Origin of the sequence: Kribbella pratensis, assembly GCF_004365355.1 — a bacterium.
Taxonomy (GTDB): Bacteria; Actinomycetota; Actinomycetes; order Propionibacteriales; family Kribbellaceae; genus Kribbella.
In genome coordinates this window covers 2,341,984-2,399,654 of the sequence record NZ_SODP01000001.1, presented here as the reverse complement: position 1 = coordinate 2,399,654, position 57,671 = coordinate 2,341,984, and the positions used below count along the sequence as shown (strand labels likewise).

At 68.7% G+C, this 57,671-nt stretch carries 45 protein-coding genes (2 of these 45 only partly in view); 15 read left to right on the top strand and 30 right to left on the bottom strand.

The window, feature by feature from the left end; genetic code table 11:
• The 10 genes in view from EV653_RS11360 to EV653_RS11320 are tightly spaced (at most 16 nt apart) and all read right to left on the bottom strand, a layout consistent with a single transcriptional unit that may run on beyond the window.
• Positions 1-345: the 5' end (the start) of a hypothetical protein gene (locus EV653_RS11360; protein WP_134101266.1), read on the bottom strand. The gene continues 1,209 nt to the left of window position 1, outside the view; 345 of the gene's 1,554 nt are visible here — the first part of the coding sequence; its start codon is at positions 343-345; its stop codon lies off the left edge, out of view.
• Positions 346-353: 8 nt separating this feature from the next.
• A complete protein-coding gene (locus EV653_RS11355; RefSeq protein WP_134101263.1) occupies positions 354-2,558 on the bottom strand; it encodes a phage tail protein in 2,205 nt (734 codons plus the stop codon).
• Positions 2,555-4,747 (bottom strand): putative baseplate assembly protein, encoded by a 2,193-nt coding sequence (locus EV653_RS11350; RefSeq protein WP_134101260.1) that lies wholly within the window; start codon positions 4,745-4,747, stop codon positions 2,555-2,557. The genes EV653_RS11355 and EV653_RS11350 overlap by 4 nt, the downstream gene beginning before the upstream one ends.
• A 4-nt stretch (positions 4,748-4,751) precedes the next feature.
• A complete protein-coding gene (locus tag EV653_RS11345) occupies positions 4,752-5,147 on the bottom strand; it encodes a GPW/gp25 family protein (protein ID WP_134101257.1) in 396 nt (131 codons plus the stop codon).
• The gene (locus tag EV653_RS11340) at positions 5,144-6,832 is read right to left on the bottom strand and encodes a hypothetical protein (RefSeq protein WP_134101254.1); all 1,689 of its coding nucleotides are present in this window, start codon (positions 6,830-6,832) and stop codon (positions 5,144-5,146) included. Before EV653_RS11340 ends, EV653_RS11345 begins: the two co-directional genes overlap by 4 nt.
• Entirely contained in the window at positions 6,829-7,533 is a 705-nt protein-coding gene (locus EV653_RS11335; RefSeq protein ID WP_134101251.1) for a phage baseplate assembly protein V, read from the bottom strand. Before EV653_RS11335 ends, EV653_RS11340 begins: the two co-directional genes overlap by 4 nt.
• 16 nt (positions 7,534-7,549) lie before the next feature.
• Positions 7,550-8,641, bottom strand: coding sequence for a phage late control D family protein (locus tag EV653_RS11330; RefSeq protein ID WP_134101248.1), 1,092 nt, complete (start codon positions 8,639-8,641; stop codon positions 7,550-7,552).
• On the bottom strand, positions 8,634-8,798 hold the full coding sequence (locus EV653_RS41085) for a hypothetical protein (RefSeq protein WP_166679355.1): 165 nt from the start codon (positions 8,796-8,798) through the stop codon (positions 8,634-8,636). Before EV653_RS41085 ends, EV653_RS11330 begins: the two co-directional genes overlap by 8 nt.
• Positions 8,795-10,162 carry a CIS tube protein gene (locus EV653_RS11325; RefSeq protein WP_134101245.1) on the bottom strand — a complete coding sequence of 456 codons (1,368 nt, stop codon included), beginning with the start codon at positions 10,160-10,162 and terminating at the stop codon, positions 8,795-8,797. The genes EV653_RS41085 and EV653_RS11325 overlap by 4 nt, the downstream gene beginning before the upstream one ends.
• Positions 10,159-10,638 (bottom strand): phage tail protein, encoded by a 480-nt coding sequence (locus tag EV653_RS11320; RefSeq protein WP_134101242.1) that lies wholly within the window; start codon positions 10,636-10,638, stop codon positions 10,159-10,161. Before EV653_RS11320 ends, EV653_RS11325 begins: the two co-directional genes overlap by 4 nt.
• Positions 10,639-11,866: 1,228 nt before the next feature.
• Here EV653_RS11320 and EV653_RS42700 point away from each other — a divergent pair.
• Both EV653_RS42700 and EV653_RS11305 read left to right on the top strand, forming a co-directional pair.
• On the top strand, positions 11,867-14,887 hold the full coding sequence (locus EV653_RS42700; RefSeq protein ID WP_166679354.1) for a hypothetical protein: 3,021 nt from the start codon (positions 11,867-11,869) through the stop codon (positions 14,885-14,887).
• 16 nt (positions 14,888-14,903) lie between these two features.
• Entirely contained in the window at positions 14,904-15,209 is a 306-nt protein-coding gene (locus EV653_RS11305) for a hypothetical protein (RefSeq protein ID WP_134101235.1), read from the top strand.
• Here EV653_RS11305 and EV653_RS11300 read toward each other — a convergent pair.
• From EV653_RS11300 to EV653_RS11270, 7 genes are read right to left on the bottom strand one after another with little or no spacing between them, the layout of a single operon-like run.
• The gene (locus EV653_RS11300; protein ID WP_134101232.1) at positions 15,198-15,752 is read right to left on the bottom strand and encodes a HEAT repeat domain-containing protein; all 555 of its coding nucleotides are present in this window, start codon (positions 15,750-15,752) and stop codon (positions 15,198-15,200) included. The two genes, EV653_RS11305 and EV653_RS11300, sit on opposite strands and share 12 nt — an antisense overlap.
• A complete protein-coding gene (locus EV653_RS11295) occupies positions 15,749-17,227 on the bottom strand; it encodes an eCIS core domain-containing protein (protein ID WP_134101229.1) in 1,479 nt (492 codons plus the stop codon). The genes EV653_RS11300 and EV653_RS11295 overlap by 4 nt, the downstream gene beginning before the upstream one ends.
• Positions 17,227-19,245 carry a phage tail sheath family protein gene (locus EV653_RS11290; protein WP_166679353.1) on the bottom strand — a complete coding sequence of 673 codons (2,019 nt, stop codon included), beginning with the start codon at positions 19,243-19,245 and terminating at the stop codon, positions 17,227-17,229. Before EV653_RS11290 ends, EV653_RS11295 begins: the two co-directional genes overlap by 1 nt.
• Positions 19,218-19,679, bottom strand: coding sequence for a phage tail protein (locus tag EV653_RS11285; RefSeq protein WP_134101223.1), 462 nt, complete (start codon positions 19,677-19,679; stop codon positions 19,218-19,220). Before EV653_RS11285 ends, EV653_RS11290 begins: the two co-directional genes overlap by 28 nt.
• Positions 19,680-19,703: 24 nt before the next feature.
• Entirely contained in the window at positions 19,704-21,599 is a 1,896-nt protein-coding gene (locus EV653_RS11280; protein ID WP_134101220.1) for a phage tail sheath family protein, read from the bottom strand.
• 18 nt (positions 21,600-21,617) lie between these two features.
• A complete protein-coding gene (locus tag EV653_RS11275; protein ID WP_134101217.1) occupies positions 21,618-22,505 on the bottom strand; it encodes a hypothetical protein in 888 nt (295 codons plus the stop codon).
• Positions 22,502-23,116, bottom strand: coding sequence for a DUF4255 domain-containing protein (locus EV653_RS11270; RefSeq protein WP_134101214.1), 615 nt, complete (start codon positions 23,114-23,116; stop codon positions 22,502-22,504). Before EV653_RS11270 ends, EV653_RS11275 begins: the two co-directional genes overlap by 4 nt.
• A gap of 87 nt (positions 23,117-23,203) precedes the next feature.
• Between EV653_RS11270 and EV653_RS11265 the strand changes: the two genes are divergently transcribed.
• Genes EV653_RS11265 through EV653_RS11255 form a run of 3 tightly spaced genes read left to right on the top strand, consistent with a single transcriptional unit; the run spans position 23,204 to position 29,434 of the window.
• Complete coding sequence (locus EV653_RS11265; protein ID WP_134101211.1) at positions 23,204-24,454, top strand: prolipoprotein diacylglyceryl transferase family protein; 1,251 nt, start codon at positions 23,204-23,206, stop codon at positions 24,452-24,454.
• A 13-nt stretch (positions 24,455-24,467) separates the two neighbouring features.
• The gene (locus EV653_RS11260) at positions 24,468-25,259 is read left to right on the top strand and encodes an AfsR/SARP family transcriptional regulator (protein ID WP_166679352.1); all 792 of its coding nucleotides are present in this window, start codon (positions 24,468-24,470) and stop codon (positions 25,257-25,259) included.
• Positions 25,256-29,434 carry an eCIS core domain-containing protein gene (locus EV653_RS11255; RefSeq protein WP_134101206.1) on the top strand — a complete coding sequence of 1,393 codons (4,179 nt, stop codon included), beginning with the start codon at positions 25,256-25,258 and terminating at the stop codon, positions 29,432-29,434. Before EV653_RS11260 ends, EV653_RS11255 begins: the two co-directional genes overlap by 4 nt.
• A gap of 930 nt (positions 29,435-30,364) precedes the next feature.
• Here the strand turns inward: EV653_RS11255 and EV653_RS11250 are convergent.
• From EV653_RS11250 to EV653_RS11220, 7 genes are all read right to left on the bottom strand, one after another.
• Positions 30,365-31,282, bottom strand: coding sequence for a hypothetical protein (locus tag EV653_RS11250; RefSeq protein ID WP_166679351.1), 918 nt, complete (start codon positions 31,280-31,282; stop codon positions 30,365-30,367).
• Positions 31,283-31,792: 510 nt separating this feature from the next.
• On the bottom strand, positions 31,793-33,127 hold the full coding sequence (locus EV653_RS11245; protein ID WP_134101200.1) for a hypothetical protein: 1,335 nt from the start codon (positions 33,125-33,127) through the stop codon (positions 31,793-31,795).
• On the bottom strand, positions 33,124-35,010 hold the full coding sequence (locus EV653_RS11240) for a hypothetical protein (RefSeq protein WP_134101197.1): 1,887 nt from the start codon (positions 35,008-35,010) through the stop codon (positions 33,124-33,126). The genes EV653_RS11245 and EV653_RS11240 overlap by 4 nt, the downstream gene beginning before the upstream one ends.
• Position 35,011: 1 nt before the next feature.
• Entirely contained in the window at positions 35,012-36,154 is a 1,143-nt protein-coding gene (locus EV653_RS11235; protein ID WP_134104127.1) for a patatin-like phospholipase family protein, read from the bottom strand.
• A gap of 204 nt (positions 36,155-36,358) precedes the next feature.
• On the bottom strand, positions 36,359-37,144 hold the full coding sequence (locus EV653_RS11230; protein WP_255510701.1) for an alpha/beta fold hydrolase: 786 nt from the start codon (positions 37,142-37,144) through the stop codon (positions 36,359-36,361).
• 101 nt (positions 37,145-37,245) lie between these two features.
• Complete coding sequence (locus EV653_RS11225; protein WP_134101191.1) at positions 37,246-39,561, bottom strand: FdhF/YdeP family oxidoreductase; 2,316 nt, start codon at positions 39,559-39,561, stop codon at positions 37,246-37,248.
• 253 nt (positions 39,562-39,814) lie between these two features.
• The gene (locus tag EV653_RS11220; RefSeq protein WP_134101188.1) at positions 39,815-40,732 is read right to left on the bottom strand and encodes an NADP-dependent oxidoreductase; all 918 of its coding nucleotides are present in this window, start codon (positions 40,730-40,732) and stop codon (positions 39,815-39,817) included.
• Between the two features lie 308 nt (positions 40,733-41,040).
• Between EV653_RS11220 and msrA the strand changes: the two genes are divergently transcribed.
• Positions 41,041-41,589 carry a peptide-methionine (S)-S-oxide reductase MsrA gene (gene msrA / locus EV653_RS11210; protein ID WP_134101186.1) on the top strand — a complete coding sequence of 183 codons (549 nt, stop codon included), beginning with the start codon at positions 41,041-41,043 and terminating at the stop codon, positions 41,587-41,589.
• Positions 41,590-41,856: 267 nt separating this feature from the next.
• Here the strand turns inward: msrA and EV653_RS41080 are convergent, their stop codons facing one another.
• Positions 41,857-42,012 carry a hypothetical protein gene (locus EV653_RS41080; protein WP_166679350.1) on the bottom strand — a complete coding sequence of 52 codons (156 nt, stop codon included), beginning with the start codon at positions 42,010-42,012 and terminating at the stop codon, positions 41,857-41,859.
• A 243-nt stretch (positions 42,013-42,255) separates the two neighbouring features.
• Between EV653_RS41080 and EV653_RS11205 the strand changes: the two genes are divergently transcribed.
• The 3 genes from EV653_RS11205 to EV653_RS11195 all read left to right on the top strand — a co-directional run bounded on the left by EV653_RS11205 (position 42,256) and on the right by EV653_RS11195 (position 46,455).
• On the top strand, positions 42,256-44,028 hold the full coding sequence (locus tag EV653_RS11205) for a sigma-54-dependent Fis family transcriptional regulator (RefSeq protein WP_134101183.1): 1,773 nt from the start codon (positions 42,256-42,258) through the stop codon (positions 44,026-44,028).
• A 657-nt stretch (positions 44,029-44,685) separates the two neighbouring features.
• Positions 44,686-45,225 carry a sigma-70 family RNA polymerase sigma factor gene (locus EV653_RS11200; RefSeq protein ID WP_202871541.1) on the top strand — a complete coding sequence of 180 codons (540 nt, stop codon included), beginning with the start codon at positions 44,686-44,688 and terminating at the stop codon, positions 45,223-45,225.
• Between the two features lie 192 nt (positions 45,226-45,417).
• Entirely contained in the window at positions 45,418-46,455 is a 1,038-nt protein-coding gene (locus tag EV653_RS11195) for a hypothetical protein (protein WP_134101180.1), read from the top strand.
• A 79-nt stretch (positions 46,456-46,534) separates the two neighbouring features.
• Here EV653_RS11195 and EV653_RS11190 read toward each other — a convergent pair whose 3' ends face one another.
• A complete protein-coding gene (locus EV653_RS11190; RefSeq protein ID WP_134101177.1) occupies positions 46,535-50,296 on the bottom strand; it encodes a S8 family serine peptidase in 3,762 nt (1,253 codons plus the stop codon).
• A gap of 205 nt (positions 50,297-50,501) precedes the next feature.
• On the opposite strand from EV653_RS11190, the gene EV653_RS11185 reads away from it, so the two are divergent.
• Entirely contained in the window at positions 50,502-51,359 is an 858-nt protein-coding gene (locus EV653_RS11185; protein WP_134101174.1) for an enoyl-CoA hydratase/isomerase family protein, read from the top strand.
• Positions 51,360-51,397: 38 nt separating this feature from the next.
• On the opposite strand, the gene EV653_RS11180 is transcribed toward EV653_RS11185, so the two are convergent.
• Positions 51,398-52,444, bottom strand: coding sequence for a hypothetical protein (locus EV653_RS11180; RefSeq protein WP_134101172.1), 1,047 nt, complete (start codon positions 52,442-52,444; stop codon positions 51,398-51,400).
• Between the two features lie 116 nt (positions 52,445-52,560).
• Positions 52,561-53,061, bottom strand: a complete 501-nt coding sequence (locus EV653_RS42695; protein WP_134101170.1) for a cbb3-type cytochrome c oxidase subunit I — start codon at positions 53,059-53,061, stop codon at positions 52,561-52,563.
• Between EV653_RS42695 and EV653_RS11170 the strand changes: the two genes are divergently transcribed.
• Entirely contained in the window at positions 52,993-53,619 is a 627-nt protein-coding gene (locus tag EV653_RS11170) for a lysoplasmalogenase (RefSeq protein WP_238159677.1), read from the top strand. The genes EV653_RS42695 and EV653_RS11170 overlap by 69 nt on opposite strands.
• Positions 53,620-53,895: 276 nt before the next feature.
• Positions 53,896-54,363, top strand: coding sequence for a hypothetical protein (locus EV653_RS11165; protein WP_134101161.1), 468 nt, complete (start codon positions 53,896-53,898; stop codon positions 54,361-54,363).
• Positions 54,364-54,735: 372 nt separating this feature from the next.
• Here EV653_RS11165 and EV653_RS11160 read toward each other — a convergent pair whose 3' ends face one another.
• Entirely contained in the window at positions 54,736-55,365 is a 630-nt protein-coding gene (locus tag EV653_RS11160) for a hypothetical protein (RefSeq protein ID WP_134101158.1), read from the bottom strand.
• Positions 55,366-55,485: 120 nt separating this feature from the next.
• Here EV653_RS11160 and EV653_RS41075 point away from each other — a divergent pair, with 120 nt between their 5' ends.
• The 3 genes from EV653_RS41075 (at position 55,486) to EV653_RS11150 (ending at position 56,754) form a co-directional block, all read left to right on the top strand.
• A complete protein-coding gene (locus EV653_RS41075) occupies positions 55,486-55,644 on the top strand; it encodes a hypothetical protein (protein ID WP_166679348.1) in 159 nt (52 codons plus the stop codon).
• 52 nt (positions 55,645-55,696) lie between these two features.
• Positions 55,697-56,074 (top strand): carboxymuconolactone decarboxylase, encoded by a 378-nt coding sequence (locus EV653_RS11155; protein ID WP_134101154.1) that lies wholly within the window; start codon positions 55,697-55,699, stop codon positions 56,072-56,074.
• A 77-nt stretch (positions 56,075-56,151) separates the two neighbouring features.
• On the top strand, positions 56,152-56,754 hold the full coding sequence (locus EV653_RS11150) for an HdeD family acid-resistance protein (protein ID WP_134101151.1): 603 nt from the start codon (positions 56,152-56,154) through the stop codon (positions 56,752-56,754).
• A 19-nt stretch (positions 56,755-56,773) separates the two neighbouring features.
• Here the strand turns inward: EV653_RS11150 and EV653_RS11145 are convergent, their stop codons facing one another.
• Positions 56,774-57,671, bottom strand: partial view of a hypothetical protein gene (locus tag EV653_RS11145; protein WP_134101148.1) — the 3' portion only. Its footprint extends 29 nt past the window's final position; 898 of the gene's 927 nt are visible here — the last part of the coding sequence; its start codon lies off the right edge, out of view; its stop codon occupies positions 56,774-56,776.

Here is a 57,671-nt window from a genome sequence, read left to right as displayed (position 1 = left end):
GTGGCGGTAGATGACCAGTTGGCCGTCGGTGCTGACGACAACACCTCGTCGTTCCTCCGGTACCGGGACGTCGCGGACAGCTGCCCGGATTGCGGCTGCGCAGGCGTCGCGGATCGTGGCTGCGGCGGTTGCCTGGGTGAGGGAGTAGCGCAGGCGGATGGTGAGGCGGCGCAGGCAGATGTGTTCGGCCGGCCCGTACAGGCGCATGAGCTGGTCGATTTCGGCGTACAGGAGGCCTTGCGGAGTGGTGAGTTCCATGCGCAGTATGCCGTCGAGACGGCGGGCCGTGCTGGGTGTGTCCACCTGGTAGTGCAGGCGGACCGCGTCGATGTCGGCGGTTTGCATCGTGGCCCCTAACCGACCCGCGCGCCGCGGTCGAGCCGGGATCCCTCGACCGCCAGTCCGGTCGTCGGTCCGCCGAGGATCAGGTCACGGTCGGTCGCGCCCGCGCCGACGTAGGCCGGACGCAGCCCACCCGTCGGCCCGATCACACTGGTCAGCGCGAGGTGCAGGCCGCGCCCGAGCCGCATGCCCGCGTCGACCGTGCACAGGTCGTACGCCGTGTGCGCGGGCCGCTCCGTGTCGAGCACCTGCCGGACGGCGGCCTGTTGCTCGGCGTCGAGCGGCCGCGGGATCACCACCGTGAAGCGATGCGCACTGGAATCCGGCGCACTGGTCCGCGCCGCGTCCGACGGAGTGCCGACCCGCAGTCCGGCGCCGAGGACGGACCGGCCGCTGCCGACCGGGTCGGCGCCGAGATCCGGGCCGAGTCCACGCAGCCGGTAGTGCTCGATCAGGACCGGCGACAGGCCGGGGCGGCTCCGGTCGGCGGCCAGATCACCGGCGAGATAGATCTCCAGGTAGCGCTGCAACGACCCGAGCGTCCCGCGCCGCCGGTACAAAGTGACCACTTCGGCGATCAACTGCCGTCGCGCCGCCTCGGCCCAGCGATCGTCGAGCAGCAAGCCGACGAACGACGCCAGCCACGGCAACGCCTCCACCGGTGTGGACGCAGGGTCGACCAAGAGGTCCCGCCGGTCCGAGCGTGCCTGCAGGTCGTACAGGAACCCGTCGAACAAGCCGAGGAACCGTTCCAGGAACTCGGCCTGCGCAGCGTCCCCGATCAACACGGCCGGCAGACGACGCGCGAGCGTGTGCGACTGCCGCTCGATCCGCACCGCCCGTACCGACGGCGTGCTTCGGGTGTTGCCGGCCAGCGCCAGCGCCACCCACAAGTACCGCCCCGGGGCAGCCACCACCGGCGCCTCATGCACGGCGTACGTCGACCCGGCCGGCAACCGCCACCACGGAGACGGCTCGTCGGATCGCTGATGCAGCGGTACCGGCGTACCCGGCGTGATCGTGGCCGGAGGCAACGGCTGTTCGTTGGTCGCCGCAACGGGGAGGCAGTCGGCAGGATCCGGGAGCACCTCACTCAGCGCGGTCTCGTAGTCGTCGTCGCTGCTCAACGTCGCGACCCGGAGACTCGTCCCCTCTGGTACGCACGCGTCCAGGAAGATCCGGCCCCACCGATTACCCGGCTGACCACTGTCGAACCGGTAGCTCAGCCACCCGCCGCTCCGCGCGTACGTCACCTTTCCGGGTACGGCGAGCCGCAGCCCGTGCGCGGTCCAATAGCCGATCCGATCACCCGCGACCGCGACGATCCCACGCCCGTCGTACCCGAAGGCGTCGAGCGGTTGCGACCGGATCCATCCGCTCTCGCTCACGTCGACACGATGCAGACTTGCCTTGCCGTCCGAGGCCGCCGCAGCAGGTGCGAGTACGACGGTGTCGCCGAGGCTGACGAGCTCGCAGGCACCGTCGACCGGCAGCGGCGTACGCCGACCACCGACCAGCCACGAATGGCCGGAAGAGTCGTGCCACAAGGTGATCGCGTCGCCCGACGCCGTGATCGTGGCCCGAGCCGGCGTGGCCTGCAACGTGGCCGGCAGCGGAAGCGCTCGCGGCCCACGATGTGCGCTCAGCGACAGCAGACCCGCCGGCTCCGCAACGACACAGACCACGTCACGACCGCGGGCGGCCAAGCCGATCGGGTGGCGTTGCGGTGCGGCAGCCGAGGCGATCGGGATGCGCCGCAGCAACCGCCGGCTCCACAGGTCGAGTACGACGAGCTCCCGGCGCCCCCGATCGGCGAGGAACAACCGGTCGTCCTCGTCGATCGCGATCCCCGCGCCGTCGAGCAGCGCCGGCTCGGGCCGCGGCACGAAGTCCGCACCGGTCGGCGGATCGTCGGGCGCTCCAACGATCTCGACCTCGGCCGGCAACCGCGCGTAGTCCAGACCGCCTCCGGCATCACCGATCGTCAGCCGCGCCACGCTGCGGCGATCGAGTCGATAGACCCGGCACAACCGATCCACCGCCGACCCGCGCACCGCACACGTCGTACCCGGATCCCACGGCTGCGGTGTGGCGTCCTGCCACGTCAGCGTCAGCGCCACACCGGCACCGTCCACGCGCTCCACGGCCGTCGCGTCGTGCCGGCCCCGCACCCACTGGTCGCAGGTGGTGATCGCGCTCACGGACCGCTCGGTCATCGGCACACCTCACGCGGCGATCGCACCGGTACAGGCGGTCCGGCCGGCGGTACGGGCGTCTGCGCCGAGCCCGGCGCCACCGGATCTCCGGTCGTCACCGTCAGTGCGACCAGCTCCGGGACCTCCCACGCGTCCAGGTCGACGCGCACCGGCGCCGTCCGTTCGACCCACTCGCCGTCGACGTCCTCCGACACCCGCAGCCCACTGAGGAACTCGAGCCCCTCGACCTGCAGCGCGGCAGCCTCCAGCTCGGGCCCGAAGACCGGCCGTCCGAGCGGCCAGCCATGCCCTTCCGGTCCGTACGGCGGAACGGGAGAGAGGTACTGGTGCAGCACCGTGTCGACCCATCGACGGACGCCCTCGGCGCCGTACCCGGGACGGACCGCAATCCCTACGGACACAGCGATTCGACGGTACGTGGGTGGGATGACGTAGACCTCGGTGGTGATCAGTCGGCGCGGATCCAGGTAGTGGCAGACCTGCTCCAGGACGCCGCGATCCGGACGTGGCGCGTCGGGGTGCAAGCGGTCGTGTTCGGGCCAGACCACCACGCTGACGACGCCGGGCGACTCCTGGTCCGGGCGTTGCGGATCGAACAGGCGCAGCGTTTCCGCGCGGATGATTCCGGCGCCCGGCGTGGCTTCGGCCAGCTCGCGGAAGTCGGAGACCGTGACCGCGCGGTCGCGCCGGGCGAGCTCCGCCGGGATCTGGTCGATCGCTTCGGCGATGGTCTGCGGTTCGGCGCCACCGGTGGCCGGCAGCGGGTTCGCCACGGTGACCTTGGCGATCTGCGGTACGGCGGAGATCGCGGCCGCGCCGACGTTGCCTGCTGCGCCACCGCCGTACGTGTATCCCCGGACGCGGATGCGTTCGCCGATCTGCGGTGCGCGGCCCCGGTGGACCTCGCCGAACCGGACGGTGCCCGCCTCGGCGTCGATGGTGAACACCCGGTCGTCCGGTCCGGCGGCGCCGAAGTCGTCGACCTGGGTCCACGGCACCCAACGGCCCGCGCCCTGTTCCTCAACGTCGAGCGTCAGCGAGCCGATCACCTGCGGGTGCGCGAGCCGGTACTGCTGATCCGGTTCGCCGGTGCCCGTGCCCAGGAACTCGGCGCGGGCGGTCTCGGTCTGCTCGGCCCGGGCCGCGTTCGCGCCGGCCCACTCCATCGCGCCGATCGCACTGCCGTCCGGACGGAACACGCGCAACCAGCCGATGAGCTGGGCATCGAGAGCCTCGTCCTCGATCAACGGCGGCTGGTCACCGGAGCCGATCGCGTCGGGATCGATCGGCAAGTAGACGCCGATCCGGGCGAGCTGTATCGGATCGGACGGGAACTGCAACCGGACCACACCCGAGGTGAGCAGACCGGACGTCGTGTCGCCGGCAACGGGTAGATCGAGCCAGACCGGGTCCGCGCTGTCCGGCAACGGCGGGTTCGGTACGGCGTCCGTCGTACACACCTGCCAACGCATCGGCGGCGCCGGCGGCGACTGCCCTTCACCAGGACATGGCTGCACATCCGCCATCGTCGGTACGTCGAGCGACGGGACGAAGCCGATGCTCAACTCGCGACCGGCGAGCGTGGTCGGGTCCGGCGGTGTCGGGGTGACGAGCGCGAGGTACAACGTGCCGTCGACCGACCCCGCCGGGTCGAGACGGTCACCACCCGGCCGGGCCGGTTCGGTCGCGCCGAAGACCGTCCGATACCGCAGTACGTCGTCCACCGAAGCGCCCTGCGCCGCACTGGAACGAGCCAGGTACTCCAGCGTGTCGACGTCGAGCTGCTCGTCCACGCGCGCGCGGATCGCCGGCCGCGCCGTCACCGGCCAGGCATGGCATTCGCCCACGGTCGTGAACGGAACCTTGCCCGCGGTCAGCGCCGCACCGCCCGGGATCAGGATGCCGGCAGGCTGGTCAGTGCCGAAGGCAACGATGGTGGCGGCGGCTGCGGCCGGGCGGAGCGGTACCTGCAGGAGGTCGAGGAACGACTGCCGGGTGGCGTCCGGGATCTGGTTGAAGCGGTACAGCAGGTTCTCGCCGAGGAACGCGAACAGCTCGATCAGCGTGATGCCCGGATCGCTGGGCTGGCGGTCGGTCCACTGCGGCGCGTAGACCGGGATCCGGGCGATCAGCTCGTCCCGCAACTGCGCGAACGAGCGGTCGTCCAGAATCGGCGTACGTAAAGGCATCGGCTCAACCTCCCAGCGGCAGGGCCTGGACGACCTGACCCGGCGTACCGTCCCGGCGGTGCTCGTACCGGATCGCGATCACCGCGACAGCCGGGTCGGCGCCAGGCGTGACGGACACATCGAGCAGCCGGACGCGGGGTTCCCAGGCCTCGATCGCGCCGGCGACCGCACGCTGCAGCGACGCGCGGACGGAGACCGTGTTGGGTTCCATCAGGTACCGGCGCAGGCCGCAGCCGAACTCCGGCCGCATCACCCGCTCTCCCGGCTCGGTCAGGAGGATCACCTGGATCGCCTGCCGGACCTTCTCCGGACCCGAGCGGTAGCTGAGCGCCCCGCGCACCGGATCGGGCGCCAGGGCCAGATCCCAGCCGGTCCCCAGCCGGTCGACGAACGGAGTCATGGGTGGATCACCTGGCTCCGGTCGACCTCGGTGGTGTACGTCAACGGCTGCTGGAAGTTCGGGCCGGCGCCGACCGGATCGGCGTACCCCTGGACGGCGAGCAGCTCGAGGATCGGGTCGTTGGTGAACTGGCCGGTGAGCACCGAGCCCAGGTCGACCCCGCTCGGCAGTCCACCGGGCGGCGCCGGCGGGGTGACCAGCGCGCCGTTCAAGCCGTCGTGCAGTGAGGTCTTGATCTTGTTCTGGTCGAGACCCGGCAGGATGTCGATGTCCAGCCCGGCCGATGCGGAGATGCCGCCGGGCACGACCTCGAGTTCGGTGGACAGCTGACCCGCAAGTTCGATGCTCGGCGGCAGGCAGAACTTCAGCTTCAGCATCCACCAGAGTCCGAGCGCGAACAGCAGGATCGGCAGGAACAGGTTGAAGAGGAAGAACGCCACGATCGTGAACAGTGAGATCGAGAAGAAGCAGATCTCCTCCTTCGGGTTCACCGAGCCGGAGCCTTCGGCCGGGATGTCCCCGGTGTGCGGGACCGACAGCCCGCTGCCCGGCGGTGACGACACTCGTACCGACGGGGTCGCGGGAGAACCCTCCAACTGCCGCAGGTCCGGCAGCCGGATCTCCGTCGGGTGCTGCGCGCAACCGGCCGGATCGTGGAACGACGCCAGCCCGTAGCTCTCCGACGGCTCCGACCAGACAAGATGCCCGGGGCAATCACCGCAGTCCTGGCGGACCCAGCCGCGGATCTCGTAGTCGTGGTGGTCGTCGAACCGCGCGGAGCCGTCGGCAGCGACCTCGTGGCTGCTCACCGGGACCGGTCCCCAGTAGATCGTGCCCTGGACGGCCGGATGGTCCGGTCGTCCGGGCGGCGGGGTCAGCAGCCGGAGCGGGTAGCTGCGTTCGATCAGTTCGTCAGGTGTGTCCTCGATCGGTACCCAGGCGCCGAACCGCCCCTCGGTCGGGATCCAGGCCTCGGTCTTGCGCTCGACACCGTTCTGCGCCGCCCACACCTGCAACTTGCGCCGTGCCAGCTCGACCCGCTGGGCAATCTCGGTACGGCGTGCCGCGGTTGCCGTCGCATCGACGTCCGACCCGCTGGTGAAGCGGAACGGATGCATGCGGCGCCGTTGTTCGCGCGCCACGTCGTACCCGGTTCTGGTACTGGCGACTGCTCGGGCAGCGGCGAGTTCGCGGAGCAGTTTGGCCGCGGCCGCTTCCTGCCCGACGGGTACGACGACGCTGTGGCGGCGTACCACGAAGCCGGCTTCCGCCACACCGGAGGGGTCGACGCGCGGGTAGCCGGGGGAGTCGCAGTTCAGCCCGAGCGCGACCAGGTAGTGGCGTTGGTGCGCGGGCTGGAAGAGTTTGCGGGTGGCAGTCGGTACGAGCTGACGGTGCGAGATCAGCCGCGAGCGGCTGTCACCGGGGAGATTCGGCTTGCTGACCACATCCACGCGCTGTACGCGGTCGGTGGAGCCGAACACGACCGACACCTGCGGGTTGTCGAGGAAGCGCCGAACGAAGTCGGTGCCGCCGTACATGTGCAGGGCCGGCCGGAGACCACGCGGGCCGGCGTCGGGGTCGGTCTCACCGACCCGGGCCCAGCGGTACCACGGCGCCACCAGTTGCCAGTCCTTCGGTGGCGTGCACGTTCCGGTTCCGCCGGAGACGGCCTGGGTGCTCACCAGACGTTCCCCGCGCCCGGCGTGTACGACGGCGAGACGACGCCGCCGCCGGTCGCGATCAACGTGTCGCAGGTGACGGTCCCGCTGAAGTCGCTGATCGCCGCGTCCACGGAGACCGCGGCCGCGCTGATGTCGACCGTCGACGCCGCCTCGATCCGGACCCCGCCGTCCGACGTCAACGTGACGGTGGCCCCGGCGGAGGAGTGGATCGTGATCGTCCCGGCCGCATCGTCGAGTACGACGGAATGCTTCGACTGGTCGTCCGCGGTCCCGGACGCCGAGATTCGTACCGCGGCCGCTCCCTGGGTGTCGTCGAACTCCAGCCGGCTGCCCGACCGGCTCCGCACCAGTCGCAGGTTGTTGTCCTTGGCCGGCTCGACGGGCATCGACGCGGACCCGTTCCAGGTGCCGCCCAACAGGTACGGGTAGTCCGCATGGCCGGCCTGGAATCCGACCACGACGGTCGAACCGATCTCCGGCAGCATCTGCAGGCCTTGGTCGCTGTCGGCGTACGGACTCACGACGACTGCCCAGGCCAGGGGAGGGCCGCTGCCGTCCGCGCTGTCGAGCCAATCGAGCGCGACCTGAACGCGTTGCAGACCGACTGGATCGCCGTCGAGCGCGTGCACCGTGGCCGGATAGAGGCCCGGCAGCAGTGGGCCTTCCGGGCCGGGTCCGGTGTGTTCGCCAGGCAGTGTCATGACGGTGTCCTTCGCCTCAGACCGCGATCGCCGGTCGCTCCGCCCGGAAGCGGGTGCGGTAGCCGGTAGTCAGGTCGTAGCTGTGATGGGCGTGTACGACGCGGTAACCGCTGCCCTCGAACGGTCGGCCGACCCGGCGCAGGTCGAGCTTGGCGCCGGGCAGCAGATCCGGCGTACCGGCCGTGGTTCCGTTGACGGTGACGAAGGAGCGGGCGCGGCGGAGGAGCTCCGCGTCGGCGTACGCGTCGGCGGTCGCCTGGTCGAGTACGTCGCGCCGCGCACGGCTGATCGATGCCTTCGCGAACACCTTCGACACGATCTCGACACCGCTCCGTCCGGACGTGATCTCCGCGGTGACAGCGGACCGGTCCGACGTTTTCGTGATCGCCCGTACCGCGTCGTGATCCCAGCCGCGGACCTCCACCGCCGGCCGTTGGTGGGCGACATCCGCGCGGGCCGTGAGGCCGATCAGTTCGTTGCCCTGGACAAGCGTCAGCTCGGCGCCGGGCCGGCGTTCGCGACCGGCGAGATGGATGACATCGGCGGAATCGACCCACAGTTCGGCGTTGATCCGCTGCGCGCGATCCCGCAGGAACGCCAGATCCGACTGCTCCCACTGCTGGATCACGCCGTACGTCGGCCCGTCGACGTCGGTCTGTGCCTGCAGACCATGTTCGGTGGCCACGGCCTTGACCACGTCGGCGTCCGACTTGTCGGCGTACGTCGCGGTCCTGGTGGTCATCCGCAACCGCATCAGGCTGTCCTCGGCGAACACGCTGACGTACGGCACCGCGCCTTCCTCGAAGCAGACCTCGAGCGCGGAGACCGCGCCCTGGAAGATCTTGCGTTCGCCGGCGGCCGGGCCGATGGTCACAGTCAGTGTGGTGCCGAGGTCGAGGACCTGACCGTCGAGGTAGGACAGCTGCTCGGTCGATCCGTCGCTGTCCGGCGGGATCGCGCTGAAGTGGGCGACCAGCGTCCGCAGGCCGAGGGTGCCTTCGCGGATGTCGAGGCGGAGCAGGTCACGACCGAGCCGCCCCTCGGTGCTGCCCGCGACCGAGAAGACCGGGGCGGCCGACGAGAACGGGGCGGCGGCGAAGTCACTCATCGCCGGTCGCCGTTCGCAGCCGATCGGCGGCCAGTTGCTCGAGCGCGCCCTCGATCCGGAGTCGCTCCTGCCAGACGCTCGCGGTCGCCTCGCCGGTGATCGGCTCGGCGGTCGTCGCCTCGACGTCGGAGGTGACCTCACCGATGTGGATGCTCACCCGCAACACCCCTTCCGCGGCCGCGACCGGCCCCACATCCCGATCGCTTGCGGTGCCGGTGCCGGTGCCGGTGCCGGGGTCGCGACGGCGATGGTTGCGCCGGTTGACGGTTGCTGGGTGACAACAGTTCCGCTGCAGCCACAACCGCAGTCTGTGGTTGCGATCAAGACGGCGAACTCCGGCGGGCGGAGCGGTGCGATCACGGTCCAGCCGCCGGCGCCGGGCAGCGAGGCGTCCGGCGTGACCCGATCGCGCAGCGGTACACCCCGGCCGTAGGACGTCGCGCGCGGATCTGCCCGCGGCGGTAGTGGTCGCGGTGCCGGAGTCAGTTGCGCCGAAGTCCCTTGTGCAGCGGGGCGTTGCGCTGCGGCGGCCGACGTACCGGAGCTGACCGCGATCGGTGTTCCGAAGGCGGCGCGGCTTTCGTTGGCGACCGCAGTCGTCTGATCGATCGCGGACTGCTCGATCGCCGCGCTCAAACCACCGGCCGCGGCCAACGCGAAGCCCGCCGCCACGCCACCGCTCGACGACCCGGTGTCGAGACCTGCCTGCGCCCCGACCGACACGTCCAGCTCTGCCTCGAACCCGGCGGAGATGCCGATCCCGACACCGACATCCAGCGAGGCGGAGAAGTCGATCGACGCCCCTGCGGCCAGCGACAGCGCGTCGCCGACCAGTCCCGCGATCGCCCGCCAGGCTTCCGGCGGCTGGTCATTACGCGCGAGGAAGTCGGCCGCGCTCTCGCCGTCCAGCGCGTCCGCGGTCCGCGTGTCAGGTCCGGTCGGCGGTGGACTGTCGGAGCCCGGACCGTTGCCGGCGGCATCGGGATCGGACTCGCCGGCCGGTTGGGCGTTGCTGTCCGGGTTCGCGCCGGCCCCCGCCGTCAGCGCCTCGAACTTCGGATCCTGCTCCTTGATGTCGATCGTGGTCTTCGCCCGCAGCGGTATGCCGTCGGCGGAGAAGAAGTCGAGTTCCTCGACCAGATTGGTCATCACGCCCGCGACCGCGATCGATCCCCAGCGGAACTGGACCCGTGGCGGCGCCTGCTTGGAGCCCTTGTCGCCCGGCAGCACGAACTGCGCGATCTGGGAGGTCCGGGTCCGGACGTCGACCGGCGCATCCGTCGTCCCTTCGTCAGCGGTGTCGAACTCGAGTTCGACATGCAGTTGCGTACTGCTGCTGCCGTTGTACTGCTGCGCCTGCCGGCCGCGCGCCGTACCGCCGTCGACGTTGTTGGACATCGTCAGCCGCAACGACGCCGGGTTGAACTGCACCGGGATCGTCTTGGTGGCCTTGCCCTTCTTGTCGAGGACGTCCAGTACGGCGCCCTTCGGGGCGTTGTCCTCGGCCGGCGCGGTGCTCATGCGGTCCCCGCCAGCAGCAGACCTTCATGTGCGAGCTGCAGTTCCTCGATCGCGACCTCACCGGTCTTCGCGTTCAGTTGCGGACCCACGATCTTCACCGGCAGCGCGCGGAAGAACTGCCAGCTCGCCATCGGGCGCCGGAGTTGGTCCTGCACGATCACCGTGCCGTCGTAGCGGCGGACCGGGCGGACGCCGGCGACGACGTCCTGGAACCACTGCCACAATTCCGGTACGGCGTCCCCGCCGGCCGGACCGAACATTCCGCGCTTGCACACCAGCCGTGAGTACTTCGCCCGCCCGACGCGGCGTACCACCGAGGTGTTCTGCCCGCCGACCTCGAGGTCCTTGACGTCCATCTCGATCTCGAGCCCGCTGATCTCCTGGAACCCGCCGTCGCCGAGCACCTGCGGCCCGTCGCCCGCGACCCGGTTGAACTCCAGCTCGAACCGGAACGTGGTCAGCAGCAGATCCGCCATGCCGCCACTCTCGATCCCGGCCGTCACACGACCGTCACCACTGCCCAGGCGCAATCGGTGACGGCAGTGTGACGTGTCCCGGCGATCCTGCACCCGTGTCCCTGCACGAGCCCCACGAGCATGCGACCGAGAAGGCGGCGCATCGACCTCGTGCGCCGTCCGCGGAGGGGACCCGGCTCCCGTACCGCGATGCGCTGGAGTCTGCCTTCGGCCTGTCGCTCGACGGGATCCGCCGCGATCCCGGCCCTGGTGAAGGTAGGTACGGGACCGCAGCGCCCGGCGTGGTGAGTTTCCGCGGCGAACCAAGCAGACAGACGGCTGCGCATGAAGTCGTGCATGCCTTGCGATCCGGGCATCCCGACGCGACCAGCTCCGGCTTGAGCGCGCGCGAGGAACAGCTCGCCCGGACGGTCTCGGCGTACGTCGCGACCGGCCGCCCGCTCGGCCCGCTGTCCGGCGCCGTGCGCGAGCCCGGGTACCGCGGTGTCTTCCACGACGACGGCCCCGCCGAGCTCAGCGACGACTTCCGGTATCGCGTCCATGACGCCTTCACCGAATCGGCCGAGGAAGGCGAGCTCGCGAACCTGCTCCTCAAGGCCGTCTCAGTCGAGTTCGGTACGCCGGACCTGGTCGAGGACACGATCTACGGCATCAGCACGATGTCTGCGGCGGTCGGCCGCGAGCAACTCGGCTGGACCGCGATCCGGGACCGGTTGATCAGCGTACTCGGCGCTGATGCGACCCAGGCCGACGTCGTTGACGTATCGTACGGCGTCTCGCTCTGGCTGAACCAGGCGACCACGCACGCCGCGGGTCTGCTGGCCGCCGACGCGCAGGCTGTCGTTACCGGTCTATGGGTCACCTTGGAGGACGACCTGGACTCGGCGGCCGCGGCGTTGTCCGATGCCGCGATCGCGTGGCAGCTCGAGCTGGACGGCACGATGGACGAGCTCACGCGGGCCCGCGAAGAGTTCTCCTCGGATCCGTCCCGCGGGCCCGAGATCGGCGTACTGGCCCGGCGTGCTCTACTGCTGGACGCGCGGTTGCGGGCGGCTCTGGATCCACGTGGCGAGGCGGCGCCGCTGTCCGGAATGCGCGCCGAGCAGGCCGGAGTACGTCAGGCGTCGGAGACGGAGGCGGACACGCGGCGGCAGTTGCCGGACGACGAGCGGCTGCTCGCGCCGGCTGACCTGTCGTTGGGGGTTTCGAGGCGGACTCCGACCGGCGGGTGCTGCCCGAGGAGGCGTTCCCGAAGGCCACCGACGCGGCCGAGGAACGGTGGGTCGCCGATCTCCGGACGCGGCTGCAGCAGACGTCGTCGCAGCGGGCTGCGCTCGACGAGGCGCTCGTACCGGGCAATCCGGTGTACGACCTGCCGGAGTTCGTTCGCGTGTATCGAAGCTGGCGCGCGTTCCGCAGTCCGGAGCAGGAGAAGCGCGATCCGCGATGGGCGCTGGTGATGGCGTTGACGTACCAGCTCCAGCCGGAGGACTCCGCCCACGCCACGCTCCGGCACGCGACGTCCGGCGGCACCCTCGGTCTCGGCGCCGGCAGTAGCCGATCGTTGGGCGCACCCGCAGAACCGGAACCGCAGATGGTACGTCGTGACGCGTTCTCGGTGGCGGGATGGGGAATGGGAGTGTCCGCGGTCAGCGGTGGCTTCGCTCGCGCGATGTGGATCAACTCCTTCAGCCAGATGCTTCCGGCCTCGGCCGGTATCAGCCGGGACTTCCGTCGCCAGGTATCGGCCGAGCCGTTGGACACCGCCGTCCGAACGATCACTTCGGCCGACGCGCACCTGTCGTTCGGCCGGGGATACGGCTCGGCGCTGCAGCCGCAAACGCCGTCGACGGCGGCGAAGGGCCGGGCCGAGTCAACCGGGGAGCAACTCAAGAAGGTACTGCTGGCCAAGCCTCCCGACCGATCCGGGACCGCGCAAGCCGTTGGCATGGCCAATGCAATGGGCGTGCCGTTGAACGGGCTCGACCCAGCCCCGGACAGGGCGGGCTGGCACTACCTCATCGATCTGTGGGATCTGTTGCATACTCGGGTCGAACAGCAGGAACTGCAGACGATGCCGGAGCCGACGGCGGCCTGGCTGCTGGCGCGGCGCCAGGAGATCGCCGAGCTGCGCGAGACGACGGCAGCGCGCTCGCCGACCGGCCTACCACTCGGCGGACCTGGAGCACGCACCGGCGATGTCGAGCACAGCACCGGAACCGCTGTCGCGCGTTATCTGCAGGGCGAAAGACAGCCTTCGACCTCGCCCCGGATCGCGGCGGATCTGGCGGCGGTGGCGGGACTCCGGAACCTGGCGGGCGTGTCCAAGACCTCGCCTGCACCGTCGCCGGTCGACGAGGCCATCACCCGCCTCGAGACCTACCTGCACGCGTACTTCGCCCAACCACTCCGGGCCGACCAACGCATCGCCACCGTCCTCGTGATCTCCAATGCCGATTGGGGTACGGGCGGCAGCGTCATGGCCGCCCTGACGCCGCAAGGCATCGCCTCGATGGTGCTCGAGATCGGCAAGCAGATCGTCCTGATGCAGGGCCTGCTGGCGCTCGGACCGGTCGGAGAGGTACTGGCGGCCGGCTACCAGGGCTTCATGCAGACCGAAGGCGTGAACGACATCACCGCCGCGATCACCCTCGGCGAGTTCTTCCGTGAGGCGGCGACCGCCGACTCGTTCGATCGCGCGCGAGGTCTCGGGTGGTTCGCCAAGGTCACCGAGGACGACGTCGTACAGCTGATGCAGGCCGCGGTCGGCTTCGTCCTGGAGCGCGGCGTCAAGGTGATCGGTGAGCAGGTCATCCGGACCGCACGCGATGCCAGCGGCCCGGCTGTGCGGATGTCGGTGTCGTCGGAGCAGTCCCAGGAGGCAATGCTCGCCACGTTGCAGCGCCAGCTCTTGACCTTGCCGGAGAACCACCCGGACCGGCCCAGCTTGATCGCGCTGCGGGACGCGCTGACCACGGCGAAGACGGCCGGTGCGGATCCGGATCGCGCACTGACGGGCGACCCGGCCGTGGCTGACAAGTTCGCCCTGGTCGACGTGCTGTGGCCGCACACCGACAGCGAAATGGCGGCGATGCGCGAGCAGATCCCGCCCGAGCTCGCCGACCGCGTACCGGTCGTGCAGGCGATCCTCCCTGAAGGTGTGGTCGCCCGGGTCGTGTACGACGCCATGCAGGTCCGGATCGAGGTCAGTAGTCGCGCGGGGCCGGCCGACGTACGGCACCACGTCGAGACCGCCCGGTACCTCTCGGAGTACGTCGGAATCCGCGGGTTCTTCCGCCGGGTCCTCGACCGGTTGGTGGGCGATCCGGCGTTCATGTCCAAGGGATTCGAGGCGCGTGCCGAGATCGCCAAGCTGCGCGCGATCGAGGCCGAGGTGTCGGCCGAGATGGCCGCACTGCAGCGGTCCGGCGCCGACCCGGCCGCGCACCAGGCCCGGCTCGCGGACCTTCGGGCGCAGATCGACGAGTACCAGGACGCGGTCAACTCGCTCGACCGCGGCCGCGGCTGGATCGCCGCGGGTACGGGCGTCGGCAACCAGACCGCACGCCGCGCCGGGCTGCCGATGACGCCCGGCCATCACTACCGGGTGAACGCTTCGACCGGTCAGCTGTACCTGGTCCGGCACGACAAGAACGCGCCCGGTCACTATCAGCTGGCGAAGCTGACGCTCGGCGGGAAGACGTTCGACTGGCCGATCGATCGCCGCACCAAGCTGCCGTACCTGCACGAGGTGATCCAGCGCACCAACCATGAGAAGGTGGCGCTGTCGTTCTTCGAGTATCACCAGCAACGGATCGAAGGCGCGGCCGCGGGGAAGATCCCGACGAAGGACGGGGAATGGTCGGAGTACGTACTGGCCAGCGGGGGACGGCCCGCCCTCCTCGCCCTCGGCGTCGACCCGGCGCCGGCGCTGTTCCGCGGACCCGAGTTCAACACCGCCCTGCTGGTGATGAAGGAGAAGAACGTGACGTTGACCAGACTGCCGGCCGCAACGGAGCTCGACTGGGCGGATCAGGACGGCAAGACGTACGACGCGGTCGGCAGCGGGATCCCGGCGCGCTTCTTCGACCAGCAGTGGCCGCGACTCCAACTCCAGATCGACGAGCACCTGAAGTACGCGGACTTCGTCCCCGTGGATGTCTCCACGCTCACTCCGGCCCAGCGTCTGGAAGTGGAGAAGTTCGTCGCACCCCGGAAACCTCGGGCCTTCATCGTGAGTGACAACTGATCGTGAGTGACAGCTGATGGCGGGCAGCATCGCGTTACCGGACGGCACCCTGTGGTCGGCGTCGTCGTGGGTGTTCTACTGGGTGATCGACACCCTGGTCGACGAACTCGACGATCCGGAACTCGCGGCCCGGGTGCGGAGCATCTCGGAGCACAATCTCGGCTGGCTGGACCCGGGGGACTTTCCGGCGGAGGATCGCGCGCGAGTGGTCGCCGTACTGCGGTCGATGCCGGAGCTCGCGGTCCGCCGGATGGCGCCGTCCGAGGGCCGTGATGCGTACGTCGCGGTGCTGACGAAGCTGGCCGGCAAACTAGGCCAGTAGGGACGTCACGTCGGGGTCGTGCTCGGTTTGTGCCAGTTCGGCGCGGTCTTCGGCACTCAGGCAATCGAGGGTCAGCAGTGCGTGGACGACGTGGAAGCGGACGACGGGCGACTCGTCGGTGAGGCGGTTCCGCAGGGCCGCGCAGTACGTCGGGTCCGTGGTCGTGGCCGCGGCATCGGCGGCGGCTGCGGTGGTCTGGGCTGACGTGGAGGCCAGGGAACGCTCGATGGCGGACCGAGCGGTGGGGTCGGTCACGCGACCGAGCGCGATGCCTGCGTGGGCAGCGATCTCCGGGTCGTCGCCGTTCATCAACGACTCGAGGACGGCGACGACCTCCGGGCTGCTGAAGAACGGCAGAAGCTCGAGCACAGCAGGGACTTGAAGGCCGGTCGGGTTGGCGCGGACGGCGGCCGTCAGATCGGCCTCGGCGCGGTCGTGATGGTCGCGGAGCAGGACGGTCAGCGCCCGCTCACGCTCCCGGCGCGCGGCCGGCTCACCGAACGGCGTGAGTACGGCGGCCAGCAGCTGGTCGTAGCCGGTCATTTCAGAATGTCCTTCGCGTCGGCGCCGAAGACAACGGTGACCGACCGCCGGAAGGCGCTGAGTGCGGCCGGGCTGAGGCGGGGGTCGAGCCGGAGCCGTTCGTACATGCCGCGTACCAGCGCCTTCGCGACCCGGGCGTCCCATTGCGACCGGACGAGCTGCAGCCGCCCGACGACGGTCGGCTCCGGATCGACGTACGACGCCTGCAGCGCGGCGTCCTTGGGTGCCAGCGACGTGTGGTACGGCAGTGATCGCAGCAACGAGTAGATCTCGGTCTCCTGGTAGCCGTAGGCATCGATCTCGCTGGTACGGCCGGCACCCGTCGGCTGCACGTACCCGGGCATCAGCCAGGCGGCCCGGTCGTACAACTCCAGGCCGTACTCGCTGCCGGGGCGACCGTACGGGCCGTACTCGGGATGACCGTGCAACTCGTGGACCACCACACTCAGAGCGTAGGCCGGATTCGCCTGGACGAACCTGGTGAAGGTCCGGCCGACGGTCGCGACGTGGCGGCCGCCGACGACCTCGCCGTACGCGATGACGCCGGCACCGCGGTTCTCCAGGCCGACGACGTCGACCTTGAAGTCGGCCGCGGTCAGGTGCAGCTCCGGGTGCTTGGCCTTGGCGTAGGAGACCACGGAAGCCACCGCACCGAAGGCGGCTGCGGTGTCCATGACGATCTGGGACGGAGTCAGCACCGAGCTCGACGGTGCGATCGACGTCTGCGCGACCTGGTTCGTCTGTTCGGCGCTCACCTGCGCGGGCGTCGGCGTGGCCGAGCCGGTCGTGGCCTGCGCGAGAGCCAGGTTCTCAGCCTGCATGTGCGCGGTCTGCGCGGCGACCATGGCGCTCTCACTCGACAGGCCGGACGCCTGGGCCGAGGTGACCGCGGCAGCGCGCTGTACCCGCTGGAGGACGTCCTGGACGACGTCGTTGAACGGTCCGGACGCGTCGTCCGGAGGCAGCGAGGTCAGCAGTCGCTGCATCGCTCCGCTCGGGTAGTACTTGTCGACGGCCCGCTGGCGGTCGAGGTCGCCCAGGGCCCGGTACTCCGACAACGCGTCGCGCGCGAGCTCCGCGGTGAACGGGATCTCGCCGTCCAGCGCCCGCTGGGCCTTCGACGGCCCCTTCGAACACGAGTGCAGCGCCAACCCCCGGCCACTCGATGCCAGTATGTCGGGAGCAGGCCCACCTCGTCCGTGCATCCGGGCCCGCGCACCGGTCGCGGCCCGCTCCGCACCTTCCTCGGTGCCGGCGCCCAACGCATGTGCAAGCTCATGCGCCAGTACCGCTTCGTGCGCGGTGCCGCCGCCGAGCTCACCGGTCGGCGGGCGCCCGAGGAACACGTCGCCGCCGGTCGCGACGCCGTACGCGTCCTGCGCGGTCGTGAGCGCGGCGGACTGATGGCTGTCGTGGACAACGACATGGGACAGGCTGCGGCCGAAGCTCGCCTGCCAGCGGGCCAGGTCGAACATCAGCGGGCCTCGACGCGGACCGAGGCGTCCGGCTCGTGCATCAGCTGCAGGACCAGGAACTCCAGCGGCTCGGCCGGTGCCACGCCGATCAGGCAGACCATCCTTCCGTTGTCGAGGTCGTTCTGCGTCATCGTCGTGCGGTCGCAGCGCACGAAGAACGCCTCGCTCGGTTTCGCGCCGGCGAATGCACCGGCGACGAAGAACTGCTGCAGCAGCCCGCCGACCGCCCGCCGGATCCGGCCCCACAACTCCTCGCTGTTGGGCTCGAAGGTGACCCAGGCGAGCTCGCGTTCGAGCGTCAGCCGGAGCACAGTGAGCAGCCGCGCGACCGAGAGCTGCCGCAGTTCCGGGCGAAGGCTGAGAGTCCTCGCGGCCGACAACCGGATACCGTCGCGGTCGAGTGTGAACACATTGATCCCGGCGGGATGCAGTACGTCGTGCAGCACCTCCGGCACCGGCGTCGACACCCGGACCGCACCGACCGCGATCTGATTGGCCGGACCGCGCGGGATTCCCAGCCGCTGTTCGCGATCGGCGATGATCCCGGCCGCGAACACCGACGGGTTCATCCGGACCAGATCGTCGCGGTCGTCGTCCGGTGCCGCCACATCCAGCCACGGGTGGTACGTCGCGGCGTACGGCGAATCGAAGGACGTCCGCCACTGCAGGAGCCGCCCTGGTGGAAGTCCCAACGGTACGTCGAGCAGCACGGTGAACTCACGCCGCTGATCGGCGAACCGCACCAGCTCGGACTGCGCCGCCGTGATCCGATCGAGCTCGGACGGCACCGACGGATCGAGCCGCAGCCCGTCGAGCCCGGGCGGCCGCGGAGTCGCCTCCGGCGGCGGATCCGGGCGTACGCACAACTGGAACTCGGGACCGGCCAGGGACACCGGATCGCGGACGTCGCCCGCCGGCGTCAATGGCGCCGGGTCGTAAAGATCCGGCGCGACCAGCAACCCCGCGTCGGTCAGCTCGGCCAGACAGTGCACCCCCGCACCCGGCCGCTCGTCACCAGGCACCCACAACGGATCCCAGAAATCCTCGGGTACGACGTCCTGCCACCGGTCCGACCCACCGCCGAACGGACCGCCCGCCACCGGTTCGAGCGAAGGATCCGGGGGAGCGATCGACGAAGCCGCCCACGCCGGATCGGGCCACAGCAAGGTCGATTCGCCGATCAGTACGCGGGCCAGCCACCGAGGATGATCGGGCCGCAGACCGATCCCGTCGAGTCTCTCGACCCGCGGCAACGCCGGATCCAGATCGATGACCTCGAGGCTCAACTCCACGAGCTCGACCAGGGAAGGCGGTCCTGGAAGTGCGGTGTCCAGCAGCAGATGCAGTCGTTGCGCGGGTCCTTGCGGGTCCGGCCGGAGGTCGGCGCGCTCGACGTACCGCAGGAGCTGGACGTCGTCCGGGCGGGTCAGCCGCAACAGCGCACCCAGGGGTACTGACGTCGACGGATCGACGACCACCTCGGTGCCGGTGGCCGACCGGATCGCCAACGGTCGCGCGGCCGAACGCAGGGTCACGGCGAGGGCGTTGCCCCAGGCGCCTTCCGAGCGGGCGAGCAGCTTGACGCCGGATCCACCACTTGTTGGCAGGCCCAACGCCCCGGCGGCGCGGCCCTGCAGTACGTCGTACGGTTCGTCGTGCACAATGCGTACGACGTACGCCCGGGAACCGCCCGCAGCGAAGAACGAGCTGACCGCGTAGGGCAGGCGTCCCGGTCCCTCGAACCCGCCGAACAGCGTGCGGTACTCGTCCCAGCTGCCGATAGCGACCGGTACGGACCGGGCTGGCGGCGTGGCCTGGAGCCACGTCGCCACGTCCACGTCGTCGTCCGGGCGGCCGGGCGGCAGCCACGCTGGTCCGCGTGGCGCGATCCCCGCGAAGGCGGCCACGTCTCGTCGTACGGCGGTGAGCACGTCCGGCGGCCGTGGCGTCGTCAGGTAGACGCCGGGCGCACCCGGGACGAAGTCCGTGGTCAGCTGAACTCGATGCCCTGACAACACAGCACGAGCTCTTCCATCGCCACGTCGGTCCCGCCCTTGCCGGCCAGCGCCGGGCCGGACCAGCTCTTCGGTTGGGTGTTCAGCAGCTTCCAGGTGCAGACCGTGTTCCGGGACTCGTCCAGCAGCGAGACGGTGACGGTCCGGGCATCGACGGTTCCCCGGCTGACGTCCTCCAGCCAGGCGAACAGGTCCCGGCTGCCGATCACCCCGCGCTTGCAGGTGATGTCGTCGACGGTGAAGGTGTTCTGCACCTTGCGGGCGGTGTTCACCTTCTCGTTGCCGTTGCGGTAGTCGGCGAACTGGACGCTGAACTTCAGGCCCGTGACGTCGGAGAAGCCGCCGACGATGGTGCCTTCGTCACCGTTGCCGCTGTCGCCGCCGAGCGACAGCAGGAAGTTGAAGGCGGGGTACGGGTTGTCTCGCAGGGTCGGCATCGATACTCCTGGTTGTCAGTCTGGTCAGGCGCGCGCGTCGGCGGTGAACTGTCCGATGCGGAAGATGACGAACTCCGCCGGCTTGACCGGGGCGACACCGATCAGGCAGATCAGCCGTCCGTTGTCCAGGTCGTTCTGGGTCATCGTGGTGCGGTCGCAGCGGACGAAGAACGCCTCGTCCGGCTTGCTGCCGAGCAGTGCGCCGGCCAGCCACTGGACGTACAGGAAGTCCTCGACGGACTGCCGGATGCTGGCCCACAGGCGTTCGCTGTTCGGCTCGAAGACGGCGTACTGCATGGCCCGGTCGATCGAATGCTCGAGGAAGTTGAACAGCCGCCGGACGTTCACGTACGTCCATTCCGGGTCCGACGTCATCGTGCGCGCACCCCAGACCCGGCTGCCGCGCCCGGGGAAGAACCGCAGCGCGTTGATCCCCTCCGGGTTCAGTACGTCGTTGCGCGGCGTGTTGATGTTCGCCTCGAACCGGGTCAGCCCCTGCACCACCTCGTTCGCCGGCGCCTTGAAGACTCCGCGGGTGACGTCCGTCCGGGCGTAGATCCCGGTCACGAACCCAGACGGCGGGAGCAGGATCCGGCGCGGCGGCGCCCCCTGGGCCATCCGCTGTAATGGGTCGAAGACCTCGATCCACGGGTGGTACATGGCGGCCCGCGTGGTGTCGAACTTGCCGCGGAACGTTCGTACCTCGGTCATCGAACTGCCGCGCGGCGCGTCGACGACGGCGATCCGGTAGCGCATCCGTTCGGCGTGCGAGATCAGGGCCGACGCCGCCGCCTGGCAGGCGTCCACATCGTCGTACGTACCGCCGTCGGGCAAGGCGACGATCGCGATGTCGTCCAGCTCGGCCAGTGCGCCGAGGCCGGTGGCCTTCTGCGTCACGATGTCCGGCGACGCGTCCTGACCGAGCAGGTCGTCGGGACTCGGCACCGCTCCGTCGTTACCGCCTTCGAGCCGGACGCCGGCCGGGGGCGTCTGCAGTGCGACCATCAGGTCGACGGCCCGGGTGAGATCCGCGGGTACGGCGGGATCGTCCGGCGCGTCGGTGTCCACGAACACGACCGAGTTCTCGTCCTCGGGGTCGTCGGACTGCAGGATGTGGCCGATCCAGCGACGCTGCGCGGGATGTGTCCCCAGGTCGCTGTAGGCGTCGATCCGTTCGGTGTCGGGCTGCACCAGGACCTGCAGGACGACCTCCTTGATGATCGTCGCGGCCGTGGTGGCGACGGTGCCGCCGGAGTTCCGGAAGACCTGGCGGGCGCGGCCGCTGCTGTCGCGGACCGTCGGATCCTCGTCGACCACCGCGAGGGCGCCCGGTACCAGATCGGCGTCGCCGTCCGGCGGGATCGTCGGCGGTTCGGTGATCTCGACGACGGCGCCACGCGTCAAGGCGGTCGCCTGCGTCCCGAACGACGGGTGCTGGAATGCGCAGTTCCGCTTCCGGACCGCCCGTACGGTGATGAGCGTGTTGCCGTACTGGCCGGGCCAGCGGGCGCGCCAGGTGGCGACATCGCTGACGCCGAAGGGCAGGGCGAGACGGGCGAGGCCGTGGTCCAGGTTCGGGTCGGTCCCGGTCGGGGCGAAGACGCGGCTGACGTAGAGCCGGCGCCCGCCGTTCAGGAAGAACGCCCGCGCGGCGTGCGCCAGGTACGACTCCCGGCTGGGCGATCCGTCGGCCGGGACGATCTGTTCGAGGCCGCCGTACACGCGCTCGAACTCGGTGAAGCTGGTGACCAGGCGGGCCTCGGTACTGCGCGGCCCCGGGCGGTCGCCGTCGACGTACTGCACCGGTCCGTAGCGGGTGATGCCGGCGAAGCCGGTGGTGCTGGTGGCGACTCCCTCGATCGACTTCGACCGGAACGTCGTTTCCTCGACGTACACGCCGGGGGACAGATACTCGGGCATTCGCTGGTCTCCTGTCGATCAGGCCGGTAACTGGATGGTGACCGTGCTCTCACGGCCGAGGGGTACGGGCGCGGCGAACGGGCCGAAGGGGGTCCCGGGCCACGGACCGCGGCCCGTGAGGACCGGATCGGTCGACGGGTCGTCGGTGGCTATGGCGGTCTGCACGGGCAGGTCCCAGAGCGGATCGACAACCTTGAGCAGCACGTCCGCCGGGTCGGCCGTGACCGCGGGCGGAAGGGTCAGGGTGAGCTCGACCGGCAGCGGATCCACGGGCATCGTGCCCGCTCCGGCGGGACTGCCGAGGATCAGGACGAACTCGCCGCGGTCGTCGCCGTGCGCCCAGCCGAGGTCGTCCAAGGTGTCGCGGGCGACGACGCGGACCCAGCGCACCGGGTGCAACTCGCCGTCGGCACCGGGCCGCACGACGCGCCCTCGGAGTACGGTCGACCCGCTGCTCGGGTAGGCGCCGGCCCCGGGAAACATGCCGACGCGGAAGATGCGCTGATTGCCGGGATCGGGCGGTGGATCCGGCACCGGGTCGTCGTACAGACGGAGTCGCAGCCGACGGGGGACGAGGTAGCGGCCGGTGCTCGCGCGTGGTTCGACGATGCGCACGGTCAGGTTCTCGTCGTGCGGATCGGGTGCCGTGCCGTACAGATGCGCGAACCGTCCACTCCGGTGCCGGTCGAGCCCGGCGAGTACGTCGTTCAGCGTCTGTCCGGCGGCCCACCGTCGCCACTGGTGCAACGGCGACGGATGCCGCTCATCGAGTACGGCGGCATTCCGCTGGTACCGCCCTCCGCCGTACGTCGGCAGCGCGTCGAGGGCATCGACGAGTTCGACGCCGATCGCCAGCCGACACAGCGCTTCGTCGTACTCGGGCGGCGTGAAGAGGTTGGGCGTCATGGCTGCACCGACGGCACGAGTCCGCGGACGGCGGTCAGCACGTCCGGGTGGTCGGGTTCGGACGGGGCGTCGATCCGGGCGATGCGGGCCAGGTACGAGACGCTCAACCGGTAGTCGACCGGCAAGGTCTCGAACGTCCGCAGGACGTCCTCGGTAACCAGGTCCTCGTTGACGATCTGTACTGCCTCGCCCGGCCGCCACTTCCCGGACGGATGCAGCCGCGGGCCGGCGATCACCGGCCGCGTCTCCAGGCACTGCATGGTCGCGCCGAGGATCCGCAGCTCGGCCTCGGCCTCGCTGTCCCACGCGGTGAGCAGTAGATGGACGTCGAGCGGCAGGTGGATCGTGTGGTCCTGCGCGGCGACCGCGGACCAGGGACTGCGCATCGTCCGGTTCACGTCCACCCGCCAGACGAAGATCGACAACGTCGGGAACCGGATCGGATTATTGGCGTCACCACCGATTTTGCCGAAGTCCGTGGTCTGCACCAGACGCGCCGTCGGCTTGGCCCGGAACGCGTCGGCGTCGGCGGCCACCAGGTCGTCGTAGCAGCGGTTGAGCTGCTCACGGACACTGAGCGCGACAGCGGCGACGGACGCGAAACCGGCCATGCTCGTGGAGTGTTCGCGGTTCCCGTCACGGCACCGTCACCTGTTCGGGGTGACGCTCCCGTGACGCCGCCGCGGCATGGTCGCAGGATGACCGGGGGTCCTCGCAGCACGACCTGGATCAGCGCGCGCCGGCAGTTCGCCGGTGCCGATCCGGCGTTGCTGCGACTGGGCGGCCGCCGGGTGCCGCTGTTCCGGTCGATCGGTATCGCGGGATACTACGGCGCTTTGCTGGTCGCGCTCCTTGCGGGACTGCGGGCCGGGGTCCATCCGGTGGTGGTTCTCGGACTGAGCGCTGCCGCCGCTGCATCGTTCTTCGGGTGGGCTTTGCTCCGGCGGGCAATCACCGGCCGGGAGTCGCTCGTACTGCTCGAACACGTGTGGGTCGCGGGTCTCGCGGTCGCGGGTTTCTGCTGGGCCGCGGGCGCCGACGTGCTGCGCGGTCTCGACGTACTTTGCTGTGGCCTGACAGTGTTCCTGGCCGCAGGACGGATCGGGTGCTTCTCGGTTGGTTGCTGCTACGGCGTTCCGGCCGCCTTCGGTACGACGTACCCGCCGGGCGCTGGACTGCCTGCGCGGCTGGCCGGCGTGCGACTGTTGCCGGTGCAGCTGATCGAGGCAGCCGGAATTCTGTTCATCGGAGTGGTCGCCCTCGCGGTCGCGGGTGGCCGACCCGGGACGGCCACCATCTGGTTCCTGCTCTCGTACGCCGTTGTGCGCTTCGGCACGGAGGGACTTCGCGGAGACGACCGACCGATGGTGGCCGGACTCAGCGGACGGCGCTGGATGTGCGTGATCCAGGCGATCGGCGCCGGGGTGTTGGCCTACGTCGTGCTACCTGGGATCGACAGCCGCTCCCTGACCGCCAGCGGGTTCGTACTGGGCGCAACTGCAGTCGCCGGTCTGGTGTTGACACGAATGCGACGGCCGAGCCCGCTGACCCGGGCCGACGCATTGGACGAGACCTGGTCGTTGATCGAACGGCTCGCGCGGACGCCGGGCCTCTCGAACCAGCCGGTCCTCGACACAACCCGGGACGGCGTACGGGTCGCGGTCAGTCTGCTGGTGGCCGACGGACCGCCGTACGACGAACCGGTCGACGTCCACGTCTCGCTGTCGGCACCCGATCGGACGCAAGCTGAACTCGTGGCGGTCGGCGACGCGCTCGCCGGTCGCGCCGTACAACCTGGGGAATGGGCCGTGCACCTCCGCCTCGACGGTGCCCGGCTCGGACTGGCGACGATCGCCGAACCGGCCAGGTTCGGGCCGGACCGGCGCCGGATGGATCAAACACCGCGGCCGGTGACTCCGTATGCCGAGGGGTATTTCGGTCCTGGTTGAGGGGGGATTGGGAATGACCACCACAGCTCCGGGGGTTGCCGTGGCTCCGGTCACGGCGAGGCCGACGGTCCGGCTGAGACTGCTGGACGGCTTCGAGTTGCAGGTGGACGGCGTCGCGATGGAGGTGCAGCCGGCCGGTCAGCGGCTGCTCGCCTTCCTGGCGCTGACGGGGACACCGGTGGAACGGACCTTCGCCGCCGGCCAGTTGTGGCCGGACGCATCGAGCGAACGGGCGAAAGCGAATCTGAGGTCGTCGATCTGGCGGGTACGCCGGATTCACAGCGAACTCGTCCGCCCGTCGAAGAGTCATGTCACGTTGATGTCGTCGGTCTGGGTGGACACCCAGGACGGGCTCCGGGAACTGACGTCGGCGGCGCGCAGTCTCGAGTTGATCGACGACGTCGAGGCGAGCGCCGTACTGCACGACGACCTGTTGCCGGACTGGTACGACGACTGGCTGGTGACCGAGCGGGAACGGGTCCGGCAGCTGCGGCTGCACACGTACGAGCAATGTGCCCGCGAGTTGATCGACCAGGGCCGGATGGCCGAGGCGATCCAGATCGGCCTGCGCGGGATCGCGATGGACCCGTTGCGGGAGAGCGCGCACCGGACCGTGATGATCGCCCACCTGGCCGAGGGCAATGTCGCGGACGCGCTGAACCAGTACCGGCGGTTCGCCGAGCTGATGATGCGCGAACTCGGTCTGGAACCATCCGAACGGATCTGCGCGCTGGTGTCGCAGTGGTTGCCGGAGGAGGCCCGCCAGATTCTCCGCCCGGTCCGTGAGGTGGTAGCGATCAGATGACCGCCGGGTCGCCGAAGGGCGGCTCGCCGGCACGCTCGGTGCAGGCCGCTCCGCGCGAGCGTCCCCCCGAGCGGGTCGCCAGGTCGGCCGGGAGCCCGCTGCCGGTCGACGTCCGGCAGCGGATGGAGCCGGTCGTCGGTGGCGATCTGTCCGAGGTGATGATCCATCACGGATTCACCGGCGGAGCGCTGGCCACCACCAAGGGGTACGACGTCACGTTCAGCAGCGGGCTGTACCGGCCCGGCACCCCGATCGGCGAGGCCGTACTCGCGCACGAACTTGCGCACACGCGACAACAGAGCGGTTCGTCGACCGGAACGATGTCGAGTGCCGCACTGGAACGCCAGGCAGATCACGCCGGGTACGTCGCCGCACTGCGGCTGCTCGCACCGGCCGCCGCGGCGCAGTTGGCGACGCCCGAGATCAGCGGAGGCCAGGGGCTCCAACTCCAGCGCTGCTCAGGGCCGACGTACGCCGAGATCAAGAATCTGCCGACGCGGGAGGACTACGAGGCCCGTGGGGAGTTGCTGCCGCGCGGGTTCGCCAACCTGACCACGATCGGACCCGATGTACTGGTTCCGCTCGGGGACAAGAGCCTGGACTTGCGCGGCGTACCCGCGGGCCGGTTGACGCTGCCGTCGCAACAGGCGGCGGACGTGGAGGCCACCGCGCCGATCCTGGAGTACGAGCAACTGGTCGCACGGCTGGACATCCTGCAGGCTCGGCAGCTCCGGATCGAGGCGACCATCCCCGACCTCGACAGAGGCCTGCGGTCCGCTGGTCCCGGCGGCGGCGTGCTGATGTCGTCGGTGTTCGCGAACGGGAACGTCGTCCTCGCCCGGCTTGGTCTGCAGCGACCGGGCGGCCCGCCGCCGGCCGAACCGCTCATCCTGGTGATGCCCGGAATGAAGGAACCGACGGCCGACCAGACGGTGCCACGCGACCCGGTCCTGCTGTCGCGCCGGATCGCCGCCGCCGACGTCGTACAGCTGCGGGCTCTGGAGGCACTGGCCGCGCTGCAGGCGAACCGGGCCGACCAGGAACGAGCGAACTCCCAGCTGGAGGGATACGACCTGGCCGGAGCCCTCGGCGAGATCGACGAGGTACGCCGGGACTACCGGGACGCGGCCGAGAAGATTCTCACCGCCGAGGCATTGCCGACGCTGAAGCGGGCGGACGAACACAACGCCGAACTTCCGCGGACACTCACCCGGCTGAAGCTGAACTACTACACGAGCCGCTGGTCGAAATACCCGGAGATCCAGGGGTCGGTCGGGGAGATCAACGACTGGGCGACGGCGTTGCAGGGCGACCTGGATTCGCTCACCGCGCAGGCCAGGGTGATCGAGCAGGCCCGGTTGACCGGCGATCCGCACCTACGCGGCCTGGAGAACGCCTTCGACCAGGACGCACAGTTGCTCGCGGCAAGCATCGAGGCGCTGGGCGAGTGGGACAGCGCGGTGCACGCCTTCGAGTACCTGAAGGGCAACACGTCGCAGTTCGGGTACGAGGGCGTGAACCGGATCGCGGCGCGGCTCGGTCAGATGAAGCGCGCCGCGCTGGACAGGGACCTGCCGTTCCTCGAGCTGCTGCTGCGCGACCACAAGGCCGACGAGGCGGTCAAGGACTTCTACCAGAAACTGCCGTCGCTGGTGATGTGGTCGCACCTGATCATCGGCCTGGCGATCACGCTGATCGCCGCGATCGTGACGGCCGGCGTCGGGCTCGCGATCAGCGCGGCGGGTGCGGCGGCCGCGACGGCGATCGCCGGCAGCGCGGCCGCGGTCGAGACGAGTGTGGCGGCGGGCGTCGTGCTGAAGGCGACGTTCGTGATCAAGCTCGGCGCCGAGGCGCTGGTCTTCACGGCGATCTCGCGGGAGCTCAGTTCACTCGTACCGGGGATGCAACCGAAGGGCTCGTTCTGGGGCGAGTTCCTCTGGAACCTGGGCATGTTCGGGATCATGCACGGCGCCTCGCAGCTGTCGAAGGGACTGATCGAGGCGCTCGCGATCCAGAGCTCGGTGGGCAAGTTCGTGGTCGAGCAGGCGACGTCGTTCGTTGCCCTGGAGGCGTTCGGGTTCGTCAAGTTCGCGGTCGAAGAAGGCCGCACGATGACGCTGGCCGAGTTCGGCACGATGTCGATGCAGAACGTCGTGATGATGAGTGCGATGGCGGCCACGATGGGCCCGATGAAGCCGATGATGACCGCGCTGGAGAGTGATCTGACGTCGGCGTTCAGCAAGTTCAGCTTGCGCTACCGGGCGCGGGCGCTGGAGTTGGCAGAACGGCGTACGACGTTGGAGGTGAACGTCCGCGACCGGATGACGCACACGCCGGACGCGACGGCCGAGCAGACCGGCGACCTGAAAGCCGACGCGATGCGGCTCGACCAGGACCTGAAAGTGCTGGTCGAGGACGTCAAGAACGATCCGGCGGTCGACCTGCAGAAGCTCGCCCGTGAGGTCAGTGGTGTGGTCACACTGACGAAGGAGACCACCGTGGTCGACCTGCTGCCGGGGCTCGACAGCGCGGCCGGACTGCAGCCCACGGGCGAAGGGACGAGCTGGAGTTTCGCCTCCGGGAAGGCGTCCGAAGTCACCGGCTACCTCGAACGCGGTGGGTACGTCGTCGCGAGCGAACAGACCGCCGGCAGTGGCAAGGCGGTGATCGAGGTCGAGCTGCCCGGCAAGGGCCGCGTGACCTTCGTCGAGCGGGTGTCGGACGCACCGCCCGCCTCGACGACGGCGACCGCCGGCGCCGAAGCCACGGCCCAGGCCAAGGTGCCGGCGCGGGTGAAGTGGCTGCAGGAGATCGCGGGCCGGTTGGAGAAGGCCCGCAGCCGTGCCGAAGCAGGCAAGCCCGCCGAGCCCGCGAGGACGGATCCGGCCAAGGCAGAGCCGCCGAAGGAAGGCGATCCGACCGCGGCCGAGGTCGCCCGGGCCGAGGCCGAAGAAGTCGCCGGCGCGAGGCTGGCGCACGCGCGGGCGATCGAGATCGCGATGCAGGACGGCCGCGCCGAGGCCGGGCTGCGCCGCCTGGCCGGCACTTTCACCACCTTGCGCCCGACCGCGCTGGCCCGCGTGATCGCGTCCGTACCGCCGGAGAACATGGGCAGCTTCCTGCGTGCCATGGCCGACCCGATGATGGGCGGGCAGCCGGTGCAGTTCTACCAGGCGCTGGGTCGCAACGCCGCCGCCTGCCGACTGGTCGAGACATACGGCGGCAAGGTCCTGTTCGACATCCTCCCGCTCCAACGTGGTACGTCACAGTCGGTCCGGATGTCGCGGGCCCGCGCGGACGTCGACCGGGTCCTGGCCGGCCTGGACAAGGCCGCGGAAACCTCGGGCACCGCCGGGACGGACAAGCTGCTGAAGGACATCCGCAATCTGCCCGGCAACGCGACGTTCAAGGCCCTGGATCGTTTGGTGGGCAAGCGGGTCGCCCTCACCGCCAAGATCGAACCGGACCTCAATGATCCGTCCTGGCGCGAGTACCGCCGGCAGGCCCGTGAGTACGCCGACCGGCATCCACCGGAAGGTGGTTCGCTCACGGCGGAGGAGCTGCAGTTGCGGGCGTCGCTCTTCCAGACCGTCGAACGCGCCAGAGCCGGCGAATACGCCAATCTGAAGCCGGACGAGCGTCAGCAGATGCTGGAAGACTTCGACACCATCGCGGATCTGGCCCGGGTGGATTCCGGGTGGCGCTCGTCCAAACGCGGACAACTGTTCGAGGCGCTGGCGATCGGGGCCGGCCAACCGAGTGTCCGGACGGTCTGGCTGAAGGGCAAGCTCGTCCGCAGCACCCGGCTGCCCGACGGCACCCGGAAGTCCGACTACACGATCCCGGACGAGGCGATCCCGCGAGTACGCGCGGAAGAGGTCGCCGACGGCTCCGTCGAGAACACGCCCCGGACCTGGATCGAGCGCAAGGACTACAACCTGGAGGGCGGCGACGTGAACGCGGCCGGGGTCAACTCGGCCGCCAAGGCCGCGGCGGCGCAGCACCTGCGCGACGCCCGCGCGGATCTGCCGAACCTGCCGCCCGGCAGCACGATCGTGGTCGAATACGCTCGCGACCCCGGCGAGGCGAACCGGAACGCCATGGCGGCCAAGCTGTTCGAGGAACCACGCATCGTCCGAGTGACGTTCGCCGGCAAGTCCATCACCCGCCCGTGATGCCTGCATCAGCTCAACCGCAGCCGCCGACCTGGTGCTTCGGTTAGCAGAGCTGCTGCGAGAGCAGGCAGGGACCGACGCCTAGCAGGGCTGAAGTACGGCGAGATGGACGAGCGGCCGACCACCTTGACCGACGAACTGGACCGGTACGGCGTCGACGGCGACGCAGACAAATCCGACCGCCTGGACCGGCTACGCAACCTCGAACAGCCCCGCACTCCTCGCGCTGATGGTCCGCGCAACCGGCGCGCTGAACCTGCTCGCGCTCGGAACATCGAGCGACTACTCCACCCCTTTGGCTTTCGACGCTGCGCGTTCGAGCAGCGGCCATATGGCCAGCGGCGAACTCGACCCTGACCGCAGTGCCCAAGCATCCATCACCCTGAAACGCGCCGCCTCGCGGAAATCGTCGAACTGCGGATCAAGATTCCGCCGACGCACTGCGTCCCTCCCCGGACTACCACTGGGGCCTCGACGGACTGGTTGGTCTTTGCGCGAGCCTGGAGCTTCCTGAGAAGGGCTTGTCGGTCTCGACATGTCACGCCTCCAACCGGTGCGATCGTTCGCTGTTCAACGCGAGCGGACCGCGCGGAACCGAACAGACCGCAAAAAATGCGAAGCGTCCGAGATCGGACCGTCATCGGTCGTCGATGAAGTAAATAGGTGAGTAAAGGTGACCTGTAGACATGCATAAGCCCAGGACACCTTGGTGACCTGGGCTTCGTGTGCCCGCCAGGGGCTCGAACCCCGGAACCCGACTGCGAACTGATCGTAGTCTGCAAGGGCGGTCGAAGACATGGAAGAACTCAACACATAGCTGGATGTCGGGCGTTCGATCACAAGCGGCAAAGGGCTGCGACATTTCAATCTTGCCCCGCCGACGACCATCACGTCCCACCACGGCCTCGATGCTGCCCGTGGCCTGAACGCTCACTTAGCGGTGGCAGTGGCTGGTCGAGGGGTCGGCTCGTCTCGGAGCTCGGCGACGATCGCGTCGTACAGACCCTTGTAGGGACCTCTGACGTTGCTGAACCCCAGCAGCCCGGTGAACTGGTCATGATCATCGGATTCGGCCACAAACGCCTGCAGCTTCGCCCAGCTCGACAAGGGCACCTCGGGCTGTGAGATATGGAGCCGGCCGCTCTTGCGTTCGCTGATCAGGCCTGACAGGGCTACGTCGATCTCCCGAAGCGGGTCGACGATGCTTGGTCGGCGCTCGGTGCTGACCAGGTTGGTGTCCGCCATGGCGCGCAAGGCCTCGAAACGCGACTGCGCGATGCTGATCGCTGTCATCTGCTCGTCGTACACCTTGGTCGTGATCGTGCCGGCGGCCCTGTCGACGTCCCACTGCAGCCGTCGCCGGGCTTGCTTGACGTCGCCGTACGTGTCGGTCACCTGGATCGCGAAGTCGCGCAGCCACTGGTTCTTGGCCGCCAGCTGCTGGCTGGCAGCGTCGACGCGCTGGCGGGCGTCCGCTTGTTCCTGCTGGAAGAGCCAGACGAGCAGCCCGATCACTGCGGCGAACCCTGTGGCCAGGCCCGCATCGGCCAGCCTGGTTCCGAGCTCGTAGGTGAGAGTGTTGAACTTGATGCTCTCGTCGTTAGCCATGACGATCGCAAAGCCGAGTGCGAGGAGGGTGAGAGCGAGGAGTGCGCCCACGATCCAGATCCGGATGAGGAGTGTTCGTCGTGTGCCCATCGGGTCCCTGGTTTGTCGGCGCCGGACAGCTTCGCGCGCCGTGACGGCGCGCCATAAGTAATCAGTTTGTGCCATTTCGGCTTTCCTCGGAAGGGCCTGGACAATCGCGTTGCGGTTAGGTGGAAGAATCGCTGCGGACGGGTCGGACACGCTGTTCTACACTCAGATTGGTGGGGCATCGTTTAGCTCGTTGACCCCGGTGTCCGTCCTGTTTTGGATGAAAGGCGACGCCGTCCACGGGCACGGGAGCAGAAGTGGACCTTTGGCTGCTCGCGCGTCCGCATTCCGCGCCTTTGACGTCTTGCTGTGTCTACTACCGACCCGCACGATGGTCTGCAAGGAGCCGCCGGCTGCAGCGTTTCGGCAGACCAAAGCCTGAGGTCGCCGCAGCCTGGCAGCGGGACTGGCTCTCCGGGTACGCGTGATGCTGTCACCAGTCGTCGCCACGATCGCGGAACAGCCGAGCAATCAACGGCCTCCGCTACCTACCCACCTTCCCGTCCGCGGCCCGCTCTTTCTCGTACAGCCAAGAACCTCGCCGGCATCCCGGCTCCCGTACTACCGGTCGTGTACGCGACGGTGCACCTCTGGCCGTCCAACTGGTCGGCCAGTTGGGCGACGAGCACGAGTTCTGACCGTCGGCATCCAACTCGAGAAGGTCTAGGGGTTCGCCATCGGGGGGCCGGGGGTGAAGGTGAATTTGGCCTTGGTCCGGACGGATGCCTCGAGATCCATCCACCAGACTCTCGCGCCGAGGCTCTGTGTGCTGTGGACAGGACCCAGCTTGCCGAGATTCGTGATGAGTTCGGGCTTCGGTACTGCGCCGTCGACGCTCTTGTCGAACACGTGATCCTTGGTGGAGAGCACCGAGACGATCTCGCGGCCGCTCTGCTCCCAGCGCCGGAAGAGCCGCTTGGGCGTCGCGTTCCGGCTTCCGTGATGGCCCACCTTGTAGAGATCGACCTTCGTCAACGCGTCCGCGAGCCCGGCGTCGAGAGCGCGATGGTTGCTTCCGTCAACTTGATCCAGGGTGAACGACCAGTTCTCGACCTGCGCGTCACCGGGCATCAGCAGCCGCTTGGTACCGATGGTGAGAAGCAGGATGACGCTGGTGTTGTTGAGTACGTCGTCCAGCGCCTCGACGATCTCGAAGCCCTGCGAGATCCGGCGCTCGTCGAGGTTTCGGACCAGCCATTCGGCCGCGCCCACGCCGCCAGGCGGTGCGAGCACGCGCCGGGCGCGGACCAGCGACTGCGCATCGCCCTGCTTCACCAGCGGGCTCAACTCACCCGTGCCGGCCAGGCCGAGCCAGTATTCCTCGGATTCCTTGGCGTATCGGCTCAGTTCGGGTACGTCGGTCAGACTGGGCGGCCCGAGCACGCGGATGCTGATCCCAGGCAGCTGTTCCTCGACATCCAGAACCTGGCCGGCGGTGACGTAGTGGGCCTGACCGCGCTTCGCCCAGTCCTCGAGCAGCGCGATCGCGTCAGGGTTCTTGAACCCGAGCTCCGCGATCCGGGCGGCCCGCTTGGCGAGGCCCGCGTTGTCGAAGGCGAGCCCACTGAGCGCCTCGGACTGCTGGGGGAGCTGATCGAGGACGCCGAGGAAGTGCCGGTGATTGTCGTCGAGCGCGTGCTGCGGGTCGGACCGCTCCGGCTCCGGTACGTCGGTCCACGGCCGGATCACGATCCGGGGCTCGAGCCTGTCGAAGGCCTCCCGCGCGTTCCGATCACCGAAGCCCCTGATGTGGTCGCGATGCCGGTGCGTCGCGACGACAGCATCCAGTTGGCCGTCACAGTGCTTCTCGATCTGCGCCGCGACGTCCCCGAGGCTGGGTCCGTCGTCCGCTTTGGAGACACTCCCGCAATCGAACAGGATGTGCCGTTCCGTGCGCCCGTCCGGCAGCTTCGAGCCGTACGTCACGCTCAGCAGCAGGCAGTCTCCGAAGCCCACCTTGTACGCGCGCAGCCGGACGCGGCTCGGTCGCGCGTTCACAGCTCGTCCAGGTCGGTGTCCTGATGCAACAGCGCGAACCGAAGCTTGTCTCCGCGTCCGTCCGACGTACCGAGACCTCCGCTCCGATCCCGCAGGTTGTGGTCGAAGAGATACCTCAGTCTGTGGTTCTGCCGGTCGACGTCGAGGATGGCCTTGCGCTGGTGCAACCGGAATCGCCCGAACTGGTCGAACACAAGAACGCCGCCGCCGAGCAGCTCGACCGGCTTGTCGGTCGGCATCCCATCGGGCACCTCGATGCCGTCCGGCAGGTTGCCGGGCATCGCCTGCAGCATCTGGACGTAATCGGCGATGATCTCGTTCAGGATCAGGCCGTCGGGGCCCACCCGGGTGCTCGCCAGGACCCGTTCGACGCGGGTGGTCAGCCGTACGTCGATGCCCAGCGCGCCGGCGTTGTTCCAGATGAACTCGTAGACCTCCTCGGGCGACGTGCGGAGCGCGCCGAGATTGAGGTGCTCGTACCGGATCCCCACCTTGGCTTTGGTGTCCGGATCGGCCGGGTACGGCGCCCGCTGCCGGCCGACCGCTGCGTTTCCGTTCGAGCCGGCGGCGTCCGGCCTGGGGGCGACGACACCGTCCTGGTCGACCAGATTGTGCTCCGGCGCCTCGATACCGAAGCTCTTGAACGCCGCGATCAGCGCGTCGCGGTACCCGTGCTCGTCCTCGGACGCGAGCCGCCTGTCCGCGGTCAGCACCGAGTCGAGAACGTCCTCGAACTCGAGCTCTACCGGCGGGAGGTAGTCCAACGCGCGCAGTAGCATGGCTAGCAGATGTTGGGCGGACTTCACCCCTTCCTCCGCCACGCGGAGCACGTCCAACATGTTGTCGTCGCCGATCCGCAGCTGGTCGATCCGGCCGACCCAGATCGACACCATGGTCTGCATGACAGCAGCCACCAGGACCTCGGCGCGCCGGTGAGGTTCGTCGTACGCCGGATCCTTCCGCCAGGCAGGTGTCGCCGGTAGGTCGACCGATCGACGCAGCGCCGGGTACCGCCCGCCGACGGTGCTTCCGCCCGGCCCTGGCACCCGCCGACCGCCGATCTGTTCTGCCAAACTTGCGAGCGGCAACGACTTCAGCTTGGTTGCGCGTCCCTCGGTGAACTGCCGCTGCCCTTCCTTCTGGTCGGGGTTCGCCATGGCCTCGATGTCGGTCTCGAACCGGATCCGGCCGGAGCCGTCGTCCAGCAGGCGTTCCGCGACGTGCGGCATGCTGAAGACCGACAGCAAGGCGACGAGGTCGGCGAGTGCCTCGTGGAACGCGAGCTGGTCCGGGAGCCCGGGTTCGGTGTAGCGGGGCCGGAGCCCGTCCAGGATCGCGTGCGTGACTTCGTGCGCGATGACGTCGTACGAGAGTGCCGTGTACAGACTCGGCAGACCCGCTGCCGCGGGTAGCCAACCGAACAGGACGGCGTTGTGCTCGCGGGAGTAGAACGCGTTGGCCTCGACCCGTGCCTTCGGGATCAGGTACAGCTGCGGGAAGCGGGAGTACCACGGGATCGGTCGGCCGAGGTGCTGCTCGAACAGCGCGAGCGTGTGCGAGGCGACCGCGAAGACGTTCTGTGCCCGGAACCCTGCGTTGTCGACCAGCTCGGCCGGATCCTTCGGGCGGAGACCGTCGGCCCAGCGGTCGTGGTACACCCACGGATCACCGTCCGTGAGAGTGACCGGCTCCGCCGCGGCGTTCGTGCCGACTGCGATGTCGACCACGTGGAAGCGGTGCCCGCGCGGCCCACGCTGCAGGCGCTCCGCCGGTACGGCGATCTCGGCGAAGATCGGGCCCTTCGAGGCGTCCATGACGATCGGATCCTGAGCGAACACCGTCATCGACACCGTGTCCTGCAGCAGCAGGTTGCGCTCGGGCATGTCAGCCCAAGGGACGGTTCGGATACGGCAGTGGGACCGCTGGAAGGTCCTTGTCGATGAACGCGAGCAGGCCGGCGTCGGCGGCGGCGAACCCCCAGTTGATCAGCCGCTCCTGCTGGTCGTCGGGCATGCCGGTCAGCCGGGTGCTGATCGTGGCCAGACCGTGGGTGACCGCGGGATCGACCGTCATATAAGGCCTTTTCGCCGGCTTCGGCCAGCCACTCAGATCGGTGATCGTGCTGATGAAGAAGCCTTTGTGCGGGTCGTTCGGGTTCTTGAACGCGCTGACGACCGCACTCCGTCGGAGCGATCTGACCTGCGAGTCCAGGATGTGCAGCACGCGCAGGGTGCCGCGCGCCCAGTCCCGTCCGGGCTCCGGGTCCGCGCCGAGGTGTCCGCCCGCATCGCTGATGAAGACAGTCTCGTACCGCTTCCAGACCGTCTCGATCCCGAGGTTGTCGTACACGCCACCGTCGCTGAGCAGGATGTCGGACCGATAACCACGACCCGTGTAGACGTTGCCGTTCTCAGTCGTCCAGTTCGCATCCGACAGGTCCAGCTCGAACGGCGAGAGTAACGGCGGAAATGCCGATGATGCGGCGACAGCGTCAGCCAGCGGTACGTCGGGATGAAGTACGCGCCCCACCGTGTAGTCGGCGACGTACGCCTTGCTGAACCGCATCAGGACACCGGACTCCAGGTTCGTGGCGTTGATGACGAACTCCGGCGTACCCGGCAGGTCCTGGAGCGTCGCGTTCTTGTACAGATGCTTGTTGAGCTTGGCGACCACCCGGTCGGAGATCGTGACGAAGGGCAGCAGTGCACCGGTCGCCATGGCCGGCAGATCGACCTTCAGGTGGGCGAACGCGCGGAGCGGTTCCGTGACCAACTCGTCGAAGTTGGTGGCGACGTCACCGGCGAACTTCAGCTCATTCCACCGAAGCCCGAGCATCCCAGCGGTGATGGACCCACCGGAAACGCTGGAGATCCGATTCAGTGTCCGCAACCGTCCGGCGAGGTTCAGCCGCGCGAGGACACCGACATGGAACAGCATCGCCCGAAAGCCTCCGCCCGACAAACACAACCCAACCCCTACCTGCGGAACAGTAGGACCCGCATCCGGCCCGGGCCGGACCGGGCTCATGGGCGCGAATTCCTCAGCACGCGGCCGCGCAGCGGCATCCGTCGTATCAGTCATGCCGATTCCCCCTGCGGGGTGCAAGTCCCACCCTCAGGCCACGCCGGCGCGCACCCCATCCCCTCCGACACGCCCTCAACCGAGCATCGCACCTGAGGACCGCGCTGGCGAGACCTCGAGCGATCCCACCGGCTGCCCGCTGGGGCGCGTTCAGTGGGGTGGCTGGTCGCGGTGTTGCTGGAGGAAGTTGGTGATGGCTTGGGCTGTGGATTCGGGTTCTTGTTCGGTGGGGTAGTGGCCGGATCGGTCCAGGACGAGGCCGGTGACGTCTTTTGCGAGGGTGCGGAGGCCGTCCGCGACAGCGGAGCCCATCGCGTAGTGTCCTCCGATCGCGAGGACGGGCGTGTGGATCGGGTTCTGTTGGAGTCGTTGAACGTCCGACCTGTCGTCGGCCCTGGTTCGGTAGTAGCCGAGCCCAGCTTCCAGTACGTCGTACGTCGTGTACGCGTCGATGTAGGCGCGCACTGCGTCCGGGTCGAGCCCGGCGGGACCGGCGCTTTGCCGGAGGAAGGTTCCGTAGTACGCGTCTTCGCGTCCTGGGACGAGTTGTTCGGCAAGGCCGGGTGCACGGTTGAACGGCCCGTGCCAGGACGGGTAGTGCTCGGCGCCCGGTGCGGGGATGTCGATGTCGATCCCTGGCAGGATCTCCTCTTCGATCACGATCGCGTTCACCGCGTCGGGCATAGCGGCGGCCAGGAGAAGCGCGACCGTGCCTCCCCAGTCATGGCCGACCAGTGAGAATCGTCCGAGCCCACGTTGGCTGAGCTCGCTGCCGAGGACGTCGGCAAGATCGCTCTTCCTGAAACTTGGTGTGCTCCCCGGTCGCTTGCCCAGCCCTGGCAACGCGACCGGCACCGGCGCGAACCCGCCGCGACGCAGGACCGGCAGCAGACCTCGCCAGTGCATCTCGGTAACCGGCCACCCATGCAGAAGCACAACAGGCCAACCGCGCGACGAAGTACTCACTACTCCATCATCCCGGCGGCGAGCGTGGTTTCCGCGGTCGCTTGGTGACGCACTCCGGTCTTCCTGTTGGGTCACTGAGTAGACGGCGTGACGCGGACCTTGATGTTCTTCATCAGAGGTTGGTCGCTCTGGGTGCTGTAGTCGTCGGCGGCGACGAGCACGTTCATCTCGGGCATGTAGCCGGCGGCGTTGCCGCTGGGCATCGCATAGCCCAAAGCGCGGTACGCACGAAGCACCCGGACGGATCCATCGCGTGCGGTGGCGGTGATGTCGACGAGGTCTCCCTGCTGGATGCCGCGGGCGGCCATGTCGCCGGGGTTCATCAGGATCAGTGTGCGAAGGTTCCGCACACCGCGGTAGCGGTCGTTGTCGGAATAGATGGTGGTGTTCCACTGGTCGTGGGACCGCATGGTTTGCAGGATCAGTACGTCGTCGTCGGCGGGCACCACGTCGGGCAGGTCCGCGGTGGAGAATTCGGCGCGGCGGGACGGGGTGAGGAAGACGAGTTCGCGGGCGGGCTGACGCAACCGGAAGCCGAGCGGATGGCGGACGCGGCGGTTGAAGTCCTCGAAACCGTCCAGAGCCTTGGCCATGATGTCGCGGATCCGGTCGTAGTCCTCGACGTAGCTGTTCCACGGTGTCTGCGTCGCGGGAAGCGTCGCCTGCGCGATGCCGGCGATGATCGCCGGCTCGGACAGCAGGTGCGGCGACGCGGGACGTTTACGGCCGATGGACAGGTGGACCATGCTCATCGAGTCCTCGACCGACACCGACTGCGGGCCGCCCGCTTGTACGTCGAGCTCGGTCCGGCCGAGGCAGGGCAGGATCAGCGCCTGGCGGCCGTGCACGAGGTGACTGCGATTGAGCTTGGTGCTGACGTGGACGGTGAGTTCGCAGCGCCGCAGTCCTTCGGCGGTCGCAGCGGTGTCAGGAGCGGCGAGTGCGAAGTTCCCGCCCATGCCGACGAACGCTTTGACGGATCCGTCGCGCATCGCGGCGATCGTGCGAACCGTGTCGAGGCCGTGGTCGCGCGGCGGGTCGATACCGCAGGCGGCGCCCAACCGGTCGAGGAACTCCTGGCTGGGCCGATGGTCGATGCCACACGTGCGGTTGCCCTGGACGTTGCTGTGGCCGCGGACAGGCGACGGTCCGGCGCCCTCGCGGCCGAGGTTCCCGCGCAGCAACAGCAGGTTGACGATCTCCCGGACGGTGTCGACGCCGTGCTCGTGCTGGGTGAGACCGAGACACCAGCTGATCAGCGTGCACCGCGACTGCGAGTAGATCGTGGCGGCTCGACGGATGTCGGCCTCGGACAGGCCGGACTGCCGCTCGAGTTCGGCCCACTCGGTCTCCTCGCAGAGCTTCTGGTACGCCGCGAAGCCGTCGGTGTAGCGCTCCAGGAAGACCTCGTCGAGCGCTTTCCGGTCGGTCCGCGCTTCCTCGAGGACTGCCTTCGCGATGCCGCGCAGCAGAGCCAGGTCGCCGCCGACCCGGACCTGAAGATTGAATGTGCTGGTCGGCGTGGCCTTGAACAACGCCATGTCGACGACCTCGTGCGGCACGATCGTGCGCGTTGCCGCCGCCTCGACGAGCGGGTTGATGTGCACGACCTGCGCGCCACGCCGGTACGCGTCGGACAGCGCGGTCAGCATCCGGGGCGCGTTCGATGCCGCGTTCACGCCGAGAACGAAGATCGCTTCGGCGGTCTCCCAGTCGCGCAGATCCGCCGTACCCTTGCCCGTTCCGAGGGCGGCCTGCAGAGCGCGGCCGGAGGCTTCGTGGCACATGTTCGAGCAGTCCGGCAGGTTGTTCGTCCCGTACTCCCGCGCGAACAGTTGATAGAGGAACGTTGCCTCGTTGCTCAACCGGCCCGAGGTGTAGAACGAGGCCTGGTCGGGGGAGCCGAGGGCGCGGAGCCGGGTGCCGATCAGGTCGAAGGCGCCTGACCAGCTGATCGGGACGTAGTGGTCGGTCGCGGCGTCGTACGCCATCGGTTCGGTGAGCCGACCGACGTCCTCGAGTGCGAAGTCGGTCCAGGTCTCCAGTTCGGTGACGGTGTGCTGAGCGAAGAACTCAGGGTCGGCGCGTTTCGGCGTCATCTCCCAGACGACGTGCTTGACGCCGTTCTCGCACAGGTCCAGCTTCAGCCCGTCGATCGCATCCGGCCAAGCGCACCCGGGACAGTCGAACCCGCCGTTCTCGTGGTTCATCCTGAGCATGGCGCGCGTACCTGCCACCACGGCGTGTTGCCGTCGGAGAACCTGCGCCACCGACTTCGCCGCGCCCCACCCCGCCGCAGGGTGGTGATAGTCCAGCTGCGACCACGGCGCGTCCGTGACCGGTCCGTCGCCGCCGTCGTTCGGCGTTCCGTCTCGCGCGTCAGGCATGATTCAACGCTCCGTCCTCCGGCCATCATCCTCAACCTAACCTCCGGGCCGGCATCCGACGAGCGTTCCCGATTGTGAGCCTGTGGGAGTTCCTCGAGTTCCCTGGTGGCGTCGTCGACGTCAGTACCGCTTCACGCTCGCCAACGACTTGATCACAAACCTCGAGAGCGCGGCCTGACTGCATAACTTCGCGTGAAGCCCCGGAGCGCTGAAGAACGGCGTCGGACGGCCGTCCTTCAGCACCGGCGTGGTCTTACCGGCGTACCTGGATGATCGTCTTTCCCTTGATGCGGTCGGTGGGATTGAGAGCTGTGACCGCGTCGTCGAGATCGGCCACGGTGCCGATGTTCGTCCGCAGCCGGCCGTCGCGCACCCGCTGGACGATCTCGTTCAGTTGCGCGCGATCGGCCTCGACGACGAAGTCGACCGACAGGCCGTCCGCGGGTCGCGACTCGACCGGGCCCACGATCGACACCAGCGTGCCTCCGGTCTTGATCAAGGCCGCGGAGCTCTTCTGGATGTGGCCGCCGATGACATCGAACACCAGGTCCACTGGTCCGACGTCTTCCAGCGAGTCGTTGGCGAGGTCGACGAACTCGTGGGCGCCGAAGTCGAGCGCCTTCTCACGGTCGGCGGCGCGTCCGGTGCCGATGACGTAGGCGCCGGCTTCGCGTGCGAGCTGGGTCACCATCGTTCCGACTGCGCCGGCCGCACCGTGGGCGAGGACGCTCTGGCCCGATTGAAGGCGGCCGTGCTGGAACAGTCCCTGCCACGCGGTCAGCCCTGAAATCGGCAGGCTCGCACCTACCGTGAAGTCGACGTCGCCCGGCAGCGGCGCGAGATTGCGTGCCTCGATCGCGACGTAGTCCGCCAGGGTGCCGTCGCGATGCCAGTCGGCGAGGCCGAACACCCGCTGTCCCACGGACAGCCCCGTCGTGCCGTAGCCGAGGGCGGTGATCACACCGGCCAGCTCGTGCCCGAGGACCGACGGCGTCCGGGCACGGTTGGCACGATCGGTCCAGGTCGAAGGCCACTCCACCTCGGTCGGGACCCAGCCCGACGCACGAACCTCCACGACGACGTCATTGATCGCCGGCGTCGGTTCAGGACACTCTCGCAGCGTCATCCCGGCCGTTCCCGCGGCCTGTTCCGTGACCACAATCGCTCTCACTCGGCACCTCCTGCTATCTAATCTTCGCTGACGTGGCTTTTTCAGCCTGTATGCGTTGGCGGCGCCACACCCTCGACGTCTTACTACGCAAGCGACCGGAGTACGGCGCGGGATCGTATCGATGCACGACGTAAGATCCGCCTCTGTCCAACCACTAACCGTTTATCTACAGGGAAGCCGGCCCCTGACCCGCTGAACTCCGCGGCGCTGCGGTTCATCCCGGCCGCCGAGCTCGCGGCGCAGGGCTACGGTGAGTACCAGTCGCTGTTCGAGGCGGCTGACACCACGAGCACGGAGGAGCATGCATCATGACCAGCGGGATTCACGACACCGGACAGATCACTCGCAGGCCCGGCACTGAGACAGCCGTCCTCGCGGGCGGGTGCTTCTGGGGTATGGAGGATCTCATCCGCCGTCAGCCCGGCGTACTCGAGACGCGGGTTGGATACACGGGTGGCCAGAACGACCACGCGACGTACCGCAATCACCCAGGGCACGCCGAAGCGGTCGAGATCGTCTTCGACCCGGAACAGACGACCTACCGTGACATTCTGGCGTTCTTCTTCCAGATCCACGACCCCTCGACCGTGAACCGCCAGGGCAACGATGTCGGCACGAGCTACCGCTCGGCGATCTTCCCGCTCTCTCCCGAGCAGGAAAAAGTCGCCCGCGAGACGATCGCCGACGTCGATGCGTCAGGCCTCTGGCCGGCCAAGGCCGTGACGACGATCGAGCCCGCAGGCCCGTTCTGGGAGGCCGAACCCGAGCACCAGGACTACCTGCTCAACTACCCAGCTGGTTACACCTGCCACTTCGTACGCCCGAACTGGGTCCTCCCGCGCCGCACCACCGCCTGACCCAAAGCCGTACCCCAGTCTGCTTGCACGGGCGCACAGCCAGACTGGGTTGATCTGCATCGGCGCGGTGATGCCGAAGACCACGAAGAAGAAGCCGCCGGCCTTGGCCGTCGAGACCGGCCACAGCGCGTAGCCGACCACATTGGTGTTGATCCGGCCGGGAGCAACGTACTGCGTGCCGAGTACTTGCGGCGGATGACCGAGTGCAGGAAAGCGTTGCCGAGAGCAACAGTTTCGACAACGACGTACCGCATCCGGGATGGCGCGTCATGCTGCCTCGCTCAGGTCTGACTCGACGATCCAGGAGCCGGTCGCGTGGTCGAAGACCTGCATTGGGATGTCGGGCTCGGTCGGGTGGGTGTCGGCACAGTAACTGCAGGTCTCGTCCAGGCGCCGGTAGTAGCCGTGGTCGTGATCGTTCACCGGACCGAGCCCATCGGGGAGGCCATGGTCGTGACTGGCTCGTCAGCGGTGCTGTTCAGGATCTCGCGGCTCGGCGCCGACCCGTAGCCAGCCACGGCTGACAGCGAGGTCCCGGGGGAGAGATCGACGGTCATCGTTGCCCTTTCTGTCGGCCGGCAGCTGGCGAGATCGCGTCTTCATGGGAGTAAAGTGGCCAGGCAGTGTGGTCCGCGTCTCACCTTGAGAGGCGGTGAGGTTCCGGCGATGACGGACGACTGGGACGCGATGCTGCTCCGCGCCAGGGAGCGGCTGCTGACCGGTGGGCGGATCGAGGAGATCGAGGGGCCGAGCGCGGAGATCCTCGCCTCGTGGCGCCGCTCGTCCGACGGCGGTGTCGACGCCAGGGATGTGACCACGTCGTACGTCGAGAACGTCAACCTCGCCTCACGTCTGGCCAGGGCGGCAAGCTCCGTCATCGACGGGGTCGCGCAGGACGTGGCCGGCAGCCCGGTCTCGGCGATCCTGGCCGACAGTCGCGGGCGGGTACTGGTTCGCCGTTCCGGGGACGCTGAGCTCGAGCGCCGGCTCGACTCGGTGCTACTCGCGCCAGGGTTCAGCTACGCCGAGCACCAGGTCGGGACCAACGGCATCGGCAGCGCCCTCGAGGGCCGGGGTGCGTATGCGGTTCGCGGACACGAGCACTTCTCCGAGCGACTGCAGGACTTCGCCTGTTTCGGCGTCCCGGTCCGTGACCCGTTCAGCCACCGATTCGTCGGCGTGCTGGATGTCACCACCTGGGCCGCGTGCGCCAACCCGGCCCTCGCGGCGCTGGTACGACAGGCGGTGGCGGTGGTCGAGGCACGGCTGGCCGAACTCGGCGGACAGGGCGAGCGGATGCTGCTGGACGAGTACCTCGGTGCCTCGCGGCGGTCCGGATCCGCTGTGCTCGCGATCGGCGACAGCGTCTGGATGTCGACGCCGGAGGCGGCGCGGGTGCTGGGCGCGGTCGAGCACTGTGACACATGGACCATGGTGCGGGACGCCCTCGGGCGGGCGGACGCCGCGGAAACGCCGCTGACCATGTCCGACGGCACGGAGACGATGCTCCGGCTCCGGGCGGTGCGCCGCGGCAACGAGCTTGTCGGCGCGCTCGCCTTTCCGTCCGGTACGACGCACCGGCCGCCCGCCCTGAGGCGACCGGTAGCAGGCATGTTCTCCCGATTCGCCGCCGGCACCCCGGCGATGCTGGATGCGGCCCGAAGGGTGAGCCGGCATTGCGCGCAACGCGACCCGGTCGCGGTGATCGGCGAGCCCGGGGTCGGCAAGGCAGCCTTGGTGGAGGCGGCGCTGCAACTGCATGCCGCGGACAAGATGGTCGTCATTCGTGACGCGGTCCGGAATGCCGGGCCGGAGGATCTCGACCGGTTGATCGCCGACGTCGGCGAAGCGCTCCACGTAGGGTCGCCGGTCGTGGTCAAGCACGGCGAGCGCCTGACGGCCGACGCACTCGGCCGGCTGTGCAGCGAAGTACGAGCGGTCACCGACGCCGGCTGGCTGGCACTGACAGTCCGTGTCAATGAGGGCGACCCGATCACGCCCGAACTGGGCACCACCGGCATTCCGACCGTGCTGGTACCGCCGCTGCGGGATCGGCTCGAGGATCTGCCGGCGATCGTCGCGGTGCTGCTCGCCCGGCAGCCCGGAACGCGTTCCTTGGCGGTCACCGACCAGTTGATGACCAGGCTCCAGCACGAACGCTGGCCAGGGAACGTGACCGAGCTCAACGACCTGCTAGCCGAGATGCTGCGCGCCACCGATCTCCACAAGCTCGACATTTCCGACCTGCCGGCTCGCTTCGGCCGCGGGCTGCGCCGCCGGCTTACTCCCATGGAGTGGCTCGAGCGAGGGGCCATTGTGCAGTCGCTGCGTGCCGCCGAGGGTCACAAGGACGTGGCAGCCACGTCCCTCGGGATCTCGCGGGCGTCGATCTACCGCAAGCTCAAGCTCTTCGAGATCACCCCGGCCGAATACATCTGATCCGGTCAGTACTGCGATCCGCCTCTCCTACCGGCCGACGGACGCGCACCAGCCAGCCCCGCAGACCTGATGCGCGGGCACGGCCATCACCCATCCGCGCCCTTCACACTGCTGAGTCGGGCGAACCCGAGCGGGGGTGGGCCCTTATCTCACAGTGAGACGGAAGTTCGTCGTCGCCGCGCTTTGATCGCTCTAACGCCCACCGCCGGAACCGTTCCACACCGGGCGGCTCCCGAGCCTGGAGGTAATCCATGAGCAAACAGAGTCTCACCAAGGCGCAGGCCAACTTGACTGCGCTCGCGTTCCCGGACTTTGCCGCAGCCGACCTCTTCGTGAAGTTGTGCAGTGGTGCGCGTGGCGTCGCAGCCCGCCGGCATTGTGAGGATCCGCGCCGATCGCTGCGCGATGATCCGGTGTCGGCCGGCCTCATGCCGAAAGCGTCGGCTCGGCCGTCGCCCTGTTGTCTCATCGGTCGACACAGACGTGTCCGACCTGTGCTCACTACGTTGCGCTGATGGTCAGAGATCCATGAAGAGCCAATGTTCCGAGTCGTTGCCGCCCGTGCGGGTCGTCGCTTCAGAGGTGGCTCGGGAGAACCGTGTATGGGTTCGTGACCTGAGTAGCGATGGGGCCCGGCGTGAGCTTGCCAGCCAGCGTTTGTACGAGGTTCTCCTGCGGGCCGCGAGGGCAGAAGTCGGGCGGCGGGCAGCGAGGCTGCGACTCGTCGGCCCGGAGCTGGACGACATCGCGCATCACGCTGCCGCGGACGCCCTGCTGGCGATCTGCGGCAAGGTCAAGACCTTCCGCGGGGACTGCAAGTTCACCACCTGGGCGTACAAGTTCGTGATCTTGGACGTGGCTGGCAAGGTCAACCGGCACTTCTGGCAGCGGGCCGATGTCGCGTTCGACGACGAAGACTGGGAGCGCCTACCGGCCCGGCTCGGTATCGAACCGGAGTCGCATGCCGAAAGCTGGGATCTGATGAATGCCGTACACCGAGCCGTCGACGAGAAGCTGACCGCGAAGCAGCGGATGGTTTTCGTCGCGCTGGTGCTGAACGGGATGTCCACCGACGTACTCGCCGATCAGCTCGGTGCGACCCACAACGCGATCTACAAGATGATGTTCGACGCCCGCCGCAAGCTGCGGATCGCGCTGGCCGACGCCGGCTACCTGCCGGAACAGCAGATCGCCTGAGCACCGTCTCGACGGCACCGAGGTAAGAACTCCGCCACCCGACGGCACTGAACCAACTGTGCGGTCTCCCTGGTCGTGCCAAGGAGTTGTCCAAGGTGGGATCGAGAGCGGGGGATCGTGAACGAGTACATACGTGAGGCCTGTCTCGCCGTTAGAGCGTGGGTCGATAGCTTCGACCAGGGCGGTGCCGGGATGGCTGTCGTTGACTTGGTACTGCGGGATCCCCGCCACGAGGAACCCACGCTCGGGCTGCAGTTGAGGGAGCTGGTCAGCAACGAGCTCAGATACGTGCTGTGCACGGACGCCTCAGCGCGCGCCGGCGGTGACCCAGTCAGCCGTGATCAGCAGTACGGCGCCAAGCCCGACGCCGGCGAAGAACTGCGTCACGCCGCGGCCCGGCTGGACCAGCTGACCAGCATCAGCGAGCTCTCGTCGGGCGGCGTCGACCGGGGCTGGCCGGTCGACGCCGCCACCGCCCTCCACGAGGCTTCCCGGGTCAGCGAACGGCTGGCCGACCTCGTCAGATACGCCACCGGACCCGTGCTCGACAAACTCGACCACGGCAGCGTCGTTGCTCTGCCGCCAGCAGGTACCAAGGACGTCCCGAATCAGCCCGCACTTGCTGCCTGTCACCGAGAGACGGCTGAGACGATCGCGGGACTGCTCGGTGAGGTCGCCGCGAAGCTGGAGGATCTGTCAGGGCAGGTCTCGTACCTGCAGCACACGCCCATCGCAGTACCGGGAGCCAGCCAATGCGACGGCCGGACCCTGGACACGGAGGTGGTCATGGCGTGGCGGATGCTGGGCATGGTCAACGAGAGCCGGTTCCACATCCGTGTGTTCAGACCCTCCGGCGAGCTACCGGTCGTGGTGATAGGCGATATGGGCGACAACCACTCTCAGTCGATCACCAACGTCGTTGAAGAGGTCGCAGCCGTCGTGGCCGCGGAACTGCTCGCCGGCGCGGCGCACGACTCGGTCCAGTGGGTGCAGGTCTCTCCGCCGGGCGAGTTTCGTGGTCCTTATTCGGAGTCCGGCGTAATCCAAGCTGTCAGGTTCGAGAAGCCGTACGGGCGTCCGCGGTGGCGGCAACTCACCCATGACGAGCTCGAGCAACTCGTGGGCGGCGCAGTACGCATCTGGCATGCCAGCGAGTACACCGTCGCGTCCATGACCGAGCGAGGCGTCCCGATCCTGCACCCGAAATCAAACGCCACCGGCGGCACCTGAAGAGCCAGGATGACCCAGGCCGGTACGCGCAGCCCTACGGTAGGCGGGCGACCGGAGTACACCGGCCGCCCGCCTTGGACTATCTGAGGCCGAAGGCTCGGATGATTGTCTGGGTGATGCCGCCGCCGTTGCGCTGCTTGGCTGTGACGCGCACCGAGACCTGCCCGGCCCGCGGCGGCGCCTGCAGCCGGGTCTCCCAGCTGCCCTTGCTCTCCTTCAGTTGCAGCCGTTGCCAAGTTGCCCCGTCGTCGTACGAGACCTCCAGCCCGACCGAGACCACCGCGTCCTGCCGGGCACTGCTGCCCAGCACCACCGGCTTGACGGCGAAGACAGAGTTCCGTTTCGCCCGTCCTGCCGCGTCGACGTCCACCCCGTAGTCGAGCTGGGCCAGCGGCAGCGGCTGGTTCTCCGCCTCCCCGGATGTGAAGGTCCACTCGGTGTGCGTGGTCGTCGAGTACGGCGTCAGCTCGGCGTTCCCGGCGGTGTCGGCCACCAACCGGTACGGCCGCTTCTCCGGCGCCAGGTCGCCCACGCCGAAGTCCGGCCGCGGGCCGTTCCCGACCAGCTTCTCCTCGCCCTGGTACAGCGCGAAGCTGCGCGTCATCATCGAGTCGCCGCTGTGCGCGGACCCGCCGTCACCGAACCCGGCGATCATGCCGCCCATCGCGTTGCCGACCCGGTGCGGGAGCTCGAACTCGAGCATCCGCGGCCGCACGATCGGACCGAACCACCGCTGGCTCTGCACGCTGCGCGGCTGGTAGCTCGTGATGTCTGTGAACGTCGCCCAGCCGTTGATCGCGGCGTACTGCTGCCACTTCGCGCCCGCCGACACCCAGTCCGTCCGGTGCCCCACCGCGGGCTTCGCCGGGAACCGCGGTACCCGGATCGACCCGAAGACGGCGTACGGGAAGGCGGCCGGGAAGTACTCGTACGCCGGGCTGTCCTCGCGGCTCTCCAGGACCTGCTGCCCGTTCGGGGGAGCGAAGTCGTTCTCGATCCTGGCCAGACTGCCGGGGTCCGTGGCCGCGGACGGGTCGTCCGGGACCTTGCCCTGGTGGTAGTCGACCAGGTCGTACAGGTACGACGGCACCGGGTTGGCCGCGACGGTCAGCTCGGTCCTGTGCGTGGTGAGCTTCTTGATCAAGGCCTCGCCGTCGTCGAGGGTGAGCGACGCCGTCGGGATCGGGCCGAGGGTCTGGCCGTCGGTTCCGCCGTACCAGTCGTTGTAGCGGCCGATGCCGTCGTTGACCACGAGCAGCATGGCCGCGCCGGCAGCGTGCGCCGCGGCGGCGCGGTCCGCGGGCGGTACGTCGATGCTGTTGCGGACGACGACCGCTTTGCCGCGCGCGTCCAGTGCGGCGTACTCGGCGGGAGTGCCGGTGCCGGCGAAGACGGCCGTGACGTGCGTCGTGCCGGCGCGGAACGCCGGGGAGCCGGGCTGAACGAGCAACGAGTCGTCGAGGCTGCGGCCGTCGTAGCTGATCGTCAGCGGCGTCTGTTCGGCCCGGAACCGCGTGGTCAGCACGAAGCTGCCGGTGCGGACCTTGTTCTTGGTCGGCAGCGCCCAGAAGCTGTCGTAGTCCGGCGGCGGCATGAAGATCTCGTGCAGCGCCGACCTGTCGTCGGGGGTCGGTTGCGCCGAGGTGAAGGACCGGAAGAGGTCGAACCTGCTCGTGGTGACGGTCGTCGGCTTGGGCGTGTCGACCTTGATCGGACGGCTCCGCGATGCGTCCAGGACGACGTCCCGGTCCGCGGTGAGGTCGACCTCGGGCGCGGTCAGGAAGGCCAGGCCGAGCGAGTGCGGGCCGTTGCTGCCGGGCACGTCCAGGGTCGAGACGATCGTGTACGAGCCGGGCGCCCACCGGCTGGTGAGCTCGCCGTCCGTTGCCCACAACATCGTCGACTTCCCGTCCGCGCCGGTGACCTCGACCTCGCCGCTGACCGGCTTGCCGGTCTGGTCCTTCAGGTGGACGGTGAGTGTGTACTTTTTGGGCTCGACGGCCAGCCCGACGGCCGTGTGCACGGTGCCGGTCGAAGAACTCGCGAGGACCTGGGCGGCGTACTGGCCGGGAGCCAGTCCGTTCGGGTCCGCCGTGAAGCCGACCGCGGCTGTGCCGTTCGCGGGCACTGTCACCTGGGTCGCGGCGAGACGGAAGATCCCGGCATGGTCGGTGGACAGCTGCAGCGTGAGCGGCTTGTCCGTGGTGTTGCGGTAGCTGATCTGGCGCGTGACCGGCGTCCGGGTCGGCTTGGGCGACCACGGGACGAGCCCGGCGTCGACCGATCCGCTGGCGATGATCTGGCCGTGCAGCGAGGCGGCCGCGACGTCGACGCGTCCGGTCCCCGCCTGGTACGGCGTGTACGCGGGCGTCAGCTTGCTGGTGCTCATCAGCGCGTCCTTGAGCTGCTGCCCGGTCCAGTCCGGGTGCTGCGCGGCGAGCAGGACGGCCGCGCCGGCGACGTGCGGAGCCGCCATCGACGTACCGCTGTCGGTCCGGTAGTAGCCCTCGCCGCCGTCGTTCGTGTACTGCGACCGCGCGGCCAGGACGTCGACGCCGGGTGCCGTCAGATCGGGCTTGAGGCCGTCGTCCATCAGCCGCGGCCCGACGCTGGAGAAGTCGGCCAGCTGGTCCGAACTGTCCACCGCGCCAACGGTCAGGGCGGCGTCCGCGGTACCCGGTGAGCTGACGCTGTACGGGATGCTCCCCGAGTTGCCCGCGGCGATCACGAACAGCGCACCGGTCTCGGCGCTCAGCTCGTTCACGGCCTGACTCAGCGGATCGTCCTGGGTGTGCCAGGCCGCCGTACCCAGGCTCATGTTGATCACCTTGGCGTGCTCGGTCCGCGTCGCCCACTCCATCCCGGCGATGATGCCGGAGATCGGGCCGGAGCCGCTGTCGCCGAGCACCTTGCCCACGATCAGATCGGCGTCCGGTGCGACGCCACGCTCTTTGCCGTCCGAGGCCGCGCCGGTACCGGCGACGGTCGACGCGGTGTGCGTGCCGTGACCGTTGCGGTCGACGACATCCTCACCGGCCACGAAGCTCTTGGTCGCCACGATCCGCGGTGCCAGGTCCGGGTGCCCGAGGTCCACACCGGAGTCCAGCACCGCGACCCGCACGCCCTTGCCGGTCTCGCCCGCCGCCCACGCCGCGGGCGCGCCGATCTGTGCGGTGGTGTCCGCGAGCATCGTTTGCGCCTTGGTGTCGAGCCAGACCTTGCCGATCCCCGCCGCGAACGAGGGCGCCGCGGCGGCGCTCGCCTTCGCCCGCAGACCGCTCTGCCCGGTCAGCGCCGACCAGAGCGCGGGCGCTTCGGCCTTCTCGGCCTTGACGGCCGCGCCGTCGACCGACGGCAGGGCGAGTGTGGTGGTCGTGCCCGGCAGCGCCGAGCGGCGCGCGGTCTTGGCGGCCACGCCGGGCGAGCCGGTGACGACCAGCGGCAGGTCCTTGCTCCGGGCGTTGTCGTACCCCTGGGCCACCAGCTCGCTGACGTTAAACAGCTGCTTGTCGAGCTGCCCGGTCGCCAGGTACGGCATCGCGACGCCGGGGTAGACGAACGTGTCGCCGTTCTCGACGCTGACCCGTACCGGTCCGGTCGACCGCGGAGCGCGTTCGACGGCCTGCACCGACACGGCCCGGCCGGGACCGGGCGCGACCGTGACCTTGTCGCCGGTGATGAGCGTGAGGTCGAGAGGTGTCCCTCCTGCCGCGGCCGCGCCGCCGGCGGTGGGGAGCGATGGGGGAGGAGGTTCGGCGCCGGCCCTCGTCGGAGTGGCGAGACCGACGACCAGGAGAAACGCGGCGCCCGGCACGAGCAGCCGACGGGCAGAAGAACGCATGGTGTCCTCTCGGTGGTCTGGAGTGACCGAATCTGATCAGCGCCGGGGGACCGATGTAAACGAGTTGCCCTTTTTCGCCAGCAACGCCGGGATTTGGCAAGAATGGGCACGCAGTACCGGCCTCGGCGTACTTTCCTCGGGGTCGTGGCGCTGGCTAGTGCAAGTCACAAGAGTGCGTCGCATGATGAAGGCTCGAGGAGGCGAGATGGCCAGTGGAGATGCAGCCAAGAGTCAGTTCGTGGTCGACGAGATGTCCCCGTCGTACTGGCGGGTGACCTTCGAGAACGGCCCGGTGAACCTGCTCGATCCGGACTCGGTCGACGAGCTGGCGGCTCTGGTGACCCGGATCGAGCAGTCGCCGACCGTCACCGTGGTCGTGTTCGACAGCGCGAACCCCGAGTACTTCATGGCGCACTGGGATTTCACGGCCGACAAGGCCCGGGTCGCCGCGATGCAGCCTGGGCCGACCGGCCTGCACCCGTACGTCGACAACCTGATCCGGCTGAGCAAGGTCCCGGCGGTGACGATCTCGTCGATCCGCGGCCGGGCGCGGGGCGCGGGAAGCGAGTTCGTGCTCGCGACCGATATCCGGTTCGCCGGTGATCGGGCCGTCCTGGGGCAGTTCGAGGTAGGCGTCGGTGCTGTCCCGGGTGGCGGCCCGATGGCACGCCTCGGTCGGTTGGTCGGCCGCGGTCGGGCCGCTGAGATCCTGTTCGGCGGCGATGACATCCCGGCAGCCGTCGCCGAACGCTACGGCTACGTCAACCGCGTCCTGCCCGACGTCGGGCTGGCCGGGTACGTCGACGCGTTCGCCCGGCGGATCGCGGGCTTCGACAAGGACGCAGTCGCCAGTACCAAGGCCCTTCTGGACGTCGCCACGCTGCCACCCGACGACGAGTTCGGCCCCGGCCTGGCCGCCTTCTTCCGTACGTCGGCCCGCCCGGAGAACGCCGTCCGCGCGAAGGCGCTGTTCGACAACGGCCTCCAGACACCGACCGGCGCGGAACAGGACCTCGGCCGCGTGGTCGCCACGCTACCGGCGACGCCGGAGACAGCGTCCTGAGGGGGATTGGCCTGATCGCGCCCAGCGGCGCGGTCGAGTCAGCCCGTCTTGAAGAGAGTGTTCAAGCCGGTGAGGCTGGCGAGGCTTCCGAGGAAGCCCGATGAAGCCGAGTCCTTGATCTTCGGCCCGGCTCTGCGCAGGCCGGCCAGGATCAAGGGCAGGAAGATGAGTAGAACGCCGACCACGGCAGTCCCGACGACCCAGCCCGTGTCATCAGGTGGGGCTGTTGCCCCGGTCCGGGCTGCGGCTCGGCTCGCCGTCACCTCGGCAAGTTGTGCCTCGAACAGCTTCTGCCGCAGTGTGGCATCTGCCGCGTTGCCCGTCGGGATCGTCGGCCAGGCGGCCAGGCACGCTCCCGTCGTCGGATCTTTCTGCTGGTCGGCCGCGCAGACCACGTCGGCGACGGCGTGGTGACTGGGTGGCGTAAGGAACGGAGCGGGCAGTGACACGACTCCGATGCCCAGGGCAACCACTGCACAACGGAGCAGGGGCGCGCGATTGAGCACGCTGGTGTTGGTCCATTGCACGAAGGTTCGGCTGCGGTTCAACTGGGCCTGCAGTGTGCCCGATGCGTCGGCAGGGTCCTTCACCCGGTCGCCCTTGGTCAGGAAGGCGAGATACGCCGTTGCAAGCAGCACCGCGAACCCCAGGAACAAGCTGGGAAGGATGCCGCGAGCAGGCAACGGGTTGTTCGTTACGGAGAAGGCGAGTGTCAGCGCTCCGGTGTAGAGCGCGAAGATCGCCGTAGCAGCCTTCTGCACGAACTCGGAACTTGCCCGCGCACGATCGATGCCGCCCTTGGCAACTGTCATCACCGCATCGTTGAAGGCAGCCGACGATGCGCGATCCGCATCCAGCTCGGCCTTTGCCTCAGCTCTGTCGGCGGCTTCTGCGGCGGCCAGTTCACTCAATGCAGCTTCGAGCCTCGATTGGTCGGCGGCTCGCGCCGACTCGTCCCGCTGGGTCGCGAGCGTGATCCGGGCGGCGAAGACAGCAGCTTTCTCGTCCTTGTTCCGAGGCATCGGCAACGACGAGTTGAGCCCGTAGCGTGCTCGCATCAGTCGGCCGGGCCGAGCCTTATCCATCCGAATCGTTCGGCTCGGCGACGTCGGCCTCGAGTTCGCCGCTGTCGACGAGTCTGCCTGTCACGGTGTGCAATGGAACGCTGTCGATGTGTACGAGAACCCCGCCCGTGCCCAGCTCAAAGTCCGACTCCTGATAGCGCTGCCGTTCCCAGCGGCAATACACACCCGCCATAGTCCCCCCAACGTTGTTCCCGTGGACCAGGATGCACGCTCTGTGACGGGCCGTCCAGAGTGGCGCAATCCAAGCCGCGGAGATCCCCTGGGTCGTCAATCTCGACGCGCGGCGACTTCCGGCACTTGTACAGGTTGTGGAAGAGCGGCAGGCTGGAGATCCCGCGGATGAGCTCACCGACCCAGAACACCTGATGCAGGACCGTGAACTCCCCGCGCGGACTGTAGTCGGCGGACCGGCGAGGCATGCCCTCGACACCGAGCCAATGCTGCACCAGGAAGGTGGTGTGGAAGCCGATGAACAAACGCCAGAGGTGCAGCTTGCTGCCGGTGGCGATCCGCGGCGGGTCGTGAGCGGTGGCTCGGGGGCTGATCCGGTGAGCAGCAGCTCGAGGACTTGGGCGTCGGCGTACTGGGGCTGCGCGGTCGCGCACGCGCTGGGCCATCTCACCAAAGGGAGAGGCCTGCGCGTCGTCTCGAAGAGCGCGATGATGCCGGCGCTTGCGATGCGGTCCTATCGTCAGGGCGGCCCGCGTCCACTTGTCGGCGCGTTGCTGCTCTCCGCAGTCGGTGATTCGCTGATGGAACAGCAGCTGCTGATGCCTGGGATGGTGGCGTACGGCGCAGCGCACACGTGTTACACGATCCTGTTCCTCCGTGGGCAGGCCCGGGTGTCCCGGCGGGCACTCGCGGTCTACGCTGCCGGCGGGGCCGGCTTGGTCGCGTGGCTGTGGCCAGACCTCGGTCGTCTCCGGGGCCCGGTCGCGACGTACGCCGCGATGCTCTCGGCGACCGCGGTGACGGCCAGCTCGTACAACCGTCGCGCCGCTATCGGCGGAGCGCTCTTCGTCGCCTCGGACGCGCTGATCGCCGCCCACCTGGCCGGCCACGACTTCAGGTCCCGAAGCACGTTGGTCGGCCTCACCTACACGCTGGGACAGTACGAGCTAGCCTCCGGAGTGACTGCACCAGATTCGTGCCTTTCGCGGCTGACGCCGATCTGAGTCTCGATCTGGGCTTGCGCGTTGATCTCGACCAGGAGGCGCGGTCCCGAGACCGTCCTCTTGGGACAAATAGACGATCCTCACGGGAAGAAGGTCCCGGCTGAGCCGGGGCATATCCCGCGTGGCCGGGACGCCGGTCTCTTGCCCCGGGCCTGACCACGCGCGACCGTGTCGGTACATAGTGAGCCGCGCGGAGCGCTCGTCCCAAGAGGGCCCCTTGATTCCGTCGCAGCTGTTCGGAGGCCCTGTTTCGGGCCTGTCTCCTGGAGGTGCGCCTTGATCCGAATCCTCGCGCTCGGCACTGCGGTCGTCTTCGCGCTGCAGTTCGCCGCTTCCGCGCCGGCGGCTGCCCAAGGTCCCGAGATCGAGCGAGGGACCGTGCACGACACATTCGACGATGATCTGTACCTCGACCTGTGCGGAATCACCACGAAGACGACGGTCACCGAGCGCTGGTCGCTGATGACCTATCCGGACGGGTCGCAGGTGTTTCACGATGAGCGCACCTTCAGGTCCGCTGACCCGCGACTTCCGGTGGAAAAGGGCGCCGCGACGGCCTTCTACGCCGCAGACGGTTCTTGGCGGGTCGTGGGCAAGCCGATCCAGCTGATCGCCCCCGACGGCGGCACGCTGCTCCTCGATGCGGGCTGGATCTCGTTCAACGCCGACGGCGATGTCTCGACGGTTCGCGGCCCCCACCCGTCGGTCGGTGTCGACCTGGCCGACTACTACTGCCCCCACTGAACAGACCGGACCCGAGCGTCCCAGCGAACTGCCCATGAGCGGGGGGTCGGTCCACCTCGAACTTCCGTTGGGAGATCCGATGCAGAGGTCACGGTCACATCTGCCGTCTTCAGGCGGGATTTGTTGCAAGGAAGCTATCTCCGGTGCCGGAGTTTCTCCTCCGTATCGGGTAGTTCGCTCCACGGATGGCTCCGCGCCGTCGTCGGCGTCAACCGCGACCACTGCCGCCCGGTTGGTGGTTCTAGGCGATGGGTGCGGCTCGGCCGGGTCGGCGTCGAGGACTGGAGAGGAGCACATGCGGGTCGCCAGGCCGAGAACGTGCAGGGTCGGCCCGGACCGAGAACGTGCAGGGTCGGCCCGGACCGTCTTCGGTCACCCGGTACCGGGTCGCAGGCGCAGCCACTGGGCGTAGGACTGGGAGTCGGCTATACCCAGTTCCACCCCCGCGGGCAAAGGGTGGGTGAACACGGCCGCTGCGGCGCCCTCGAGTTCGCTGCGCAGTGCAAGAGTGGGGCCGGTTGCCTCGAACCCCAGGGTCCACCAGGGCTCGCCGCGAACACGGAACTCGGTTAGTTCCACCGCGCACCCTGGCTCCTGGCCCAGTCCCGGACCACGCGCCCCGGTCTGCGAGAACCGGCTGATCGAGCGCTTCTTCTGCACCGGTCGCCAACAGGCCGGATCGCCGCTGCCGTACCCGGGCGGGCCATGCGGAAACGACCACTTCTGCCAAGACTCCAGGCGTCCGCGGGCACGCCCGGCCACCTCGAACAATCCGGGACTGCCGCCGTACGCCTTCACCTCCAGCGCCCGGCTCCCGCGTACCTTCACCGACAGCCCAGGCAGGTACGGATCGAGCAGGTAGACGTCTTCCACCAACCTCGCCTCGGCGGGGAACCGCCCGAACCATCTGGTCACTGCGTCCGCCGGCCGGCCCGGAAAGATCCAGCGCACCTCCAGGCTGCAGACCCCGTTGGTGACTCGGCTCTCTGACTGTGTCGCCATCGTCGTCCCTCCCCTCGTCACGCTGTCGGGACGACGGGCCGATGATCGGCAGCCGGACACGGCCGAACCGCCGAGCGAATCGTCCCGAGAATGCCCCGCGCTTGTGCTCATCGTCTTCTGATGCCACAAGGCCCAGTGTCCACGCCTCCTCTGCGCCGGCTGGAGTCGAACCCGCCCGAACCGGAGGGCTGCGCCCGGCGGGAGGTGAAGTTCCGCGCGGATCATCCGCTCCGGGTGACGTATCTGACCGGTGGCCGCGATCTCATCGAAGGGCCGTGATGACGACAGCCACGGGTCACGTGTCCGCGACCCGGAAGGGAGTGCTCAGCTCATGGACGACCAGGCCGCGACACCGATCCTCGACACTCTGAGCGCGATGACGACTGCATCGCTCATCGAGTCCGACCTCGACCCGCAGACACTGATGGTGGCGCGATTGGCCGCACTCGTCGCAGTCGACGCACCCGCCGAGTCCTACCTGCTGAACATCGGCCCGGCGGCCGAAGCCGGCCTGACCCTCGAGACCGCCCAATCGGTGCTCGTCACCGTCGCACCCATCGTCGGCGCACCCCGGGTGCTGGCGGCCACCACGAAGATCGTCCAGTCGCTCGGCGTCGCGGTTGCCCTCAGCGAAGCCGTACTGACAGCCGCCGCCGAGGAAGCCGCCGAGTCCCGCGCCGCACAGTCGGACGGATCCGCGGCCTCTTGATTCGCTCTCTCTGCGGGCATACCGTCCCGGCATAGCGACGGTCTCGCTTGGTGGAACTGGGACAAAGGGGGATCCACATGGTGACCGGAGAGCGGATGATCGTGCGGGAGGCAGCCCGCTACTGGTGGGTCTTCCTGATCTCGGGGGTCCTGTGGCTGCTGATCGCCTGGCTGGTGCTACGCCTGAACAGCACCTCGATCGCCACCGTCGGAGTGCTGTTGGGGGTGGTGTTCCTCCTGGCCGGGATCAACGAGGTCGGGGTGGCGACCCTGACCCCCGGCGGCTGGAAGGTCTGGCACTACATCCTGGCCGTCATCTTCTTCCTGGGTGCGCTGTATGGCTTCATCCGGCCGGTCAACACCTTCTTCGCGCTTGCCTCGGTGCTCGGGCTGGTCCTCTTCTTGTACGGCGCCTTCGACATTGTCCAGGCCATCTTCTCGCGACCGGTGAACCCCTACTGGTGGCTCAGCCTGATCACCGGGATCCTGCTGGTCCTGCTGGCGTTCTGGGTATCGGGCTCGGACCGGGTGTACAACCTGGGTCAGCGGGCCTTCCTGATCTTGTTCTGGGTCGGGTTCCTGGCGCTGTTCCGGGGCTTCTCCCAGATCGTCATGGCCTTCACCGTGCGCCACGCAGGACACGAAGCCGCCACCGCGCTCGACGACACCAGCCCCGGCTAGCCAACGGCCCGACGTGGCCTCACGCGTTGAAGGCGTCGAGGCGTTGGTGCTGAGCGTCGCGGCGTCGGCGTGCGGCAGCGGCGAATCGCGCGGCGTGGGTGAGTGCGCGTTCGAGCTTTCGGGTGCGGCTCTGGGCTTGGCGTAGTTCGCGGCGGGCTTGTTCCAGCTCGTCGGTCAGCCGTTCGATCGCGGTCTGCATGTCGGCGATGTGGTGCTCGTTGGCGTCCAGTTCGGACTCGGCAGCCGCTCGCTCGTTCTCGGCTGCTTCGTAATCGGCCTCGACCTCTCGCAGCCGCTCCTGCAGCTCCGCGCGTTGCCTGCGGAGCAGCTCGTCCTGCGGGAGCTTTCTTGTCCTCACGCCGGGCGCCTTCTTCTTCGGTCCCGACTTGCGCGGAGACGTCTTGCCGGCAGTCGCCGTGGGTGTCGGCCGGTCACGCATCGCCCCGGTAATCGGAACCGGCGCACCGGTCTCGTCGACGACGCCGAATCCGACGTGGCGGAGACCGCTGCTGAGGCGTCCGCTGCGCAGCATCTGGGCAGCACCGGGGTCCACCAGCGCGGCGTCCAGGGTGGCCGCGAGTCGCTCGGCTGTGCTCACGGTGATCGAACGTCCATCGTCGGCCGCGTTCGCCTTCGCGATCTGTACGAGACGGTCGACCAGTTCGTGTCGGCCAGGGGTGAGCACCTTGAGCCTGATGCGGTCACCGCGACGATGGGCTTCGCGCAGGTCTTCTCCGAACTCGGTCAGTTCCGCGATCTGATCCGGCGCCGTTCGGACGAGACGGTTGGCCAACCATGCTGCGATGGTCGGCTTCCGCAGAGCCCGTATCGATTCACTGCCGCGCGTGTCGCCCGCGTCGCGGAGCGTCTTCGCGATCTGGTTGCGGGCAGCAGTGAACTGCTCGGGCGGCAGCCCG

Excerpts from the sequence above, each read along its gene's own strand:
- EV653_RS11335 (WP_134101251.1), bottom strand. The coding sequence starts at position 7,533 with ATGACACTGCCTGGCGAACACACCGGACCCGGCCCGGAAGGCCCACTG.
- EV653_RS11155 (WP_134101154.1), top strand. The coding sequence starts at position 55,697 with ATGGACGACCAGGCCGCGACACCGATCCTCGACACTCTGAGCGCGATG.
- msrA (WP_134101186.1), top strand. The coding sequence starts at position 41,041 with ATGACCAGCGGGATTCACGACACCGGACAGATCACTCGCAGGCCCGGC.
- EV653_RS42695 (WP_134101170.1), bottom strand. The coding sequence starts at position 53,061 with ATGGCCCAGCGCGTGCGCGACCGCGCAGCCCCAGTACGCCGACGCCCA.
- EV653_RS11240 (WP_134101197.1), bottom strand. The coding sequence starts at position 35,010 with ATGCCCGAGCGCAACCTGCTGCTGCAGGACACGGTGTCGATGACGGTG.
- EV653_RS11185 (WP_134101174.1), top strand. The coding sequence starts at position 50,502 with ATGGCCAGTGGAGATGCAGCCAAGAGTCAGTTCGTGGTCGACGAGATG.
- EV653_RS11270 (WP_134101214.1), bottom strand. The coding sequence starts at position 23,116 with ATGGCCGGTTTCGCGTCCGTCGCCGCTGTCGCGCTCAGTGTCCGTGAG.
- EV653_RS11345 (WP_134101257.1), bottom strand. The coding sequence starts at position 5,147 with ATGACTCCGTTCGTCGACCGGCTGGGGACCGGCTGGGATCTGGCCCTG.
- EV653_RS11150 (WP_134101151.1), top strand. The coding sequence starts at position 56,152 with ATGGTGACCGGAGAGCGGATGATCGTGCGGGAGGCAGCCCGCTACTGG.
- EV653_RS11280 (WP_134101220.1), bottom strand. The coding sequence starts at position 21,599 with ATGCCCGAGTATCTGTCCCCCGGCGTGTACGTCGAGGAAACGACGTTC.
- EV653_RS41075 (WP_166679348.1), top strand. The coding sequence starts at position 55,486 with ATGCCACAAGGCCCAGTGTCCACGCCTCCTCTGCGCCGGCTGGAGTCG.
- EV653_RS11205 (WP_134101183.1), top strand. The coding sequence starts at position 42,256 with ATGACGGACGACTGGGACGCGATGCTGCTCCGCGCCAGGGAGCGGCTG.
- EV653_RS11160 (WP_134101158.1), bottom strand. The coding sequence starts at position 55,365 with ATGGCGACACAGTCAGAGAGCCGAGTCACCAACGGGGTCTGCAGCCTG.
- EV653_RS11190 (WP_134101177.1), bottom strand. The coding sequence starts at position 50,296 with ATGCGTTCTTCTGCCCGTCGGCTGCTCGTGCCGGGCGCCGCGTTTCTC.
- EV653_RS11260 (WP_166679352.1), top strand. The coding sequence starts at position 24,468 with ATGACCACCACAGCTCCGGGGGTTGCCGTGGCTCCGGTCACGGCGAGG.
- EV653_RS11295 (WP_134101229.1), bottom strand. The coding sequence starts at position 17,227 with ATGTTCGACCTGGCCCGCTGGCAGGCGAGCTTCGGCCGCAGCCTGTCC.
- EV653_RS11330 (WP_134101248.1), bottom strand. The coding sequence starts at position 8,641 with ATGAGTGACTTCGCCGCCGCCCCGTTCTCGTCGGCCGCCCCGGTCTTC.
- EV653_RS11225 (WP_134101191.1), bottom strand. The coding sequence starts at position 39,561 with ATGCCTGACGCGCGAGACGGAACGCCGAACGACGGCGGCGACGGACCG.
- EV653_RS11350 (WP_134101260.1), bottom strand. The coding sequence starts at position 4,747 with ATGCCTTTACGTACGCCGATTCTGGACGACCGCTCGTTCGCGCAGTTG.
- EV653_RS11305 (WP_134101235.1), top strand. The coding sequence starts at position 14,904 with ATGGCGGGCAGCATCGCGTTACCGGACGGCACCCTGTGGTCGGCGTCG.
- EV653_RS11275 (WP_134101217.1), bottom strand. The coding sequence starts at position 22,505 with ATGACGCCCAACCTCTTCACGCCGCCCGAGTACGACGAAGCGCTGTGT.
- EV653_RS11180 (WP_134101172.1), bottom strand. The coding sequence starts at position 52,444 with ATGGATAAGGCTCGGCCCGGCCGACTGATGCGAGCACGCTACGGGCTC.
- EV653_RS11325 (WP_134101245.1), bottom strand. The coding sequence starts at position 10,162 with ATGAGCACCGCGCCGGCCGAGGACAACGCCCCGAAGGGCGCCGTACTG.
- EV653_RS11355 (WP_134101263.1), bottom strand. The coding sequence starts at position 2,558 with ATGACCGAGCGGTCCGTGAGCGCGATCACCACCTGCGACCAGTGGGTG.
- EV653_RS11320 (WP_134101242.1), bottom strand. The coding sequence starts at position 10,638 with ATGGCGGATCTGCTGCTGACCACGTTCCGGTTCGAGCTGGAGTTCAAC.
- EV653_RS11285 (WP_134101223.1), bottom strand. The coding sequence starts at position 19,679 with ATGCCGACCCTGCGAGACAACCCGTACCCCGCCTTCAACTTCCTGCTG.
- EV653_RS11300 (WP_134101232.1), bottom strand. The coding sequence starts at position 15,752 with ATGACCGGCTACGACCAGCTGCTGGCCGCCGTACTCACGCCGTTCGGT.
- EV653_RS11235 (WP_134104127.1), bottom strand. The coding sequence starts at position 36,154 with ATGAGCCCGGTCCGGCCCGGGCCGGATGCGGGTCCTACTGTTCCGCAG.
- EV653_RS11195 (WP_134101180.1), top strand. The coding sequence starts at position 45,418 with ATGGCTGTCGTTGACTTGGTACTGCGGGATCCCCGCCACGAGGAACCC.
- EV653_RS11255 (WP_134101206.1), top strand. The coding sequence starts at position 25,256 with ATGACCGCCGGGTCGCCGAAGGGCGGCTCGCCGGCACGCTCGGTGCAG.
- EV653_RS11265 (WP_134101211.1), top strand. The coding sequence starts at position 23,204 with ATGACCGGGGGTCCTCGCAGCACGACCTGGATCAGCGCGCGCCGGCAG.